The sequence below is a fragment of the Loktanella sp. SALINAS62 genome, assembly GCF_018263905.1.
Lineage (GTDB): Bacteria > Pseudomonadota > Alphaproteobacteria > Rhodobacterales > Rhodobacteraceae > Loktanella.
The window spans coordinates 22903-80573 of record NZ_JAAFZU010000009.1; the positions used below are offsets into that span (position 1 = coordinate 22903).

The window sequence follows — 57671 nt, forward strand, 5'->3', positions numbered from 1 at the left end:
GGGCGGCATCGATCTGTCGGTGGGATCGGTTATCGCCTTTGCGGGCGTCTTCGTCGCCGTGATGCTGCGGGACACAGGCCTGCACCCCTTGATCGTCTTTGCGCTGCTGCTGGCGATCACCACGGCATTCGGGGCGGCGATGGGTGCGCTGATCCACGGACTGGCGATGCCCGCCTTCATCGTGACCTTGGCGGGGATGTTTCTGGCGCGCGGTGCCGCCTACATGTTGACCATCGACAGCGTGCCGATCAACCATCCATTTTACGACATGCTGGACGCTTATTTCCGGATGCCCGGCGGCGGGCGCCTGACGCTGATCGGCGCGGTGATGCTGCTAACGGTGATTGCCGGCATGATCATCGCCCACCGCACCCGCTTTGGCACATCGGTCTTTGCCCTGGGCGGCGGCGAACAGACCGCCCGGCTGATGGGTGTGTCTGTGGGTCTGACCACCGTCCAGATCTACGCCTTTTCAGGGTTCATGGCCGGTCTGTCGGGAATCGTGTTTTCCGTCTACACCAGTTCGGGCTATCCGCTGGCGACCGTCGGCACCGAACTGACCGCCATCGCCACCGTGGTGATCGGCGGCACGATCCTGACCGGCGGGTCGGGCTATGTCTTTGGCACACTGATCGGCGTTTTGACCATGGGATTGATCCAGACTTATATCGTGTTCGACGGATCGCTTTCCAGCTGGTGGACGAAAATCGTCATCGGGATGCTTTTACTTCTGTTTATTCTGCTTCAGAAAGGTCTTCTGACCTTGGGACAACGACAGCGAAACGCACCAACCTGACATGAAGCAAATTTTCGACCAGTTTGACCCGCGACAGCGCGAAAGTCGCGGAAGTCACGGTCGTGTGGTCGAAGGCATCGGTCAGGCCATCGTTGCAGGCCAACCACCCCCCGGCGATCTGCTGCCCCGGGACGAGGAACTGGCCGAACAATTCGGCGTTTCCCGCACCGTCCTGCGCGAAGCGATGAAGACGCTGGCCGCCAAGGGCATGGTGTCGCCAAAGGCGCGGGTCGGCACCCGCATCCGACCCCGTCACGAATGGAACATGTTCGACGCCCAGGTGCTGCGCTGGCACCTTGACGGCGAACCCAGCGACAGTTTCTACGAACAGCTTTTCGAAATGCGTCTGGCGTTCGAACCCCATGCCGCGGCCCTCGCCGCCCGAAGCGCGAGTGCGGCCGATATCGCCCGCATCCAAGGCTGCGTGTCCGCGATGCGCGCGGCCGACAGCGAAGCCGACTTTTCGCTCGCCGATCTGGAATTTCACAAGGCGATTTTCGACGCCGCCGGCAACGCATTCTTCTTTTCGGTAGTGTCGCTGGTCAGTGCGGCCCTGCTGTCGCTGCTGCGCCGCTCTTCTCCGGAACCAAAACCCAATCAGCAGACCAAGATCTGCAACGATCACCAGCGCATCGCCGACGCCATCGCTGCCCGGGACGAATCCGCCGCCAAGGCCGCCATGCAGATCGTCATCGAAGTTGGCTGGGCCCGCGTCTTTGGTCAGGACGCGGACAGCGCAGCGCCGCTGAGGGCAACGCATCTTAATCGGCCCCGAACAGGTCCCGTGTGAACACGCGGTCCGCCACATCCGCGATGTCGTCGGTCAGGCGATTGGCGACGATCAGGTCGCTGCGCGCCCTAAAGGTGTCCAGATCGCGGATCACCTCTGATCCAAAGAAGGTGTCGTCTTCCAGCACGGGTTCGTAAACCACGACAGTGATGCCCTTGGCCTTGATCCGCTTCATGATCCCCTGCACGGATGATTGCCGCCAGTTGTCGGAACCCGCCTTCATCACCAGCCGGTAGATGCCGACGCAGGCAGGTTTCATCGCGACGATCCGGTCGGACAGCACATCCTTGCGGGTGCGGTTGGCGTCCACAATCGCCTGCATCATGTTCTGCGGCACGTCGGCGTAATTGGCCAGCAACTGCTTGGTGTCCTTGGGCAGGCAGTAGCCGCCGTAGCCGAACGACGGGTTGTTGTAGTGCTCCCCGATCCGCGGGTCCAGGCTTACACCCTCGATGATCTGGCGGCTGTCCATGCTGCGCAGCAGCGCATAGCTATCCAGTTCGTTGAAATAGGCTACCCGCATCGCAAGATAGGTATTGGCAAACAGCTTGATCGCCTCCGCCTCGCCCGCATCGGTGAACAGGACCGGGATGTCTTTCTTGATCGCCCCCTGCACCAGCAGATCGGCAAAGCGGCGCGCGGCATCGCCCTGCCCGCCCACGATGATCCGGCTGGGGTGCATCCACGATCGGACTTTGCCGCGCGTTCAACTGTGCAACGCGGGTTTCATTCAGATCGACGGCGACCGGGCTTTTCCATCCCAATGCTGAATGGCGTCGATATGAATTGTAAAAACCACTGATGTATTCAAAGACCGCCACCTCATTGCCCACGATCCCCACCAGATCCGCTCGGCCCTTGATAATTTTGAAGGCCGTCTCATGTCCCACACGGGCATGAGACGGCAGCGTACGTTGCATCGCTACGGTGGAGTTGGTAGGTTCTTCTCACCAAATCTTGTCCCCGTTTTGAACTGCTGTATAGGGCTCCATGATCGACGATCGCCGTTATCCCGAGCTGCAGAGCGATACCTGCCCGACCCTACGCGAACTGCAGTCCAATATATTGGCACAGATTGCGAACATTGTGGCCGATGTGGATGCACGGTTATATTTTTCTGATTTGGTCCTGTCGCCACGGCCCGTCCTCTGGGTTTGCGGAACACCCGATCAAGCGGCCCAGATCGTCACAGGTCTGCGCGAAGCGGGACTTTGGCTTGCGCAACTCGTGGGGCGACGGGTCAAACGGTTCGAGCTGTCAGATACCACCCCGGTCACCGGTCTGGTGTTCGTAAAATACCTTTACGGTGATGTGGTCGTTCACGGTGCCACCAGTGGCGTGGAACTCGAATTCTGCCTGTGGTCCAAAGATATCAGTGCATGGCATGCGGGGCGTGCCGGCGTCGAACATTCTGCAGATCCTATCTATCTGGATGAACTAGACAATTTCACCTATCTTGGGACTACTCTGCCGATCCTGCGCAACGCCAAGGCTGTCTGGGACCGGCATCCGGCCCGCGACAAGATTGACCTTGTCTATACTTGGGTTGACGGAAACGACCCCGCTTGGCAGGCTCGCAAGGCCACCGTTAGCCCCGACCCGGTAATGGCGCAGGCCAATTCCGCCGTAAGGTTCGAATCTGGTTCCGAACTTTCGTATTCTTTGATATCGGCGTGGCGCTATTTCGGTGATCTGGGCCATATCTACATCGTAACCGACCGACAGACCCCTTCCATTCCCGACGCACTTGCTGATCGCGTCACGATTGTGGACCACACAGAGATCTTTGATGATCCTGCTCACCTTCCGACCTTCAATTCGCACGCCATAGAAGCCTATCTGCACAGGATCCCCGGGCTACGGCGCCGTTTTCTGTATCTAAACGATGACATGCTGTTCGGACGGCCAACTTCCGCTTCGACCTTTTTCGACACCACCGGTCGTAGTCTCAGGTTTGCCTCTTCGGCCGCAGCGATACCACACTCCTGCCCTGGATCCGTTGTCAGCGCAGCCGATGCAGCCGCACGCAACAACCGGGACATCTTGTTGAAGCATTTTGACGTGTTCGCGTTCCAGAAGTTCAAGCATACCCCTATGGGTATCGACCGGGACGTTATGAACCAGATGGAGGCAGATCTACCAGAAGTCTGGGCCGCAACGGTTGGCAACGCGCTGCGATCGGAACGGGATCATTCGATCATCGGTCATCTATATTGCCACTATACGGCCTGCATCGGGCAATCTGTGCCGGGAGCTATCCGTTACGGATACTTCGATCTGGGGTATCACGATTTCAAAAGCCGTTTTGATGCCGTGCTTGCAAGAGACTGGGTCGGACTGGATGTGTTCTGTGTGAACGAATCCATTGGAACCAGACATACAAAGACCAATCGCCGCCACATGGACGCGGTCTTTGGTCAGATTTACCCGATGGGACCAGTCACACGCCAGACGCCGGATCAATCTGGATCCAATCCGAAGTTGATTACCCGCTTGGCCCCGTTTATCCGGCGCAGGGCAAGCAAGGCAATAAGGGTGATCAGGTAGATGCTATGCCGCGACATCGGGATTGCCGCCAAAACGTTTGAAGCGGTCTGTCGGAACGCTTGAAAGTAACGCCGCCTTCCAAGCAGATCAAAGACCGTTCAAACTTCAAATCTTTTCAACATACTGCGTGGATGCCTATGACCAGCGACCGTTCTGACCCCGCCTCGTGGCGCGATTCATGCCCAACTGTACGTGACGTTCAGGCTAGATTACTTACCCAGATCAAAACTGCCGCGCAGAGGGTCGGTGGCCGTGTGATCTACGCCGATCTGGTTCTGTCGCCGCGTCCGGTGATCTGGTTCTGCGGCAATCTGCATCAAATGACCGACTTCAGCGCACAACTCAGAGCGGCGGGTCTGGGCATAGGCATGCTATCAAAGAACCGCCTCCAGACTTTCATTCCACGCGATGATATCGGCGTTACCGGTGTCGTCTATACCGAATATGTCCATAAAGGCACACTCGTTCATGGCGTCACCAGCGGCGTGGAAATCGAATTCTGCATTTGGTCAGACACAAATCAGTCCTGGCGCGCACCCCGTGCCGGGATCGAATCCGAAGCAGATGTGGCCTATCTGGATGCGCTGGAAGAGTTCACATATCTTGACGTGCCTCTGCCGATCCTGCGCAACGCGCACGCCATTTGGCAGACCCATCCCGCCCGCACCAAGGTCGACCTCGTCTACACTTGGGTCAATGGAGCCGATACCAAATGGCAGGCGCGCAAGGCAGGTATCAGCCATGACGATACGATACTGGGAGCCAATAGCGCAGCTCGGTTCGATTCCGGATCAGAGCTGCTCTTTTCCGTGATCTCGGCATTGCGCTATTTCGGCGATCTAGGCCGAATCTACATCGTGACCGATAATCAGGTGCCCGGCATTTTGGGCGACCTGCTGGACCGTGTCACGATCGTGGACCACACGCAGATCTTTGACGATCCTGCCTGCCTGCCGACGTTCAACTCCCACGCCATCGGCGCGCAGTTGCACAAGATACCCGGACTGCGCCAGCATTATCTTTACCTGAACGACGACGTGCTCTTTGGCAGGCCCACTGCAGCATCCAATTTTTTTGACGAGCTGGGGCGCAGCTACCAGTTCCATTCCTCGGCCGTTTCCACGCCCCATACCAAGGTCGGCCCCCGCGAAAGTGCAGTAAACGCCGCCGCACGTAACAACCGCCAACTGCTTCTCGACCGGTTCGGGCGGTTCGCCTTTCGCAAGTTCAAGCATACCCCCATCGCGATCGACCGGACGGTCATGGAACAAATGCAGAAGGACCTGCCAGAGGCTTGGGATAGGACCATCAAAAACCGTTTCCGGTCAACACATGACCACGCCATCGCGGGACATCTATACGCCCATTACGCGGCCTACACAGGCCGTTCCGTCGTGGGCGCGATCCGCTACGCCTATTTCGATCTGGGCTCCGATACATTTCAATCGCGGTTCAGCGCAGTCTTCAATCGGGAGTGGACAGGACTGGACACCTTTTGCGTAAACGAAACCCTGACGTCGGATCATACCCACCCCAACCGGACCTATATGGATCAATGTTTCACGCGGCTATATCCACGCGATGAGGTGGTCCAGCGCAAGCCCGCTGCGCCTAGTCGCCCGTTCAAGGCGCGGCTGCGTCATATGATCCGCCAGAACCTACCTCATGATCTGCGCCTTCGATTGATCACGATCCTGTCTTGGATCAAGAACCGTTAAAGAAGAACTGAATCAGGCGATCCAGGCGATCCGCACACCTAACCCTTGCAGCTTTTCGATAAAATCTGGATGCGCGCGTGAAATCGGTTCGGCATTGCGGACCAGCGATTCACCGTCGATCTGCAACGCCGCGATAAGCAGGCCCAGCACGACGCGGATGATATAGGGGGCCTCGACCACCGCCGGACGCAAGGTTTGTGTGCCAATAATCATCAACCGGTGCGGATCCGACAGATGCGCCGTGGCACCGAATTTCTGCAACTCGGAAGTCCAGAACAGTGCGCCTTCGTAGATTTTGTTCCAAAATAGAATCTCACCCTTGCAGCGGATCGAGGCGCCAATGATCTGCGGCAGGATATCGGCTGGGAAATACGGCCATGGTGCGGCTTCGACCTTGGTAACGATTTCAGGGGTAAATCCCTTTTCCACGATGAAACTGCTGGGGCCAGTAATGAGCCCAGTGTCGGTGATCTTGATGTTCAGACCAATCTTCTGGAACTGACGCACAATCAGCACCATCTCGGGGGCGATATCGGTTACGACTCGCAGCACGCCACCCGTTGCAGCACCGATAGCGGCATAAGTGGCAGCCTCGTGATGATCATCAGGTGTACGAAAATCGACACCGTGCAATACATCGACGCCTTCAACCTCCAAGATTGAGGTGCCCAGACCAGTAATCTTGGCCCCCATTTCATTGAGAAACAAGCAGAAGTATTTCACGTGTGGTTCGCACGCGGCGTTGATCATCCGCGACTTGCCCTTGGCCATAACTGCAGCCATCAGGAATGTCTCTGTCGCGGTGACGGACTGATAATCCTGCCATACATCAGCGCCGATAAACCCATCAGGGCATGTCAGTACGCAAGAGGTCCCATTGTATGCCACGCCACAGCCGAATTTTTCCAGCACTTCCAGATGCGGGTCAATCTCACGCACACCCAGCGCGCAACCCTTGGCATCTTGGGAAAACTCGAAACGTCCGGTTTTGTGCAATACAGGCGCGAACAGTAACACAGCGGACCGAATGCCAGTGGGCAGCGCCTCTGGCGCAATATTGTCGACATCGGCGCGGTGCTGCACCGTGAATGTTGCGCCGTCATGACTGACGGTTGACCCGATCTGTGCAAACATGTGCGAAATCTTTGCGATATCGGAGAGTTTTGGCGCGTTTGATACCGTGATAAGATCATTGGTCAGCAAGCTGGCGCAGACCATTGGCAGCAAGGCGTTCTTGTTGCCCGAAACGGTTACAGACCCCGAAATCGGCTTACCGCCTGTTACTTTTAGATGTGTCATGCGAGCCTCTCGTATCGCGTCAGGATCGACGCCATGCAATCCAGAAGCACCCTTAAGCCACTTTGTATCCATAGGGAAAGGGCTTCGTCGCCTAATGCTCATCGGCCCTGCCGCTTGAAACGCTACCCCACACCATGCTACCGCGATATCCAATTGGGGCCTGCGTCCCACAGGAACCGATACATGATCAAAGTCATCACATACGGCACGTTCGACACCCTGCACTATGGTCATATCTTACTGTTGCAACGCGCGAGGGCGCTTGGTGATCATTTGACCGTGGCACTGTCGTCGGATGACTTCAACGCGACCAAAGGCAAGGCATCGCATTTCGATTACGCAACCCGCTACGCTTTGCTGACTGAACTGCGCTGCGTTAACATGATTATTCCCGAAGACACTTGGGAACAGAAACGCCACGACGTGGCTGCCCACTCCATTGATGTATTCACCATGGGCAGCGATTGGGATGGCAGGTTCGATTTCCTTTCCGACCTTTGTCGAGTTGTCTATTTGCCACGCACGCCGAGAATTTCCTCAACCGCAATCAAGCATATTCATACGACACAGACGGGATGACGGTTCAACTCACGTTCATCGCGCTGCGCTGGCTGCATCGCCCACACGGGGCAGTCCTGCGCCATGCCATGGCCGGGCTGGTGGGCACGGTGGTGCTGACCGTGACAGGCTACCCCCGACTGGCGCGAGAGGCGGCGGGGCTGTGCCGCCGCGACCGGATCATGACCGGCCTGCACCGGATGCGCTGGTATCTGACCCATGGCTGGACCGCTCACTTGTGGCCTGGCAGCGTGCCACTGTTCGATCCCACCGCCGGAATGTCACCCGGCATCGTGCCCATAATGGCGCGCTGGCTGGACAAGCGGCAGGGGCAGCGCGCAGATCTGGCGCGGCTTTACGTGTTGGCCCGCGGAATCCGCAACGCCCGCGACACCGCCACACAACAGACCCTGATGCAGGGCTTTCAGACTTTAGCCAGCCAGCTCGTTGCCGATATGCCCCGTCCCAACACCACCAAAAAGCGCAGTGGAAAATCCGCGCCACAATTCACGTTGGATCAGGCCCGTGCAGCACTGGTCGCGATGTCCCAGATCGACATGCCCTGGTATGTCATATCCGGCACCTTTCTGGGTGCCGTGCGCGAAGGCGCGTTTCTCGCCCATGACTACGACATCGACATCGGCATCGGCATCGCAGATTTCAACGAAGCGCGGCTGCGCGCCCAGATCGCGAACAGCCCCGATCTGGCCTATGTCAACGCCAGCGCCTATCTGAACCTGACCCGTGACGCACAGGGGTTATGGCGCGGCGCGCCACTGCCCGCGCTTTATCGGGTGATGCATGTCAGCGGCATCGGGCTCGACGTCTTCGTCCACCACCCTGACGGCGATCTGTGCTGGCATGGCTCGGCCAAACATCGCTGGGACAACCGCGCCTTTGAGCTCGATGATTACACAATATCGGGTCTGTCGGTACGTGGACCTGCCGATGCCGACCGCTACCTGACGGAAAACTACGGCGGCTGGCGCACACCAGTCAAAAGCTTTGACTGTTCCACCGGCACGCCCAACATCAGCTTTCCGCGCAACCCCACTGCCGTGGCGGAACACCTGCGCATCGCCCTGCGCCCGGATGGCAGCACCGACAGCCAGATCGCCCAGTTGATCCTATGGCAAGAAGGCTACTTGCGACGCGACGCCGACCGCACACTGTTCGTCTTTCCTTGGGACTGAGGAATGTCAGCGGGCTTCCAGCACCTTGGTATAGTTCGCCCGCAAAAAGATCAGGCCCAGCAGGATCAGCACCAGCGCCAGACCAAACCCATAGGTCAACGAGATGTAGTTGGGGTGATAGACCGAATAGAACCCGACACGCACCAACCCGCTGACGTGCATCAGGGGGTTCCACCACAGGATTTCCTGCACAAAGGGCGGCATGTCTTCGAGAATGAAGAAGATGCCGGACGCAAGAAACAACGGGCGGGTGATGATCCGCCAGATCGTTTTCCAGACCGGAAAAAGTCCGAACAGCACCGCATTCATTAGCCCCACGCCTAGCCCCAGCAGGATCGCCATGGCCAGCCCGATCAGGATCGGCCCCACCGTGATCGTCAGGCGCAATTCAAAGATCACAATGATACCGGCAATCACGATGCAGAACACCGCCGCCTGCGTCAGCGTGTTCAGGATCAGGCGCGCGATGATCGTGTCGATCCATGTCATCCGCGGATAGGCCAGCAACGCCTTGGAATAGAGGATGGCACCGCTGGTCTTGCCTTCTATTTCTGAATACAGCGTGAATGGCAGAAAGCCCGTGGCGTAGAACAGCACGAAACTGGTGCCCAGCGACGGCGCCCGCACGATCAGCGAAAACGCCAGCGACAGCAGCGCCAGCATCCCCACCGGTTGCAGCACAGCCCAGATATAGCCGCCCGGCGACGCACCATAGGTCGACGACATCTCGCGCAGGATCAGCGCCACGATGGCGCGGATCGCCTGAAAGCGCGGCGGCTTGAGCTTGGGTTCGGGCAGGCTGGTTTCGGTCATGGTGTCCAAGATCAATCAGCCCAATGTCCGACGCAAGAGTGCGAGGCAACGTTCCAGCGTCACAGCTGCGGCATCAGGGCTGTCCGCTTCGACATAAAGCCGCAGTTCCGGCGCGTTCCCAGAGGGACGCAGATGCACGATGCGGCCATCCTGCAGCGTCACCCGTAGCCCGTCGGTGCGGTCCAGTGCCTGTTCCATACCGTCGATCTCTGCCAGAAATGTGGCTCTATCCTGCGGATCAGTCTCTAGTCTGGCGACAAGCCCCAGCGACGTTTGTGTGGCCACGCCCTGCAATCGGTCGGCGGCGGTGAACCGGGCAGGCTGTTGCGCCACCAGTGCTGCCAATCCGCCCGCATTCCCTGCAGCAGCCAATGGCGCCACCAGCGGCAGCACCGCGTCACGGGTGGCCAGCGCGGGCAGCACGCCCGCCGGCCCATCCGCATCCCAGCCCAGCAAGAACCCGCCGTTGGCTTCATATCCGATCACGCGACCCTGTGCCTGCGCCATGCCCGCGATCACATGGGGCGACCCGATGCGCGTGCGGATCACACGGTCGAACACGCGTTCCGCCCCGGTGTTGGACGACACCGGTGTTGCTGCCACCTCTGCCCCCAGCGCCGTCCCGGTGATCTGGCCCAGAATATCGCCGGGGATCACCCGTCCCTGTCCGTCCGCCAACAGCGGCCGGTCGCCGTCACCGTCGGTCGAAATGATGGCATCCAGTGTTTGCGCCGCGGCCCAGTCGCGCAATTGTGCCGCGACCGCCGGATCGACCGCTTCGGTATCGACGGGAATGAAATGATCGGACCGGCCCAACTCAATCGGGGTGCCCCCCAATCCTGTCACCACGGCCAGCAGCAGATCGCGCCCCACGGCGGAATGGCTGTAAACCCCGATCCGCAGTCCCGCCAGCGCCGCACCGTAGGCGGTGACATAGCGGGCCACATAATCCGCCCCGGCGGTGTCGTTGACCGTCAGCGTCCCCGTCAGCCCGGCACTGTCCCGGCCCAGATGCGACAGGATCGCGGCTTCGTCCGTCTTGCCGATCTCGCCGCCGGGCAGATAGAATTTCAGCCCGTTGCGGTCGGCGGGAATATGACTGCCAGTGACCATCACCGCCGCAGCCCCCGCCCCCATCGCCGCAAGCGCCAGCGCAGGCGTCGGCACGGCACCGCAATCGGTCACATCCAGCCCTTCGGCGCGGGCGGCATCAACCACCATTGCGGCAATCGCGGGCGCGCTGTCACGCAGGTCGCGCCCGACATAAAGCCCGGTGCCCATATCGCAGGCCGCCACAAAAGCGTGCACATGATCGGCCACCAGATCAGGGGTCAGGTCCACGACAAGGCCACGCAGGCCAGAGGTGCCGAATTTCGGGGCCATGGCGGGTCTATCCCTGTGGTGTCTTTGTCTGCACGCGCGGCGTCAGCACCTGTTCGCCGCCTTCGACCCAGCGGGCGACCAGCGCGCGCAGCGCGTCTTCGTCGGCGGTCTCCAGCGCGCGGCGCAGCGCCTTAAGCGCTGCGGCGACTTCGATTTCGGACGGATGCGCCTCGCGGGCCTGCAGGATCTTGGGGTGCGGCGTGGTCAGCTGTCCTTCGCCGATCAGCAGTTCTTCATAGATTTTCTCGCCGGGGCGCAGACCGGTGATCTTGATCTCGATATCGCCGTCGGGGGTGGCATCGTCGATGACGCGGTAGCCCGCGCTTTCGATCATCTGGCGGGCCAGATCGTAGATGCGGATCGGCTTGCCCATATCCAGCACAAAGACATCGCCGCCCTGCGCAAAACCGCCCGCCACCAGCACCAGCGCCGCCGCTTCGGGGATCGTCATGAAAAACCGCGTCACGTCCGCATGGGTCAGCGTGACCGGGCCACCTTTCTGGATCTGGTCCTGAAACAGCGGGATGACCGACCCTGACGATCCCATCACGTTGCCGAACCGGACCATGGTGAAAATCGTCCCGCCATTGCCCGCCCGGCTGGCCATGTCCTGTAACACCATTTCCGCCAGCCGTTTGCTGGCCCCCATGATATTGGTCGGGCGCACCGCCTTGTCGGATGAAATCAGGATGAACCGGTCCACACCGGCCATCTGGGCCGCCTGCGCCAGCGCCTGCGTGCCCAGCACGTTGTTGGACATGCCGACCAGCGGATTGGCTTCGACCAGCGGCACGTGTTTATAGGCGGCGGCATGCAGCACGACCTGCACGCCGTGGCCCGTCATGGTGCGCAGCAACAGCGCCTCGTCGGTGATCGACCCCAGCACCGGCACGATTTCGATGGTCTGGTCGCGCAGCAGCGCGCGCAGTTCCATATCCAGCGTGTAAAGCGCAAGCTCGCTGACCTCGAACAGGACCATCTTGGACGGTTTGCGCGTCAGCAACTGGCGGCACAGTTCCGACCCGATCGACCCGCCCGCCCCGGTGATCATCACCACCCGGCCACGATAGGTCACACCAGAGGTCGGCAGCGATCCATCCAGCGCCGCGCGGCCCAGAAACCGGCCCGGCACCACGGGCTGCAACTGGTCGACCAGCGCCTCGCGCCCGGTGAGCTGGGCAAAGGACGGCAGCGTCTGCACTTCCAGTCCCATGTCTTCCAGACGGCGCGACAACTGCGCCACCCGCGCACGCGGGGCCGATGGCATCGCCAGCAGCACCCGGTCGATCTTGTGGTCGCGCACCAGCGCATTCAACGCCACGGGCGGCGAGACCATGATCCCCTGAATAATCGTGTTCTGCACGCTGACGTTGTCGTCGATAAAGGCCACGGGAAATACGGTTTCATCCCCGCGCAGGGCCGCGGCCAGCTGCCGCCCCGTCCGCCCGGCCCCATAGATCAGCACGCGACTGATATCCTGACCCTGCCGATAGATATGCAGCAGGATGTTCAGCATCGCGATCCGGGCGGCGACCGACATCAGGAAATAGACCAGCGCGAAATTGATAAAGCTGGCCAGCGGTGCTGCAACCCCCGCCATGTCATAGATCACCGCCGCCGACACGCCCATCAGCACCGCATGCCCTGCGGTCAGGGCGATGGCGTGGCTTTCATAGGATTTCAGCTGCACCTGCGGCAGGCCCAGCACGCTGGACAACAGCCCCCCGATCGCCATCAGCACCGGCAGCGCCAGCCAGTGCAGCGACAGCGTGCCAGGATCGACCAGCGCATTGCCCTGCAGGGTCAGGGCCAGCACAAGCGCCACCGGAATAAGGGCAATATCGACGAACAGCAGCACACCGCGCTTGGTGCGTCGCGTCAGAATGCTGACCCATCTATACATTACCGTTCGTTCCCTTGTCCGGCCCCGCACCGGGCCGCTGTCTTTGTCTTTGGCCCGCACGGCCCCCTGTTTCAAGGGTGCAGCCCGCCCGGCGTGCGGTTTTGCACGGGTCTGTTGCCTTTCGTGACCGCAAGACGGCGCAGGCGGCACCTTTGCATGACCCTTGCACACAACTTGTATCAAAGCCGTGCGGCATTTGATCGAAACTTGTCACGCATTCATGGATCGGGCCGCGACAGGCTTTATGGCGGGTCAAGCAGTGATGTCCTGTTGGGGGGCAGTTACGACGACGTGCTCTATGGCGGGTCCGGCAACGACCGGCTCTATGGCTCGTCCGGCGGTGACCGGATGTTCGGCGGCGCGGGCGCGGACAGGATCCATGGCGCATCCGGTGGCGACTGGTTGTCGGGCGGCAGTTCCAATGACAGGCTCTATGGTGGATCAAGCGGCGACTGGCTCTATGGTGGCAGCGGCCATGACCGCCTGTTCGGCGGGTCGGGCCACGATCGCCTGTCCAGCGGAAGCGGGAACGATTACCTCAACGGCGGGTCAGGCAACGATCTGATGTATGGCACGTCGGGCCATGACGTCCTGGCTGGCGGGTCCGGGGATGACACCCTGTATGGCGGATCGCAGAACGACCGGCTTTACGGCGGGTTCGGGAATGACCGCATCCTTGGCGGGTCGGGCCATGACCGGATTGCGGGCGGGCAAGGCGATGACCGCATCAGTGGCGACAGCGGCAATGACCTGATCTACGGCAACAGCGGGCGTGACCTGATCTATGGGGCCAGCGGTGACGATACGGTGTCGGGCGGCGCGGGTCACGATGCGCTTCATGGCGGGTCGGGCCAGGATATCATTTCTGGCAATGACGGCGACGACTGGATCGACGGCGGCACAGATAACGACAGGCTGCTGGGATCGGCAGGCAACGACACAATCCTGGGCGGCGACGGTGACGATACCCTGAACGGCGATCCGGGCCGCGACCATCTCTTCGGGGGTGCGGGCAACGACTGGCTATATGGCGGCGATAGCGACGACACCCTGACAGGCGATGCAGGCCACGACAGCTTGCACGGCGACGCAGGCGCGGACCTGCTGGATGGCGGCGCGGGTGATGACCGGATCTACGGTGGTGCGGACAATGACACCCTGTCCGGCGGTGACGGTGACGACAGGCTGCTGGGCGGCGACGGCGACGATACCCTGTCGGGCGGCGCGGGCGATGACTGGCTGGAGGGCGGCAGCGGCGTCAATCTTCTGACAGGCGATGCGGGGGCCGATACCTTTGTGTTCCGGCAGGGCGCGGCCACCGTCACCGATTATACCGCAGGGCTGGATACCCTGATGATCGAAACGGATCTGTGGGGCGGCGGGACCAGTCGCAACGATCTGATGTTCCTGCACGGCACCCTGACCGGGGCCGACGCCACGCTGGATTTCGGGGATGGCACCCGGCTGACGGTGCTGGACATCGGCAGTCTGGACGTGCTGATGCGCTGGTGTTCATTTGAACGGCTTGACCGCCGTCCGTCCGATCAACACCAGATCCCAGCACAATGTCCGGTGCCGGGCATAGATCAGGTCCAGCCGCGCCTTTTGCGGAATGCAGCGCCTGCGATAGGTGGCTTCGGTGGCTTCGGGCGTGGTGGAGGCGGCCAGCAGACGTTCCTCGTGACCATGATAGACAAGGCTTGCCAGCCCGGTGATCCCCGGACGGCAGGCCAGCACGGCTGCATAAAGCTCGGGGTAATCCGCGACGTAGCGGCGCAGCGGCGGGCGCGGCCCGACAAGGCTCATATCGCCCCGGATCACGTTCCAAAGCTGCGGAATTTCATCCGCGCGGGACCGGCGCAGCAGACGGTGCATCCGGCTCATCTGGCGTTGCTTGTCGCCGCCGGTGACACCGCCGACGCGGTCGGACCCCACCGGCATGGTGCGCAGCTTGATCAGCCCGAACCCCTGCCGGGGGCTCCGCATCCGTTCGCTGACATAGAATAATGGCCGTCCTTCGGTGATCAGCAGGACCGCCACCAGCACGATCATCAGCGGCAGCAGCAGCATCCCCAGCGTCAGCGCCAACACCAGATCCAGCAGGCGTTTCGCAGACGTCATGCGGGCCACCCCTGGGCTGCAAGGGCTGCGGCATCACCCGGCGGCACGGGGCAAAACCCCTGTAACAGGGTCACATCCAGCTGCAGATCAGGCAGCGCATCCGGCCCCGCATCGCGCCAGACGAACGGCTGGCCAAGCGCCGTTAGAATATCGGCCATGCCCACAGATCCCGCCCGCGCGAAGTTCAACACGGGCGGCAGGTCGGGGGCCGCAAACAGCGGCGGCAGCATCGCGGCCAGATCGCCCGCCCCGATCATCGCGCGGCGCGGCCCCTGCCCGTCCGCGAAACGGTCCAGCACCACGGGATCGTCCAGCGTCGCGCGGGCGATCCCCGCCGCCAGCGCGTCGCAGCCCACGACATTGCCGATCCGCAGAAAGGTAACGTGGGGCTGGTCCGCAAGTGCGTTTTCCATCGCCCGTTTGGCCTGTCCATAACCGCCCTGCGGTGCGCAGACGGACCCTTCGTGCAGCAGGCCGGGTTGCGGGCCATAGACCGCCTGCGACGACGCCACCAGCACCCGGCAGGACAGCGCATCGCCCAACCGGGCGGCGGCCAGCGCCAGCGTTGTGTTTTCGCCCAACCGGTCAGGATCGGGGCCGGCGTATCCCGCCAGCGCCAGTATCCCGCCGATACGCGCCCGGCGCAGATCGTCCAATGGGGCGGTGGCGTTCAGGATATCCCAGACGATCCCCGCATTCCCCGGTGCCGCACGACCGGGACGGTGCTGCCACAGCGCTGCCTGGCCTGCGGGCCAGACACGCGTCAGCGCGCGGCCCAGCTTGCCAGTGCCGCCCAGGATCAGGATATGTGTGTCGTCCGTCGTCATGTGCCAGCCCGTTGCCGCGCCCCGCCACGGGGGGCGCAACGGCCAGACCTACATAAATTCCAGATTGTCCGCCAGCACCGTGACGTCGGTCAGCCCTTCGACGATCAGCATGTTGCCCTGATCGAAATCGATGATTGTATCGCCGTCCACGACACGGGCCCGGTCGATCACGTCCTGCACGTCGTCGGCCAACCCCGCAGCGATCAGCAACCGGTCGATCCCGACCTCGAAATCCGCGATCCGGTCAAGGCCTGCGCTAAAGCCAAAGGTATCAGCCCCGGCCCCGCCCATCAGGAAATCGTCGCCGTCCCCGCCAAACAGCAGATCGTTGCCGTTATTGCCGACCAGCCGGTCGTCATGCGCACCACCATACAGCGTGTCGTGACCCTTCCCGCCATACAGCACGTCCATCCCGCCGCCACCGTAAAGCGTATCGTCGCCCACGCCGCCCGACAGCCGGTCGCGGCCCACGCCCCCGGTCAGGATATCGTCGCCGTCCTCTCCGGACAGACGGTCGCGGCCTTCACCACCGGTCAGCTGGTTCTGCCCTGAATTCCCGATCAGGAAATCGCCTGTTTCACTGCCCGTCAGGTCCAGATCGGCGACGCCCAGCAGGCGGACCTCTGACAGGCCGGACATCACCGTGGCTGACCCCGACAGCAGCAGGACCGTATCGCCATCGCCATCGGTCACCACGTCCAGTTTCACATTGCCGTGGCTGGTATCGATTGCCAGTTCCGCCAGCACCGCATCATCGACCATCACCGTGACATCGGTGGCAGACCCCGGCGTGACCGCCAGCGCATAGCCGCCCGCCGCAGTTGTGCTGGCAGAGGCCGCGCCGCTGTGGATCGCCACGCCCTTCACCCCCTCGCCGATACTGTAGAAGCGGTTGCCGTCGCGATCGTCATAGGCCACCCCGGTGACAAAGCCGTCGGTGCCCGCCACTGCGAAATTCTGCGTCATCATTGATGCCGCGTAATCAATGCCGTCGTGGGTGAATTGCCCTGTGACCTGCGCGATCCCGATTTCCCGCAGCTGCGGCGCAAAGGTGTTGACCCGGTGGGTTTCACTGCCAAACAGCCCTTCGTGATGGGCAAGGATCGCCGCACCCACGTCGATCGATGTGCCCGTCACCCCGCGCCAGGCCAGGTTTTCACGCCAGGACCAATGCCCGGTGAAATCGTAGCCTTCGGCGCGCATCCGGTCGCCGCCGTTCGACCCGTTCTGCCCGCCGTGGCTGAATGAATCGTTTTCCAGCATCCAGACGCTATGGCCTTCGGCGGCGTCTTCCAGCATCGCATTGGGCGCCAGCGCCTGTCTGGCATCGGTGCCGATGGTGCCGGCTTTCAGGCCTGCGTTCAGGTCCAGACCCTGACGCTCGGCCTCGGCCGCGGGGTCCAGCCGGGCCCGGTTGATCAGCTCCAACAGGTATTGCTCGTTACTGTTTAATGACACGACGGGGGCAGCCTTCGGTTCGGAGACGTTTCGCGGCAGTCACGAAAAGAATGAACCGTCAGGCAACAGCGCAAACCGGGCGGGGCAGCGACCGATCTTCGGCATAATTGTGGTTAAGGCGCGTTAAGGTTGCAACACACTGTTCGCACACGCGCGACAATCACCGCGCGATGCCGGCATCAGCGCCGGCATCCGCATCAATTTGTCAGGCGCAGCGTGGCAGAGGCCAACCCGATGACCGTGGCCGCAGCCCCCAGCGGGCTTTCGGTGGCATAGACCAGATCGCCGTTCTGCACCTGGAATTTCCCCGCGCTGAACAGCCCGTCCGCCGTGGTCAGATCGATGGTGAACACCACCCGTTCCTGCGGCGGACCGGCAGCGCTGACAGGGCCCTGCACGGTCGCAGATGCCGGATACTCGCGCAGGATAAGAATGGCCTGCGGGTTGGCACGCAGATCGTTCACGCCGCCCACGATGGCCAGCGCATCCAGTGCCGTGACCTGATCCTTGGGAAAGACGTGCAGCGATTCCGCCGTGGTCGCCCCCAGCGACAGGAAATAGCGTTCTTCGGGTTCGATCAGCACCCGGTCGCCGCCCTGCACCACGGTATCCAGTGCGGGATCGTCGAACAGGCGGTTCAGCCCGATGCCATAGGACCGGTTGCCGCGGAACAGACGCACCTGCGGATTGGGCAACGTATCGTTCACGCCGCCCCCCGTGGCGATCAGGGTCAGCAGGCTGACATTGCGGTCGGGCAGCGGATAGACGCCGGGGGCACGGACACCCGCCACCAGATTGGCGGTATTGGCGCGGCCCGGTTCGACCCGCAGTTGGACCTGTGCGGACGGCACGGTATCAACCAGCATTTCCTGAATGCGCGTGCGCGCGGTATCGGGGGCCATGCCGCTGACACGCATGGTGCCTACGAACGGCAGGAAAATGCGCCCGTCGGTCCCGACGGTGACGTTCTGCAACTGCGCGACCCGCTGGCCGGGGGCGGTCAGCAGTGAATTTTCTTCGGCGTCCCAGATCGTGATGGACAGGGTGTCGCCTGCGGTGATGATGCTGCTTTGCGGCTGCGCCTGATTGGCAATCCACGGCAGACGTTCGGTATTGTTTGACGGCCAGGCCTGCAGCACCGGCAGACTGTTACGCGTCACGCTGAAGACGGAAAAATCATAGACCGGGGCACCATCGACCTCCACCACGGGCGTGTCACGGGCGGCCAGCACTTCGGACTGGAAACCGGCCCCGCGCGGCGCGTTGCAGGCCGCAAGACCGGCGCACAGCACCGTCATCACAGCCGCGCGAATGATGGCATTCATGGCAGTCTCCCCTTGTCCGCCCGGATACCCCCCGGGGGAGTCGGCGCCGATGCAGTCCGGCGCAAAATACAAGCCTGCCCCACAGGGTCAATCGCCCATTGGCCGGGCCGGGGTTTCCCACCGTGTTCCGTGCCCTTTACCCCACAACCAAAATAAAGCTAAAAGCAGCCCGGTAAATAGCCGCCCACGGGTGTACAGATAATGAGACTGATCATGGTTGGAGCAGGGTTTTCGGGGGCCGTCGTCGCGCGCAAGCTGGCAGAGGCGGGGCACGCCTGCACCGTCGTCGATGCCCGCCCCCATGTCGCAGGCAACTGCCACACCGCGCGCGATCCCGAAACAGGCGTGATGGTCCATACCTACGGCCCGCATATATTTCACACCGGTGACGATGAGGTGTGGGACTACGTGCAGCAATTCGGCACATTCGTGCCCTACAAGAACCGGGTGAAATCCGCCCACAAGGGTCAGGTCTATACCCTGCCCGTCAACCTGCACACGATGAACCAGTTCTTCGGCACCGCCCTGCGCCCCGACGAGATGCGCGCCCACGTGGCGACCCTGACCGCCGATATTGCGGAACCCCAATCCTTTGAAGATCAGGCGCTCGCCTTTGTCGGACCCGATTTGTATGAGGCGTTTTTCAAGGGATATACCGAAAAACAATGGGGCACCTCGCCCGCCAATCTGCCCGCCTCGATCCTGAAACGCCTGCCGCTGCGGTTCAACTATGACGACAATTATTTCGCCCATCCATATCAGGGCATGCCTGTAGATGGCTACACCGCACTGGTGGAAAACATCCTCGATCATCCGTTGATTACCGTCCAGTTAGAGACTGTTTTCGACCCTGAAACCGCTGGCGACTGGGATCATGTCTTCTGGTCCGGCCCATTGGACGGGTTCTTTGGCTACGATCAGGGTCGGCTGGGCTATCGCACGCTGGATTTCGAAGCCTTCCGCGCCGAAGGCGACTGGCAGGGCTGTGCGGTGATGAACCATCCCGACCCCGATGTGCCGTTCACGCGCATTACCGAACACAAGCATTTCTCGCCTTGGGAAAATCACGATAAAACAGTGCTCTACCGCGAATATGCCCGCCCCTGCGGGCCCGATGACACACCCTATTACCCGATCCGGCTGGTCGAGGAAAAAGCCCTGCTGACCGATTACGTCGAACGGGCCAAAACAGTGTCTAACGTGACCTTTATGGGCCGTCTGGGCACCTATCGCTATCTGGATATGGATGTCACGATCCGCGAGGCGCTGGACACCGCCGACGCCTTTCTAGCCGCTCATGCCGCAGGTGCGCCAGCACCGCTGTTTTCCCAGTCGCCACTGTGAAACTCTGCGCCGTTGTCGTCACCTTCAACCGGCTCGACGAACTCAAGATCACCCTGACCCGTCTGCTGGCCGAAGACCTCGACCATATCGTTGTCGTCGACAATGCCTGCACCGATGCGACCCCGGACTGGCTGCCGGGTCAGGCCAGTGACCGGGTGCATGTGATCCGGCTGAACGACAACACCGGCGGTGCCGGGGGTTTTGAGGCTGGCATGGCCCATGCCCGTGACGTGCTGAACCCCGACTGGGTCGTGCTGATGGATGACGACGCCCGCCCGGCCCCGGGTGCGCTGGCGGTGTTTCGCCGCGAAACACCCACGTTGGAATCTGATTTCCCCCGCCTTGGCTGTATCGCCGCGGCGGTGTTCTACCCCAACGGCAGCTTGTGCGAAATGAACCGACCGTCGCGCAACCCGTTCTGGAACGCGGGCCTGTTCGCCAAGACGCTGGTGATGGGATCGCGCACCGGGTTTCATGTGGACGACGCGGCCTTTGCCCCCGACGCCCCTGCCCTGCCGCTCGATGTGGCGTCCTTTGTCGGCTATTTCGTGCACCGTGATGCAATCGCCCAGATCGGCCTGCCCGAGGGCGGATTGTTCATCTACGGCGATGACGTGCTGTATTCCCTGCGCCTGCGCCGCGCGGGGTTCACCATGGCGCTGCTGCCGTCGGTGCGATTCGAACACGACTGCGGCACCTTGGGCGAAGGCTTTGTCTATCGTCCGCTGTGGAAAATCTATTACCATTGCCGCAACGGCGTCAGCATCGCGCGGCAGGCGGCAGGCCCGATCGTATTTCCCGCAGCATTGGCCTATTACACGGTCATGTGGTGGCGCCGGGGCCGTCATACACAGGGACTGGAACGCCGGACCTACTATCGCCTGATGCGGATGGGCCTGCGCGACGGGCTACTGCGCCGCCGGGGTCGCTGTGATCCTGCACACGCTCTTGCGAGGGCCGCTGACAAACCCGTGCAAGCGGCGTAACAAGGCCCCAGCAGAAAAGGCCACGCCACAGATGACCGACACCCCAAAGACTCCGGATACTCCGCAGACGTCAACACCGACGCCCGCGACACAACCAGCAGCCGACACACCTGCGCCCAATACGGGCGCGCCCGCGACGGACACATCCACCCCAGCCGCAGCACCGCCGCCGCCAAAGAAACCCGCCCGGCCCATCAAACCGGTGGCCCGTCCCGCGCAGGCGAAACCGCGGCACTGGGGATTGCTAGCGGCCTTTGTGCTGATCGTCATACTGCCCGCAGCGCTCAGTGCGTTTTACCTGTGGACCCGTGCGGCGGACCAATACGCATCAACCGTGGGCTTCACCGTCCGCACAGAAGAAGCAGCAACCCCCGCCGACATGCTCAGCGGTCTGGGGGGCGGTCTGGCAGGCGGCGGTCCGGCCAGCCGCGAAACCGATATCCTTTATGAATTCATCCGCAGTCAGGAAATGGTCCGCCGGGTGGACGATGCGATGGACCTGCGGACGCTGTATTCAGCACACAGCGACACGGACCCGCTGCTGTCCTTTGACCCCCAAGGTGCGACGATCGAGGATCTGACCGATTACTGGCAGCGCATGGTGCGGATTTCCTACGACAGCACCTCTGGCCTGATGGAACTGCTGGTGCTGGCGTTTAATCCCGCCGATGCCACCCGCATCGCAGAGGAAATATTTGAACAAAGCAGCACCTTGATCAACCAGCTGTCACAGATCGCCCGCGACGACGCCACCCGCTATGCCCAAGAGGATCTGCTGGTCGCCGTCGACCGGCTGAAATACGTCCGCGAAGCGCTGACGAAATTCCGCCTGCAAAACCAGATCGTCGATCTGAATGCCGATATTCAGGGCCAGATGGGTCTGTTGAACACACTGCAGGCGCAACAGGCTGCGGCCCTGATCGAATACGACCTGATTTCCGAAACCGCCAACGCCTCTGACCCGCGCGTGGCACAGGCCCGCCGCCGGTTGGAAGTTATTGAATCGCGTATCGCAGAGGAACGCCGCAAGTTCGGGTCCGGCAACCGATCCACCGATCCCGAAGGTGTCGAATACGCTGAAACAGTCGCTGAATTCGAACGCCTGTCCGTTGATCGCGAATACGCAGAAAACGCTTACGCGCTGGCCCTCAGCGCCTTTGACGTGGCGCGCGGCGAAGCGAACCGGCAAAGCTTTTACCTGGCACCCTACATCACGCCGACGCTGGCGGAAAAATCTCAGTATCCACAACGCTGGCTGATCCTGGGACTGGTGGGGATGTTCAGCTTTCTGATCTGGGCCATCGCCAGCCTGATCTACTATGCGCTGCGCGATCGCAAATGATCCGGTTCGAAAACGTCACCAAGACCTTCTGGACCCCCGGCGGGCGCAAGACGATCTTTGAAAACGCCAACGTGACCTTTCCAAAGGGACGGTCCGTTGGGCTCTTGGGGCGCAACGGCGCGGGCAAGACCACCCTGATGAGCATGATCGGCGGGTCGATCAGTGCCGACAGCGGCATCATCCACAAGACCGGATCGATCAGCTGGACCGTGGGCTTCGCCGGCAGCTTCAACCGACTGATGACCGGGGCGCAGAATACAAAATTCGTGGCCCGCATCTATGGTGTGGACACCGATGAACTGGTCGAATTCGTCAAGGATTTCGCCGAATTGGGGCCGCATTTTTACGCCCCCATCCAAAGCTATTCATCCGGCATGAGATCGCGTCTGGCGTTCGGCATTTCCATCGGCATCCCCTTTGACACCTATCTAGTGGACGAGGTGACATCCGTGGGTGACGCCGCGTTCAAACGCAAAAGCCGGGCCGCGTTCATGGATCGGATGGAAACGGCGGGCGCCATCGTGGTGACCCATTCGATGGCGCAGATCGCGAAACTGTGCGACTCCGGTGTCGTGCTGGAAAACGGGCAGTTGACCTATTTCGACGATATTCAGGACGCCATTGCGCAGCACCATATCAACATGGGATCGACAGAGGACGAATGATCCTGTCGCGCTGCGAAACAGAACCTATCCATAATCTTCGAGCCTGAAATCAGGCGCGATCCAGATCCCGCAGCGCCTGCAACATCCGCGTTACGAAAGCCCGGTTTTGCAATGCGGCTCCCGTCAGACGGATGTTGCCGTCCTTTTCCACCCGGTATTCCAGACCGTCGCACAGTGTTTCGCGCAGCGACGGTAATTTGGGCCGGTCTGCCGGGGTGAACGGCGGGGCAGGGGTGGTGGCGGGCGCCATGATCGTATCGGTGATGATCCGCGCTTCTTGTGCAGCGTCACGGGCCGGTTCGCGTGACAGCGCATCGGCCAGACGATCCGTCAGCGCGGGGTCTGCGTCCAGCGCCTGCGCCAATGCCAGTCCGGACCGTTCCGTCAGGTCCGTCGGGTGACGTAGAACAGGGTCTAACGCGCGCACCAGACCCACAAAGTTGCCGATCTTGGATCGCTTTGACCGGGACACGGATGCGAACAGTTGGGCCAGCGCCACGCGGTCCGATCCGAACACACCCTTGTCCACCGACCGCGCCACGATCCGGGCCCGCTCGTAGAACGACAATCCGACACGGATCTCGTTTTCTTCGACCATCGCGACATAGGCATCGGCAGCGTCCGACGGGGTGCGCACAATGGCCAGGATCGTCTCGAACGCTGGGTCTTTGGTGTCGAACATCAGGTCGCGCAACGCCCCCAGACGCCGCCAGCCAGAGATCAGGCCAAAACGTCCGCCCTCCAGCGCCACCACCTCGATCGCGGTCTGCTGGCCCCGTTCGCGGATACTGTCCTTGAGCACCGTCATTTCGTCGGCGTCCGCCGCGATCCGGTCGCGCACCAGATGATCCGCGTCGATCAGATGCAGCGGCAGACGCTGGATCAGCCGGCCTTCGTTACGGGCGACGGTCAGGGTCTGTGCGACCTCTGCCAATGCGGCGGATGAGGCGGCGTCCTGGGCCACATCCGCGATCGGCACACGTCCACCGGACAGGCCACGCGGCATCGCGGTTTTGGTTTCCGGCGCGGGTGCCAGTGGATTGCGGGTCGGTTCCGGTGTCAGACGTTTACGTTTGGCCATGCTGTGCCTCCTTGCGGATCGGACATTGGGGCAGGGCGGTTAACGCCTTTTGCACGCTGCGCGCGGTGCCGCCAAAATTATATGTCGATTCATTGATGTTTCGCATGCGAAACATATTATGTAATATAGCGATCACTCGGCAGCGGCCTGTTGGGCCAGCTCGTCACGCCGCCAGGCCCCCAGCAACAGGGTCTTGAACGCGGCATAGGTGGCATCGAATGTCTCGCGCCCGCGGGCATATGTTTCGCGGTTGAAATCGCGGTAATCGGCTTCGTAGATGCCTTGCACCTGTTCACCGGCTTGCCCGATCAGGGCTGTAAAATCCTGTCGGTGTGGCGACAGCGTCTTGCCCAGATAGGCCTGCATCAGACCCGCCATTTCGGTCTGCTGTCCCGCATCGAACCGGGTCACGACGGCACGGACCGCATCCCACTGGAACGCCATTTCTTCACGGCCAAGCGCGCGGGCGGCCAGATTTTCGCCGTCCTCGATCGACTGGAACGTGGTGTGCAGCATGTCGAAAAACCGGCCTGTGGAATCGAATTCCAGAAAGCTGGCCCCGACAGGCACCAGCAGGATGTCGGCCGCGGCCAGCCCGTTGATCGTCAAATACCCCAGTGCGGGGGGCGTATCGATAAAGATCACATCGTATTCGTCCAGGATCCCGTCGGCATCCAGCGTATCGGTCAGCGCGTCCCACAGTTTCCAGCCGCGTCCCTGCATCCGCCAGACCGGCACCTGAAATTCCGCCCAATACAGGTTGAGCTGTGCGCCGATCAGGTCGATGTTGGGCCAGTGGGTTTTCTGGACCAGCGATTGCGCGGTGACCCCCAAGGCTTCGGTCAGGGTGTCGTCCAGCGGCACGGGGGCATCGCCGCGATCCAGTCGCCGCTGGTTGTCGGTTTGCAGATGTTTCGCATAGTGCCGCGCCAGCAGCGGAAACACCGTCTGCCATTCGTCGTCGACCTTGCCGCCGAACACCGATGTCATCGACGCCTGACTGTCCAGATCGATCACCAGCACCCGGTAACCATCGAGTGCCGCCGACATCGCCAGATGCGCCGCCGTGCTGGTCTTGCCGACCCCACCCTTGAAGTTCGCGACCGCCACCATTTTGGCGGGCAGCCCCTTGGGCCGGTAGGGGACGTATTCCTTGGCCTTGGAACCTTCGCGTCCGAAAAAGGCGCGCAGGCGCAGCACCTCGTCCAGGGTGAACCACTTGGCCCCGGCGGCGGTTTCGGACCGGCCCTGCGGCAGGTCGGGGTTCTGTTTCAGCACGCGCCGGAAATGCGCCTGTGCGACGGGGATCAGATAGCGGGTGATTTCCCAGGTCGAGAACAGACGCAGATGCCGCCGCCCGTCTTCGGCCAACCCACGGCTGGCCAGATCGTCACGCCCTTCACGGGCGGCCCCGGCGATGGCCGCAAACCCGGTGGTGGTGACGGGGCCGTCCAGATCGGCATGGGCCTGATCGGGGTTGATCCTGAAATACGGTGGAAGCTCGTTGCTGCTCATGTCTTTGATCCCTCTGGCGGCCTTATGTGCGGCCTTTGGTTCAATATACGCAAAAACCGCGCACATGGAAGAAAAGGTTGCACATGGCGTACTTTTTCCCAGCAATTCAAGGGGGATGCAGCAGGGCTACCACGTTTTTTGAGGCGTTCCAAAAAAAAAGCGTTGTTAAATTCTGTTAGATCATCGTTATGGGATCAAGGTTGTTCGTCAAATAGCTGATTTTGAACGCGGAAATGCGTCACCAAAACACCAGTGCGACTCTGATACCCCGATGGGGCGAATCTGAAACCCCGCTGCCGCGACTCTGATCCGACGTTCACGGGCGTTTACAGCGGGCTGTGGATAACTTTAGGGTGTCACTGAAACCCCGAAGCGGGATTCTCCGGCAACGACCGGAAAAGCAGGACAGGCAAAAGACCCATGAGCACGGCTTCACCCGCCGATTTCTTCGTGTGCGACATCTTTGATGCCGCCCCCAAGGGGGATCTGGGCACGATGGAACATCCGATGTTTTCGTTATCGACCCGGCCCGACCGGACGATCCGGCATTACATGCGCGGCGATACCACGATCACCGTGACACCGTCGGTCAGGGGGCGCGCGACGATCCACGACAAGGACATCCTGATTTATTGCATCAGCCAGCTGATGGCGGCGCTGAACGCGGGCCGCGCGATTGCCCGCACCCTGACGCTGACCGCCCACGACCTGCTGACTGCGACCCAGCGCGATACCGGCGGCGACAGCTACACCCGGCTGCGCGACGGGTTCGAGCGGCTGGCCGGCACCCGGATCACCACCAACATCGTCACCGGCGATCTGGAAACCACCACCGGGTTTGGCCTGATCGAAAGCTGGGAGATCGTGCGCAAGTCACGCGGCGGGCGCATGGTCAGTGTGCGGGTCACACTGTCGGACTGGCTGTTCCGGGCGGTCACCTCGAAATCGGTGCTGACGCTGTCACGCGATTACTTCAGCCTGCGCAAACCGCTGGAACGCCGCATCTATGAGCTGGCCCGCAAACACTGCGGCCAGCAACGCACCTGGCGGGCCAGCGTGGCGACGCTGCATGAAAAGGCCGGATCGGATGCGCCCCTGCGGGTGTTTCGTGCGGCCTTGCGCCGGATGATCGTGGCCGACCTGCTGCCAGATTACACGCTGGAAGAAGAATCCGGCGATCTGATCCGCGTCACCCGGCGCGGGGTCGGGGTGGATCAGGCGGGGATCACGCTCAAGCCCCAGACCATGGATGCTGCCCGCGCGCTGGCGCCGGGGATGGATGTTTATGCCCTGGAATCCGAATGGCGTGATTTTTGGGTGTCCAGTGGCCGCCCCGCGCTGCGCTCGGCGGATGCGGCCTATCTGGGATGGCTCAAGGGCCGCATCGCCCGTTAAGCGATCAGCGGTAATGTTCCACGATCAGGATGGATTCACCCGCCGTCATCACCATCGGGCCAAGGATGTCGCTGGCCTTTTGTGATTGCAGCGTGATTACGTCGCCCGCGGCGACGTCCAGCCAGCGGCTGATGGCACTGGTGCCGGTCCGGTGGCCGCTCCAACTGCGCGCATAGGATGACTGCCCAATGCCGGGAAACCGGGTGCCGTTGACCGCAACCGACAGATTGAACGCCACCCGCTGCAATGTGCCGCCATCCCCTGTGACCTGCCCATGGATCCGCACACGTCCTGCCTGCAGGCATTGGATGCCATCACCCAAGCGTGCAAAGACCGCCGTGTCGTGCATGTCAGCGACCCCGTTCATCGGCACATCCGCAAAGTCGAGCGACAGCAGATCGGTCGTGGTGTCGGTATTGCGCAACTGGCACAGCGCGGGGGGCTGCGGGCCAGTGGCCACCACAGGCGTCGCGGGCAGCGTCACGGCCCCGGTGGCCGCATCGATGCGCAGTGCTTCGACAAAGCTGGGGCCATCCGCACTGACCTTGATTGCGAAATCGTCGTTGCCTGCCAGCCCCATTTCCGCCCGGCCCGACCAGCCCGACTGGAACAGCAGGCTGGCGGTATCGATGGCGGTGGCCTTGTTGACCTTTAACTGGTGGCCCGCACCCGCATGGGTCAGCAGCGTGGCGTCCGACGCGACGACCAGACGGTTGGTCTCGTCGGATGCGGCGTTCACACCGACGCCCGCCAGATTGTCCAGATCGGGGGGGCCGCCGATCCGGTCCCAGCCCGCACCGGTGTTGACCCGCAGCATGCCGCCCGCCCGGTCCCACAGCCGCCAGCCGATCGCCGGGGTCACGAACAGCCAGCCACCACCGGCAAAGGCTGCGATTTGCCCATCGTGTCCGGCCCAGACCCCGGTGGGGGCGGTGCCCAGATGCCAGCAGGCGCCCTCTGCCGGGGCTGCGGGCGGCAGGACGGCGTCGAACGCTTCGAGTGTGCCCTGAACGATCAGGTCCAGCCGTTCGAGGGCTTCGTTATGGGTCACGTGTTTTTGCGCCTGTGCGGCTTCCAGAAACGGAAGATCAAGGCGGGGGGAAAAGGTGGTCATGCGCGCAGGCTCCGGTGATTGGGGATCGCGCGATGATGTCCCGCGTCACAGTGAACGGGGTCTGACCGCAGCGTGCGCTGCATGGGGCGGGATCGCAACGGTCGCGGGTAGCGCAGACCTTGACCCCGCAACCTGCATCCGACATCGGTGAAGACCATCGCACTGCAGATCACAGGATGCCCCATGACCCCGCGAAAACTGGCCGTCTGCGCGATCTGCCGCAATGAACGGGACTATGTCGTGGAATGGATTGCCCATTACCGCGCGCTGGGGTTCCAGACGATCCACATCTACGACAACCACAGCGATGACGGCACCAGCGAACTTTTAGCTGCATTGCACGATCTGGGGGTGATCCACCGCACGTTCTGGCCGCGTCGCCCGGCCGTGCCGCCGCAGCGGGATGCCTACAATCATTTTCTAGAAACGCATGCCCGCGACCACGACTACGTGCTGGTCTGCGATCTGGACGAATTCCTGATTTTCGATGCTGGATTGGACGTGAACGGCTTTTTGGATCGGGCCGAGGCGCGGCACGGAGCAGTGGGGGCGATCGCCATTCCTTGGCTGATCTTCGGGTCGAGCGGGCAGGAGGTCCAGACACCAGGGTTGGTGCTGGACCGCTTTCGCATGGCAGCAGACCGCACGGCGGCGGATGTGAAAACGATATTCAACCCACGCTGCACCTACAGCTTTCGCACCCATATCGCCGATCTGGTGCAGGGGGCCTATATAGACAGCGCCCTGCGGCCCTATGTCCGCGATCCCGCCATGCCTATCCGGATGGCGGCCCCTATGCCGGGGCTGGCGCGGATCCATCACTATTATACCAAGTCACGCGCCGAATGGGATCGCCGGGCGCAACTGCCAAAGGCGGATCGGCCGACGCAGGAATTGCGCCGGGCAGAAACCTTCGAGGCGCATCACCGCTATACCAACCGGGTCGATGCCGCTGACCGCGTTCTGCCCGCCGTCCGGGCTAGGATCTCCGGGATCGACAATGCCCTGACCGACCGTTTTGCCGGGTTCGATGCCATCACGATCACGGCCGCCTATGGCGACTGGGGGCGATTCTTTGGTCTGCTGCATGACGTGCCCGAAGGCGCCAGTCCCAGGGTGCGTATCGTGGGCGAAGGGGAGGTCGCCGCCGAATATCAGGTGCCTGCCTATCCCACAGGCCAGCCGGGGGTCCACTGGTTCAGCTTTCGGCGCAAGTGGAAGCCGCGGTTCGGCCGGTCGGTCCTGTCGGTCGTGGGGGCCATACCATCCACCCGCATCAACCTGCGGATTCTGGCCGACGGGGTAGCGCCGCGCACGACCTTTGATCTGGACAGTTTGATCCGCCGCTGAACGGGTATGGGGCATGATTTGTGCCCTTAAACCCGCACCTAGTGCACTGCCGTTCCACCGTGTCTTGTCGTGGCCACCGTCCGCGCCATAAGTGTCTCGGCACGACAAAAGGGGCGGCAGCATGACAAAACGGGCTTTGATTACCGGCGTGACCGGACAGGACGGCAGCTATCTGGCCGAATTCCTGCTTGACCGCGGATACGAGGTGCATGGCATCAAGCGCCGCGCGTCGCTGTTCAACACGGGCCGGGTCGATCACATCTATCAGGACCCCCATACCGACAACCAGCGGTTCCAGCTGCATTACGGCGACCTGACCGACAGTTCCAACCTGACCCGCATCATCAGCGAAGTGCAGCCCGACGAGGTCTATAACCTGGGCGCGCAGAGCCACGTCGCCGTCAGCTTTGAGGCGCCCGAATACACGGCGGATGTCGATGGCATGGGCACCCTGCGCCTGCTGGAAGCGATCCGCTTTCTGGGGCTGGAAAAAAAGACCCGATTTTATCAGGCATCCACGTCCGAACTTTATGGTCTGGTGCAGGAAACACCGCAGACCGAAACCACGCCGTTCCATCCCCGTAGCCCCTATGCGGTCGCCAAGATGTATGCCTATTGGATCACCGTGAACTACCGCGAAGCCTACGATATGTTTGCCTGCAACGGCATCTTGTTCAACCACGAAAGCCCGCGTCGGGGCGAGACGTTCGTGACGCGCAAGATCACCCGGGGCCTCGCCAATATCGCCATGGGACTGGAGGAATGCCTGTTCATGGGTAACATCGATAGTCTGCGCGACTGGGGCCATGCCCGCGATTATGTCCGCATGCAGTGGATGATGCTGCAACAGGACAGGCCAGAGGATTACGTCATCGCCACCGGTGTGCAGTATTCCGTGCGCGATTTCATCACGTGGTCGGCTGCTGAAATGGGCGTCTCGCTTGCATTCACCGGCACCGGCGTGGACGAGATCGCGACCATCACGGACGTGGCCGGCGATCTGGCCCCGCATATTGCGGTGGGCGATATCGTCATGCGGATCGACCCGCGCTATTTCCGCCCCGCAGAGGTTGAAACCCTGCTGGGCAACCCCGCCAAGGCGAAAAAGAACCTGGGCTGGACACCCGAGATCACGGCGCAGGAGATGTGCGCCGAAATGGTCCGCGAAGACCTCAAATCTGCGCGCCGCCACGCCCTGCTGAAAACCCACGGTCTGGACCTGCCGGTCAGCTTGGAGGGTTAGGGCTGTGCGCATCTACATCGCGGGCCATCGCGGCATGGTGGGGGGGGCGATCCTGCGGCAGTTGGCGGCGCGGGGCACGGATGAGCTGATCACCCGCTCCAGTGCCGAACTGGACCTGACAGATCAGCGCGCGGTGGCCGATTTCATGGCGGTGGAAAAACCCGATGCGGTGATCCTTGCGGCGGCACGCGTGGGTGGGATCATCGCCAACAACACCTATCCGGCGCAGTTCATCTATGAAAACCTGATGATGGAATGCAATGTCATCCATCAGGCCCATGCGCAGGGTGTGCAGCACCTGCTGCAACTGGGATCAAGCTGCATCTATCCGCGCGCGGCCCCGCAGCCGATGGCCGAAGACGCGCTGCTGACTGGCCCGCTGGAACCCACCAACGAACCCTATGCCGTGGCCAAGATCGCGGGCATCAAGCTGTGTGAAAGCTACAACCGGCAGTATGGCCGCGACTATCGGTCGGTGATGCCCACGAATTTGTATGGTCCGGGCGACAATTTTCACCCCGAAAATTCCCATGTGCTGCCCGCGATGATCTTGCGGTTCCATGCCGCCAAACAGGCGGGCGATGCGTCCGTCACCATCTGGGGGTCTGGCACGCCGATGCGCGAATTCCTGCATGTGGACGACATGGCGGCGGCGTCGCTGTTCGTGATGGATCTGGACCGGGGGCGCTATGAGGCGGAGACCGAACCGATGCTGAGCCATATCAACGTGGGCACTGGGCAGGACGTCACCATTCTGGAACTGGCGCAAATGGTGGCGGCGGCTGTGGGGTATCAGGGCGCGATCCTGACCGATCCCAGCCGCCCCAATGGCGCGCCCCGCAAGCTGATGGATGTGTCACGGCTGGCCCGGATGGGCTGGACCGCGCGGATCGGGCTGGCCGAGGGCATTGCGCAGACCTATGCGTGGTATCTGGACCAGCTGGACGCCGGGACGGCCGTGCGCGCCAAGTAGGACAGGTGCCTCCGGCGGGAGTATTTGGGGCAAGATGATGCGGGCCGGGTATCATCAATGACCGATGAGGGCCTTTAGCGGGCGTATTTCGAAGAAAGCGAGGTGCGGGGACTATCCCGGCCTCGTCGAAAAGAACAGATTGCGGCATCGTGATGCCATGTTTTGCCAGTAGGCTGGCGCAAAGAATATGATGAGGTTTCCCCGATGATCACTCCGGTCTTGTTGTGCGGTGGGGCGGGCACGCGGCTGTGGCCGCTGTCGCGCAAGAGCTATCCCAAGCAGTTTTCACCGCTGATGGGCGATGAAAGCCTGTTTCAGGCCAGCGCCCGCCGTCTGGCCGGGGACGGCTATGCAGCCCCCGTCGTCGTGACCGCCGATGCGTTCCGGTTCATCGTCACCGAACAATTGGCCGAAGCGGAGATCGCCCCCGGTGCGGTGCTGATCGAACCGATGGGCCGCGATACCGCCCCTGCTGTGCTGGCCGCCGCCCTGCATCTGTTCGCGGCCGACCCCGACGGTGTGATGCTGGTGGCCCCGTCCGATCACGTGATCCCCGATGCCGATGCGTTCAACGCGACGGTGCAGGCGGCCCTGCCTGCGGCGCGCAACGGGCGGCTGGTGACATTCGGGATCGGGCCTGACCGGGCGGAAACAGGTTACGGTTATCTGGAACTGGCGGCGAAACCTGTCGGTGCTGATCCCGTGCCGCTGCCGCTGAAGGCCTTTGTCGAAAAGCCCGATGCCGCCACCGCACAGGACATGCTGGATGCGGGCCGCTATCTGTGGAACGCGGGGATCTTTTTGTTTTCGGTGCGCGCCATCGTCGCGGCCTATACCCGTTTTGCCCCCGACATGGTGACGGCGGTGCAGGCCGCACTGGACGGGGCAAAATCCGATCTGGGGTTCACCCGGCTGGCCGCGACCCATTGGGAACAGGCCGCTGCGATTTCGATCGACTACGCCGTCATGGAAAAGGCGGATAACCTGTCGGTCGTGCCCTACGGCGGGCGCTGGTCCGATCTGGGCGACTGGGCCGCGGTCTGGCGCGAGACGCAGGACGGGGGCCTGTCGCTGTCCGGCCCCGCCACGGCGCTGGATTGCGACAATACCCTGCTGCGATCAGAGGTCGAAGGTCAGGCCATCGTCGGCATCGGCCTGTCGGACATCGTGGCCATCGCCATGCCCGACGCCGTGCTGATCGCCCACAAGGACCGCACGCAGGACGTCAAGCAGGCGGTCGCGGAGCTGAAACGCAAGAAAGCCCCGCAGGCCGAAGCGTTCCCCAAGGATCACCGCCCCTGGGGCTGGTTCGAAAGCCTGGTCGTGGGCGAGCGGTTTCAGGTCAAACGCATCGTGGTCCACCCCGGTGCGGCGCTGAGCCTGCAAAGCCATCACCACCGGTCCGAGCACTGGATCGTCGTGCAGGGCACGGCAAAGGTGACGGTGGACGACGCGGTGCAACTGATTTCCGAAAACCAGTCGGTCTATATTCCGCTGGGGGCCGTGCACCGAATGGAAAACCCCGGCAAGGTGCCGATGGTCCTGATTGAAGTGCAGACCGGCAGCTATCTGGGCGAAGACGACATCATCCGCTACGAAGACGTCTATGCCCGCGAGTGACGTCGACATAAACCGGATCATCCTTACGGTGGTATGACGGTCGATCCGTGCAGGGGCATAAATCGGCCATATTCCTTGGCGACAAAGACGGTCACGTCTGTTGTTATCAAGGATAAGTCGCATGTCCCGGTATTGGTTCATTGGTTCACTGGTTGTTACAGGCGTTGCCGCGCTGAAAACCGTTCTTGTCACCAGCTTTGTGCTGACGGCCGATCAGGTCGATATGGCCACGATCGGCGGGCTGTTCGTGCTGTTTGCCGCGATGACGGCGGGGGCGGGGTATATCGGTGTCACGCAGTTGCGGGGCTACATGATGGATCAGCGCCGCAAACGGGTCGCCCCCGGCGCCGGTGAACCCGTGGCCAAGGAAACGATCATCGCCCGCTGTGCGCAGGACTGGGCGCTGTCGCAGGCCGAAGCCGATGTCGCCATTTTCGTGGCCAAGGGGTTTTCCAACAGCGAAATTGCCGAGATGCGCGGTTGCGCCATTTCCACGGTGAAATCTCAACTGGGCGCGATCTATACCAAATCGGGGCTGGGGTCGCGGTATCAGCTGATGGCCTTTGTCACGGACGAGGTCTGTTCGATGGCCAAGGTTGCCGATACACTGCGGCCTGCCGCCCGCCTTGAGACCCGCAAGGTGCTGCCGCTGGTCGGGCGTGCCCGCAGGTCCGCTGCCGTGGCACAGTCCGACACACCGCAGCAGCGCATCGCGGGCTGAACCGGGGAATTATTGCACCAGCCGGATCAGCTCGCAATGATGGCCCGTCAGGGTCAACTCACCCTCGCCCAGTTGCAGCCCGGTGGGGGCCAGCACACCGTCGACAACCGCATCCAGCGGTCCAGTCAGCCCGGCCAGGATCTGTCCCGGTAGCGCGGCCATCACCGTGTCCAGCACCGGGGCCACCAGCGTGTCGACCAGCCCGGCGTCTTCTGGTTTGACGCGCAGTTCCAGATTACCCGGCGACAGCAGGTCCGCGATTGCGGTCGATGTCAGCTGCCCTGATCCGAACCCGGCACGGGTGCGCCCGGCCGCAACATCGGCGCGGGTAAAGGCGATGGTGTCGATGGCGGATTGGCCGACCGTGGCCGTGCTGCGCGCCTGCAGGGTAATGCCGGACACCACCAGATCGGGCAGCAGCGGCAGTTCGATCCGGATCGTCAGGTCCAGCAGGTCCGCGAAATCAAGTGTTGCGGGATCGACGGGCACCCCTGCGGGCAGTGTGCCCAGATAAAGGGCCGCAACCGATGTGCCGTTGCCGGGATGCAGCGGTGTGTGGCTGGTGCGAAAGCGCGCCACCACATCGTCGGGATCTGATCCGGTGCAGCTGATCCGGTCCAGCGTGGCGGTCGATCCGGCCAGTTCCACGCGCAGTGGCAAATTGATCTGCGTGGCCGTCACGCCAATGTCCAGCGGGCCCAGCACATCGGGGGCCAGCGTCACATCGGCATTCAGCCGGGCGGCGGCGCGGTTCAGCGTGGTGTCCGCCTCTCCGATGGCGATCCAGCCCGATTGCGCGGGCGGCGCGCCCGATGCGATGTCGGCGGTGACGGATGTGACGCCGGGCACGGCAAGGTCCGTCGCCAGATCCAGCGTGGTGGCGGCCCCGCCGGTGGCCACCAGCCCGCGCAACAGATCCAGTGCAGAGGCGTCGAGCCCATCCAGAAATTCGATCACGGTCAGCCCCAGATCGGTATCCGCGCCGCTGATCAGGTCCGTCATCGCAAACCCTTGGGCACGGGCGGCATTTGCCACCGGGTCAAGTGCGGCAGCGGCGGGGTCGGGGACCAGTTCGCGCAGGGCGGCCAGTGCCCGGTCATCGGTGGTCGTGCCGTCCAGAATGGCCGCCGGATTGGCATTGGTGCCGGTGTCGATGCCCACCACCAGATCACCGACGCGCAGCCGGGCGCTGGCCAAGCTGTCGATATCGGCAGGCGTCAGGTTGGGATCGGTGCCGAACCGGCGCGCAATGGCAGTGTTCAGGTCCAGCGCATCCAGCCGTGCGATATGGCTCGTCAGCGAAAAGCTGGCGGCCCCGGTCCGTGTGGCGGTGGCGCGCCCGGTGACCGGCACCTGTGTCGCATCGGTGAAGATCTGCGCGAAATACAGCGGGGCCGCATCGGACAGCGTGACCGCGACCGCATTGATGCGGGGGTGTCCCGTGGGCAGGGGCATAAAGCGGTCGGCAGGTGCGATGGCAGGATTGCGCCGGAACCGACCCGTCTGCAGGTCCTGCAAGGTATCGGTCGCGCGCCCGTTGCGCCCCAGTGCGGTATCGGCGCGGATCTGCGCTGCGGCTGTGTCGGTCATGACGCTGATCGCGGTCAGGTCGCTGGTCGCCTGCAGTTGCGCGCGTTCGCGGTAAAGCGCGCCGATATCCACGCCAAAAGCCACAAAGCCCATCAGCACGGTCATGAGCAGCCCCACCACGACGGCGACGGCGCCGTCCTCATTCCGCGCGAAACGGGTGGGCCAGGTGGCGTTAATAAGCGACATAGGCGCGCCCCGCGATATCGCTGATCCCCAGCCGCAGAAACCCGTTGGCAAGGTCCAGCAGGGACCCGTCGATGGCATAGGTCACATCGACGGTGATGCTGCGGATGCCCGTATCCGACACTTGCACGACGGGGGTGATCGCGGATTGGGTCAGCAGCGGATAATGAGTGCTGGCGGCATCCAGATAATCCTGCGCCAGTGCCGTGCGTTCGGTGCTGTCCAGCCCCGCGACGGACACCCGCGCCGCACTGCTGGCCAGTTGATGCACCGAATGGCTGAGCGTCAGAAAATAGCCCACGGTGACGATCCCGAACAGCAGCGCAAACAGGATCGGTGCGATCAGCACGAATTCGATGGCGACCGCCCCGTCACGGCTGCGCGCAAATGAGCCTATCCAGCGTTTCAGAGACTGTTTTTTAAGGTGGGAAATGGTCAGCCTCCGCTCATGATGTTGTCGATGATGTTCAGTACGGCGGGGCCCAGCAGCACCACGAAAACGGCTGGCATGATGCAAAAGATCAGCGGCAGGGTCATCAGGACGGGCAGGCGTGCGGCCTGTTCTTCGACCGCCATCAGCCGATTGGCGCGTTGTTCGACGATCAGCGTCCGCATCGCGCGGGCAAAGGGTGTGCCATAGGTGTCGGACTGGTCCAGCGTCTGCAGGAACACGGCCACCTCTGGCAGGGGGATGCGCGCGGCAAAGCGGTCGTAAGCGCTGCGCCGGTCGTTTGTCATGCTCATTTCAGACACCATCTGCAGCACGTCGCGGGCCAGTTCCGGCTGGGTCAGGGCCAGTTCGCGTGCAACCCTGTGCAGGGCAGGTTGCGGTCCCAGACCCGCCTCTGACGAGATCACAAGCAGTTCCAGCATGTCGGGAAAGCCTGCCCTGATCCGGGCCAGCCGGGCACGGCGGCGCTGGTCGATGAAGATATCGACGCCCTTGGACAGGGCTAGCGCCACCGCGACCACCAGCCCGCCGGGCAGGATCATCGCGGTGCCGCGCGGCCCGTCCAGCCACAGCCATATCCCGCCCAGAATGACGGCGGAGGCAGGCAGCACGGTTTTCAAAAAGGCATAGATCAGCAGCGCGTCGCGCCCGCGATACCCCGCCGATGCCAGTTCGGCTGCGGTTTCGCGCGCCTCGCCGCCCATGATCGCGGCCAGTCGTTCGCCGGTCAGCAGCACGATGCGCCGCAGGTGCGCGCCGCTGGCGGACGGGGTGCCATCGTGACTGCGGCCGCGGCGCTGCGGTCCGGTGCCGGTGGCCCGTTGCAGCCGCGTCGCGGTGCGCGCGCGCAGCACCTCTGCCCGCATCAGCGCGCCAAGGGCGGCGAGGGCGACCGCGAGACCGGCAAAGGCCAGCCAGAATGCAGGGGTCATCGCGTCAGACATTCAGCTTGCCCATCCGCACCATGGTGAAAATCCCCAGACCGATGCTGGACACGGCGATCACGGCCATCACCTGACCGCGCGGATCGGTGAACAGCGGGGCCAGATAGGCGGGGTTCAAAAACCCGATCAGCAGACCCACGGCAAAGGGCAGGGATGCCAGAATGACCGCACTGGCGCGCGCTTCCGATGACAGGGCGCGGGCCTTGCGGCGCAACTGGCGACGGTCGCGCAACTGGGCGGCCAGATTTTCCATCGTTTCGATCAGGTTGCCGCCGGTTTCGGTCTGCAGGGCGGTGGCCACGGCAAAGAACGACACCTCGGGCGTGGGGATGCGCTGGCCCAGACGGTGCAGGGTGTCGGGCAGGCTGGCGCCCATCCGCATGGCATCGCGCGCCCGGGTGAATTCACGCAGGATCGGCGCGCCGCCGGTGCCTGTTTCGACCACGATGGTCAGTGAATCCGTAACCGGGCGCCCGGCCCGCAGCCCGCGTGCAAAGACATCCAGCGCCTCTGGCAGATCGGCGGTGAAATCCTTGATATAGCGGGCATGGGCTATCCGCAGGATCAGGGCCCCCAGCAGCACCGGCACGGCCAGCGCCAGCGGCAGGGCGATCAGCGGATGCAGCCCCAGCGCCAGCACGCCGGCGGCATAGACCCCGACGGCGGCCAGCATCATCCGGATCATCGCGTCCCGCATACCCAGATGCAGGCCCGCGCGGGCGATCCGGTTGGCCAGTTGCGCGCTGAGCGCGCCCTGCGGTGCGGCGGGGGCGGTTTTGCGCGGCACGGCCACCTGCGCTGTGTCGATCTGCAGGGTGCCGGTGTCGGGGTGCGCCCGGTCCAGCCGGGCCAGATGCCGGCGGCGGATGCGATCGGCCATGATGACGGCGACCAGCGCCAGCGCCGCATAGACCACAAAGCCCGCAAGAAATGTCACGATGACAAACGGCATGGCGTCAGCCCCCCAGCACCGCGTCAAGATCGGCGGCCACACCGTAATCGGCGGCGCGGGCGGCAAATTTGGGACGATAGCCCGAATAGACATAGCGCCCCTTGACCTGCGTGCGGGTGCTGGTGGCATCGGGGACGAAGGCGAACAGTTCCTGCAGGGTGATCGCGTCGCCTTCCAGCCCTGCGATTTCGGAAATGGAGGTGATGCGCCGCTTGCCGTCGCGCATCCGGCTGACCTGCACGATCAGTTGCACCGCATCGACCAGCTGGCGGCGCACCACACCGCCACCCGGCGCGAACCCGGCAAGGGCGGCCATGCTTTCGACGCGGGTCAGCGCCTCGCGCGGGGAATTGGCGTGCAGCGTCGACATCGACCCGTCGTGACCGGTGTTCATCGCCTGCATCAGGTCCAGCACCTCGTCGCCGCGGATTTCCCCGATGATGATCCGGTCGGGGCGCATCCGCAGGGCGTTGCGGACCAATGTGCGCATCGTGACCTCTCCGGTGCCTTCGACGTTGGGTGGGCGGGTCTCAAAACGGACCACATGGGGCTGCTGGAACCGCAGTTCCGCCGCGTCCTCGATGGTGACGACGCGTTCGCCTTCGGGGATGAATTGCGACATGGCGTTCATCAGGGTCGTCTTGCCCGACCCGGTGCCGCCTGAGACAAGGATGTTCAGCCGCAAAAAGGCCGCCAGTTCCAGAAAGCCCGCCATCTGTTCCGACAGGCTGCCGCCTGCCACCAGACGCGACAGCTGCACCGGCGCTGCGGGGAATTTGCGGATCGTGATGGTGGCCCCATCAATCGCCAGCGGCGGCACGGTCACATTGACCCGGCTGCCGTCCTTGAGCCGCGCATCAACCATCGGCTGTGCCTCGTCGATGCGGCGTCCGACGGCGGCGACAATCCGGGTGGCGATCGCCATGACATGGCCGTTGTCACGGAACCGCAGGCTGGTCAGTTCCAGCTTGCCGCCGCGTTCGACAAAGATCTGGAACGGGCCGTTGACCATGATGTCGGTGATTTCGGGATCGGCCAGCAGCGGTTCCAGCGGGCCAAGACCCATCATGTCGGCCATGATCACGCCGACCAGATCGGTGATGTCCTGCCCGTTCAGCCGCAGTTTGCGGCGGTCCGCCAGCTTGGCGATGCTGTCGCGGATCATGCGGTCCTGATCGTCGCGTGACTGACCCGCCATGTCGGAAAAATCCAGCGTGTCGGACATGGCGCCGATGACCGCGTTGGACAGATCCATCAGGTCGGCACCGGCATTGGACGTGGCCATCGCAGGGGCTGCAGCGGCGGGGGCCGGATCGGGGTGGGCCACGGCGCGCAAGCTCGGCCGGGGCGCTTTGGCTGCGTCGTCGAGTGTTTGTCCCGCGTCTTCGGTCAGGGACCGGGTGGCGTCGGTCAGGATCTGGCGTTGCAGCGCCAGCGGCCAGACGACCTGTCCGTTGTCCAGCAGATGGGAAATCGCAGCATTGGCACGGTCCTGGTGATCCAGCCCTTCGGCATCGATGCGCCGGGCCAGATCCAGAACCTGCGCCACCGCGTCGCGCAGCGACGGTTGGGCCAGATGAAATGTCATCCGAACATCCGTTTCAGAATCGATCCACGCAGCGGTGCAGCGGGGCCGGGCTGTGTGACGGCCTGCGCCCATAGCGCGCGCACGGCGCGGGCATAGGGGGTGCGCGGTGCGGTATCGGTCAGTGCCGTGGCGCTGCGATGCGCCTGCATCACCGCCTTGTCGCAGCGCGGCAGGGTGGCTGCGATATCCTGACCGATGCTGCGCCCGATGTCGTGCGCGGTCAGGCCCGCATCGCGCCGCAGGTCCGACAGCACCGGTAGGATGCGCAGATCGGGGGTGTCTTCGCGCAGGGATTTGATCAGGCGGGCGGCGGCATTGACCCCGCCATACCCGCCCGGCACCACAAGGATCAGCGCATCCAGTGCCGCTGTCAGGGCTGGATCACGCAGCAGCAGGTTGCGGGGCAGGTCCAGCACGGTGGCGGCGAAATCGTTACGCAGCGCGCCGATCAGGCCGGGCAATCCGGCTTCCAGCGTGTCGGGGTCCTGAGAGATGCGGATATGATGGCTATACATCGCCAGTTGTGGACCCAGTTCGGCCATCGTGGCGGTCAGAAAGGTCGTATCGACCCGGTCGGGGCTGCGCAGCGCATCGACCAGACCGGGCGTGTCGTCGCGGTCCAGATCGATCGCCTGCGCACCGAACCGCAGATCGGCGTCGATCAATGCCGTGCGCAGGTTGTGGCCCTTGGGGTTGGCGGCATGGAACGCCAGATTGCGCGCCAGCAGGCTGGCGCCGACACCGCCGTTGCTGCCCGCGACACCGATACAGGGACGGCGGTGGACGGGGGCATCGGTATCGTTGGCGGCCGGGCGGTTTTGGATCGCAAGGATATCGTCAGCACTGACGGGAAAGGCGAAATATTCCAGCGCGCCGGCCTGCCGCAGCGCGCGGTAGGTGCCCAGATCGTCGGCCTGGCCCAGCACGATCACCTCTGCCCCGTTGGCGCGGATTTCGGTGACGCAGTCGCAGGCCATATCGACGGGAATGTTGCCCATTTCGGTCAGCAGGATGCGGGCAATGGGGGCACCCGAACACAGGCGCGCTGCACCGCTGAGCCCGCCGCCGCGCAGGTCGGCGTCACCGCCGCCGGATCGTTCCACAGCCGCACGGGCCACATCGGCACCTTGGTCGGTGCAGACATAGGCGGCAAGTGTAGAGCTCTGCTGGGAAGGGGTCATGGGCTGATCCTGGAAAGTAGTGGTCAAAATAAAGCGGGCCAAAATCGGTCGTTGGCAAAAAAGGAAAAGAACGGTGCGCGCAGAGGCCGACGCGCACCGCCTTGTCGCTGGATCAGCTTGTCGTTGCAGGTGTCGCCGCTTTCAGTTCCGTGCTGATTGCGGTGAAACCGGCCTTTGTATCGGTGCCCAGCGTGGCGACGGTGCCGACGATCACGGCGCCGATCAGGGCGGCGAACAGGCCGTATTCGATGGCGGTTGCGCCGTCTTCGTCACGCACGAAAGTGCGGATGGTTTTGGCGATGATGCTGCGTGTCATGGTCATGGTGGTCTCTTTCGGGTTGGGAGGATCGGAAGTGATCCGGGATGCCCTCAATCTGACAGCCCCGCCGCCGGGTCGAAATCCGCCGATGGGGTGACGGGTCACGGCACCGTCCGACGTCAGACGGCGATCAGACCAAAGGATGATCGCAGTCCGACCGTCGGATGATGAGAATGCGGCAGACCCGTGGCGCCGCAGCCAGACCAGGATCGGCCCCGGCCAAGGGTGCTATGGCAGGGAATGGCCGTGCGACACGCGCAGGCCCGCCGGCTGACTGGGAAGCGGGTTATTTCGATGGCATCCGAATCGTGATGAGAGGGGGCTTTTCAGGAAAAGATGCGCCGCTTGATCCGGTCGAACGCGGAATAAAGATACAGGCTGCCCTGTCCGCCATAGAACCGATGTGTCGCGGTCAGATCGCTGGATCGGGGCCGGGCGACAAAGGCCTGGATCTTGCGCCGGATCGCGGCCACGTCGTTGGCCTGCACGCAGTATTCGCGCAGATACCACGACAGGAATCGGTAGCGCCATGCCGCGTCGGGCGGGGCCGGGGCGGCGATGGCCCGTTCCAGCACCGCAAGGCTGCGGACCTGATGGGTCGCCGTGCCAAAATCTGAGGCGGCAAAACTGATCACGTCGCGACCCTGCAACAGCGCCTCGAACAGGACGCCGGAATTGGCACCCACGACCAGACACGCGCCCTCGATCAGCGTGTTGACCGAATCTGTCGAAACGGTGACATCGGATGCCTGATCCAGCCGGTCCAGCACGGTGGCGATCTTGGCGCTGCGACACAATGGGTGACGTTTGACGACCGTATGCAATCCGCGCGCCCGTGCGGCATGGATCGTCCGCTCAAGTGCGGCCAGCGGGTCGATCCAGGTGCCCTGTGCGACGGAATCCCATTCCATCTGCAACGGCACGAACAGATAGCCGGTATAGGCTGGTGGAACATAGGCGGGCTGGGGATATTTCGACTGGTTGTTGGCGCGCAGATCGCGCGCGACCCCGTCGACAAAGGCCTTGGCGCGGGACGTATCGATCCGGGCGATGGCGGGCATGAACCGTTCGGGATGACGCGCCAGTTCCGAGAAACAGGAATACCCCATCGAATCCATCGTGAAATACATCGGGATATAGGATTCCTTGCACCGCATCAGGTAGCCGTCAGACCCGTGCGAGTGAAAGCTGATGGCGAACTTGTCCGTGGTGGTCCGACGCGGTGCGCGTTCGGCCCCGCGCGGCAGCCAGACCGGATCGATCGTCACGTTCATTTCGGCCAGTGCCGACAGCAGGCCGGCATAGAACATTCTGTGCTGCGCGCCGTCGTTGGGGTTCATCAGCCACGCCTCAGGCACTTCCAGGGTGATGGGGCGGCGGGTTATCACGACATCAGGCATCGATGGCACCTTTGCTGTTGGGATGTTTGGCCGACATCATGATTTTGTGCGCGAGGCGACTGAGTGGGCCACGCCCCTCACGGTCCTGCACGTAGAACCGCTGCGCGCCGTCCGCGCGCAGATTGGCGAATGTCAGACGGACCAGTTGGGGTCTGCGTCCGGCCCAATGGGTCAATGCAAAGGCTGCGGGGTTCGTCCAGAACTGCCGCGCCAGCCTGCGCTTGCCACCCATCAGGTAACCGGCCGTCACCAGCGGCACGAAGGTCCAGCGCCGCCATGCCAGAACGCCATAACCCACCGTGCCCGGGCGCGTGGCCGACTGGACTGGGCTGGGATAGGCCAGTTCACGGTATGTCTCGGTGGCAAGGTCGCATTCGGCCATATAAAGCGGACAGTCCGCAGATTCTTCCGCGCGCGGTGGAAACAGATCATCGCCGGTGGTGTTAAAATAGGTGCTGGCGATCCGGGCGTTGCCTTCTGCCGCGCGCCGCATGATCCGGTCCGACAGGGCGTCGGTCAGGAACCAGGGTCTCACCATCGGCAGGCCCCGCGTGCGGCGCCAGTCCAGCAGCCGGTCGGTCAGGGTGCCGACAAAGGCCAGATAGGTATTGGTCGTTTCGAAATCACGTAGGTTGTATTGCCGGATCAGTTCCACATGGCAGGCCGACAGGCTGGCCGCGTTGCCCCGGACCGCATCAAGGGGCGGCAGGTCACGGATCACCGGCAGATCGAGGGTGTCGGCAAAATCGGTCACGATATCCCAGTCGTGGCCCCGTCCCCTGTCGTAGCGGCGCACGTGCAGCGCCTGACGGGGCAAACACTCTTCCCACTCTTTCAGCAGGGCGTCGTAGTTCAGCAGATCCTGGGTGGCGGGGGCTGTGATCCAGTCGTCGAAAGGCAGTGCCTCGCGGCTGATCGCACCGCCCGCGACGAATTCGGCGTATTGCGCGTTGGCCCATTCATCCTGCCGCCGCAGATAGACGATCATCTCGACATCAAAATCTGGGAAGTGACGCGCCAGCACGGTGGAATCGGGGGCCAGAAAGAATGCCTCTGACGACAGAACGACCGTGTGGATGCGCCCCTGCATTGTGTCCAGACCCTGCAGGATATGACGACGCAGGGCCGCGCTGCCGCGCCGTGCCTCTGCCATAAAGCGGGCGTGACCAGCCTGCTTGTTGGGACGGTCGACCTGCCGTAGCAGGCCGACTTCGGGATACCAGACACCGGCGCGCAGCAGGGCGGGGCGGTTGTCGTCCAGCAGGTGCTGCAGGCTGGTGCTGCCGGTCTTGGTGGCGCCCAGATGGATGATCAGCCGGATGCGTTTGGCAGGCGATACGGCCCGCCCGGACGGGACGGTCACCCGTTCGTTGCGGGCATAGGCGTTCAGCGCGTCCTGCAGCATCTGGTCTACAGGGGTCAGCGGCACGTGCAGATAGATATCGTAAAGCAGGTCCGCCGGGACCGGGTTCATATCGCGAACCAGTGCGATCAGGTCGGTCCGTCCTGCCTGTGTTGCCGCCAGCAGCACCCCGTAGGCGCCGTGCTGGAAATGTCTTGCCGACAGTGACACTGGATCGCCGATCAGATCCTGCGGCCCCAGCCCCGTGCGATGCAGCGTCGCGGACAGTTTTGTCAGAAAGGTCGCTGTTTCTTTCGCACGGGTCGCGGTCTTCCATGCGAACCCGAAGAACAGGTAATGCAGAAACTGCGACACCTGAAACCGGGCCAGCCAGCGGTGCGGTGATCCCGGATCGAACGCGCCGTGATCGTCGAGCAGGGCGACGACATGGGCAAAGTTGTCGAGCTGGTCATGCACATCCGTCATTGTCTGGGTGCGGCGCACGGCGGATCCGGGCCTGATCCGGTAGACCACGCCGTTGCTGTCGCAGACGGACAGGCGCGGGTTGGCCAGATAGGCCTGCATCAGGAATGCCCGTTCCTCTCGGTAGGCGGTCCTGAACCGGATGGCGTTGCGGTTCAGAAAATCGCGCCGGTAAAGCCAGTTCCAAAAATGGCGCGAATGGGCAATCTTGGGATGATCCGCCGGGGTGGTATCGTGGGTTTCTTGGTCAAAAAACGTCTCTGTCACGTCGGCGCGCATCTGCAGGACGCTACCGTCGCGTGCCTCCACCTGTTCGTGGACCTTGCGGAACCGGACCATGTCCACACCGTCGGCGTCAGCCATGGCCACGATGCGGCCCAGATGGTCGGGGTCGGGCATGTAGTCGTCAGGGTCGATGAACAGCAGGTGCCGCCCGCGCGCCAGATCGATGCCCTGATTGCGCACGAAACCGGGGCCTGCGTTTTCTGTTCGGCTCACCAGCCGGAAACGGGGGTCTCGATCAGCATAAGCCTGCACGACCTCAGCTGACCGATCAGGACTGACATCGTCGATTGCGATGACCTCGTAATCCTGAAATCCCTGCTGCTGGATCGAGGTGAGGCACTCAGCGATGTAAGCTTCGACCCCGTGGACGGGGATGATGATGGACAAGGCCGGGTCCGTCGGGGCGAACAGCGGAATGGGCTGCACCGGCCGGTGGGCCACGATGTAGTCCAGCACGTCCTCAATCCGGGCAGGCACCGGACCGTTGGGCAGGTGATAGACAGTATACCAGATGTAGAACGCATGAAAAAATTCCGTCAGATCGCGGTGCCGATGCCGGTGTGGCACCGTCACGCGGTCGTCGGTCAACCCCCAGCCCGCGTAGCAGGGTGCGCCGAAACACACGACCCGCTTGCCCGCCAGCAGGGCCTCCAGCCCCATGCCGCTGGTGCCGACATAGACCGTGTCGACCAGATCGAACAGTTCGAACGGATTGACCGCATCGCGGATGATCCGCACCCGTCCCTGCGATGTCAGATGATCGAAATAGCCGCGCCGCGTGCCGTCTTTTGACCAGGCTAAATCGGGATGCGTCTTGACCAGGATTTCCGCATCGGGGTTTTCCGCGATGGCGGCGCGCAGCATCGCCTTGAAGGCATTCGGGCCTGTGCGCCCGTAAAACGTAGAGGCGTCGGCGAAATTCTGGTCCACCACCAGCACCCGCCGATCGTAGCCGGGGGACACCACCGGACGATAGAACGGCTGAGAGTTATACTTGGAAATCCGGTCCGCCACGATCCGGCGCATGGCCGCCTTTGCCCGGTCGCGCTCCTGCAGTGACAGGGTGAAATCGCCGTTCAGTTTCTCATCCAGCCGCGTTTCATAATCCGACATGTAATATTGCGCGCGGTCATCAAAGATATAACCCAGACAGGCCTGTGCGGGATCGCGCGAGGCCAGCGCCTCGGCCCAGCTGGTGGTCGAGGCCAGGAAACCCATCTCGAAAAAGAGGGCGGGATCGGCGGGTTTCACATGGGGCATCAGGGCGGTGGTGCTGGCATGCGACTGCCGCAGCGTGTCCAGCATCGCGCCATAGATCAGCATCGGCGCATCGCTGTCGATCCCTGGGGCGTCCAGCGCGATCATCTGAGGGAAGAGCCGTGACAGATTGGCGGAAAACCCGCTGTCCAGATTGTTTTGCGTGAACCCGATGCGGTGCGGTGCGATAGCCTTCGCCAGCAACTGGACGCGAAAATCGCCGCCGTCATCCTGTGGCGCGGGGTCCAGAAGACTGCGAAATGCCCTGCAGGATTTCGGTTGTCTGACGAAACGTGCGATCATGTTCATTCCCGATCGCGGTTCCAAGACCGTCGCGACCACCGGTCCGCACGCCCACATGCCGCACGAGGGACAGCACCCTTGCACCCCTATCAAGCAGACCTGTGTAACAGTCGAATGACGCAGGCTTCATCAGAGGCGGATCGCTATGGATCAATCGGGATCGGGATGTGGCACGGGTCTGATCGGCACTGCATTCCGATTGTCCCGTGGCGTATGGCGCTGCGTTGGGCGGGCCTCTGCAGGGACGTAAATGGGGTAACCGGTGACATGCTCGAGACGCTGGACGTGCCGCCAGATGCCTCTCAGCCGTTGGACCATTTTAGGCTGTCCGAGCATAAGTATTTCAGCAGACTTTTGGCTTTCGCGATATGAAAGACGCGTCTTGTCGGTTTTCAAAACAACAAGAAATCCCCTTCAACACCGCCTTTCCCTATATTGTCGTCATGGAAAACATGTTGCGTCGGTTTTCAAAGCAATAAGAAAAGCCGTCCATATTTCCAGACAAAGGTTGGGCGTCGCATCAGATAAGCCATGTAAATAAGGCGGGAGCGGCCATTTGGGCTGAACGGCACCGGGATTATCCATGATGTCGTCTGCGCAAAACGCTTTTGTCGGGATGTTGCCGGGTCTGGGATGCGGGAACAGCCCCCTGACCCGTTATCCGGCGTCGCTGCGGCGCAGGGTCAGCAGGGCGTCCCGGATTTCATGCGCGTGGTAGGGCTTGCTGAGAATAGGCGCGTCGAACCCGCTGGCGCGCAGATCGTCGGGTCCGTAACCCGAGGCGACGATGTAGGGGATATTGCGCGCCGCCAGCGCGTCCGCGATCGAAGAGGCGAACTGGCCAGCCAGATTGGCGTCAAGCACCACCGCGTCGATCCGGTGCGCCATTGTTTCAATCATCTGGGTGGCCTGTGGCACGGTCGCCGCAACGCCCACCACCCGATGGCCCAGATCCTCCAGGATGTCTTCGAGTTCCATCGCAAGGATCGTTTCGTCCTCGATCACCAAAACCCGCAGTGCGGATTGCCCCGTCTGTTTCATTAAGCCTACTCTGTGTTCTCGAGAAGAAACCGGACCTTCCAGTAGAAACCGTCTTCACGGTATTCAATCTGGGCTTCACCGTCCAGTTCGCGCGCGATGCCCTGCGCCAGCAGACGCGTCCCAAAGCCCTGACGCGTCGGGGGCGTTACCTTTGGGCCACCGCTTTCGATCCATTCAAAAACGACGCGTCCATCGTCGGTGATCTGCCATGTCACGTTCACATGACCTTCTGGACCCGACAGTGCACCGTGCTTGATCGCATTGGTGGCCAGCTCGTGCAGGGCCATGGCCAAGGCGATGGCCATGTCGGGTCCAAGCTTGACCTCTGGCCCCGAAATATCCGCCCGGCTGTCGTCTTCGTTGAACGTATCCAGCGCGGCCAGCACGATTTCCTTGAGGCAGGCCCCGCTCCACTCGCGGCGGGTCAGGATGTTGTGGGCCGTGGCAAGCGCGCCCACACGGTTCTGGAACGCCTCGTTGAACGTATCGACGTCCGAGGTGGAACGCTGGGTCTGCCGCGCGATCGACTGGATCACCGCCAGCATGTTCTTGACCCGGTGGTTCAGCTCGCTGATCAGCAGACGTTGCGATTCCTTCCAGCGGCGAAATTCGGTCACGTCGCGCACAAGGCCGGTGCCGCGCACGGCCTCTTCGTCCTCTGGCACCTGAAAATGTCCGGTGGCATGCACGGTCCGCACGCTCTTGTCCGGGCGCAGGACCGTGTATTCCAGATTGAACGGGCGCTTGTCGCGCAGGCAGGCCGTGATTTCGGCGCTGATGCGGTCGCGGTCGTCGGGGTGCACGCGTTCCATCCATGCGGCGACGTTGTCTTCGTCCTCGGACAGACCGATGATTTCGCGGCCACGGGTGTCCCAGTCGGCCTGACCGGTCCCGAAATCCCACGCGCCCCAGCCAAGCTGCGATGCTTCGGTCGCCAGTCGCAGCGCGTCACGGGCTTCGCGCAGGCGGTCTTCGCTGCGGTGCCGTTCGGTGACGTCGCCGGCCGCGCCGAACCATTCCGATATCGCGCCCTGCGCATCCAGCATCGGAATGGCGCGCGAAAAGGTCCAGCCGATCGATCCATCCGCCCGCCGCCCGCGGTGTTCGAATTCGAACGGTTCCTTGTTGCGGATCGCCTGATCGATGCGGGCCCGCACCTGCGGCTGATCCGCGGGCAGAATATATTGATCCGTCCAGTCGCCTGCGGCGGTGGTCGTTTCGGCCAGAAAACCGTCGCTGCGCAGTTCCAGCATCTCCGACCAGTCCGGCGTCATGCGGTAAAGCACGTCGGACGTCGCCCGGATCAGCGCCCTGAACCGTTCTTCGCTGTCGCGCAGCGCCTTTTCGGCGGCGGCCCGTTCCATCCGGGACCACAGCCTGTCCGCGACCGTGCGCAACAGTTCCGTGTCTGCCGTCGACCAGTCCCGTGGCCGGTCACAGGCGGCCGTCAGCGCGCCCAGCACGCGATCGTCCTTGACGATGGGCGCGGACATGAAGGACACGAACCCCAGATCCTTCAGGCTGGCCTGATCGTCCTGCGGCACAAGCGCCGATGTGCCGATGTCGTCCACCACAAGGCATTCACCCCGTTCCAGCACCTCTGCCGCCCATGAAAACTGCGCCAGTGCCTGACCGGGTGCGTCCGGGGGACGCGCGCGGGGGATGTCGATGCCACCCAGAATGGTGACACGCGCAGGCGTGTCCAGTTCGGTGTGGAACACCTGATCGATGGCCAGCCAATCGGCGAGCCTGTTGCAGGTCACGCTTTCGATATCCGCGGAATCGGTCAGTGCGCGCAGGGCATCGGTCAGCGCCAGCAGGAAATCCTTTTGCTCTTCGCTTTCGCGCAGGCGTTCGCTTGTTTCGCGCTGCGTGGTGACGTCGACAAAGGTGATGACGGCCCCTTCGATACGTTCGTCGATGGTCCTGTAGGGGCGCAGCCGCATGACAAGCCAGCGGCCTTCGCGTGTCCGCACCTCGCGTTCGGCGGGAATAAGATCGTTCAGGACCCGTTCGACGTCAGCCGATATCCCGTCATCGTCCAGACGGTGGGTGAAATCCGTGATCAACCGCCCCACATCCACATCGGTGATGTTGAACAGGTCGGCGACCCGCGGTGTGAACATCCTGATCCGCAGCTTGCGGTCCAGAAACAGCGTTCCGATATCGGTCGCGGCCACGATGTTCTTCAGGTCGCTGTGGGCCGATCCGATGCTTTCAAGCTTGCTTTTCAGCTCTGCATTGACGGTGCGCAGCTCCTCGTTCATCGACTGAAGCTCTTCTTTCGATGTCTCCAGTTCCTCTGACGCGGACCGGTATTCCTCGTTGATCGACTGCAATTCCTCGTTCGCGACCCGCAGATCCTGTATCGTCGTCTCGTGTTCGGCCCGCGACGCGGCCAACCGGGCTTCGGCGGTATCCAGGCTTTCGCGCAGATCCTGGATTTCGTCATGCGACACGTCTGTTGTCGGCATCTCGATTGCGCGCACCGGGCCGCCGTCCAGAATGACCACCAGCGCCTGTGCTGCGTAATCGGCGCCGTCTGCGATCACCGGGGCGACCTGCAGCATGATGCGGCGCTTGCCACCGTCGAATGCGACGGGAACGGGCGGTGTCAGCGTCGTCTTGCCGTCGTCCAGTGCCATCTGCAGGGCATTGCGCAGATCAAGCCGCAGTTCGGGCCGGACCATGTCGACGATATCGGTGCTGACCGGGCCGGCTGACGGCAGCAAAAAGCGCGCGGCCTTGGCCGAAAGATGCAGCGCCCGGTAGGTGCGGTCGACAAGGATGCTGGGGGGTGCCGCGGTTTCCAGGGCATTGATGTGCAGCGCGCCTGCCGATCGGTCGCGCTGCGGTTCGACATCGTGACGCGGGCGGCTGATGACCGGGGGGCGATGGGATTCGGGCATCCGCGACACGACCGGCGCGGTTTTCGCGGCCTGTTCGTTGGCCCTGTAAAGCCGCGCCTCGCGGTGGATCGGCGTGAACAGCGCGGGCGATGCATCGGCCGTTTCCGCCGATCCCAGAAACAACAGCCCGTTCTGTTTCAGCCCGTAAGCAAACAGGGCGCAGACTTCGGCCTGAAGCTGACGTTCCATGTAGATCAGCAGATTCCGGCACGATATCAGGTCCAGCCGCATGAACGGCGGGTCCTTCAACACGCTGTGCGAGGCAAAGAGCACCATATCGCGCACCTCGCTGTTGATGCGGTAGTGCAGGCCTTCCTTGCTGAAAAAGCGCGCCAGACGTTCTTCGCTGACGTCGGCCTCGATGCTTTTGGGGTAGCGGGCTTCGCGGGCGGTGGCCAAGGCGCCTTCGTCAAGGTCCGAGGCAAAGATCTGGAACGGCATCTTGACCTGGCGCCGTTCGCATTCTTCGAGCAGCAGGATCGCAAGGCTATAGGCCTCTTCGCCGGTGGCGCAGCCCACGACCCATGCGCGCAGTCCGTCGTCACCCGCCTTATCGAAAAGCGCGCTGATCCCTTCTTTTGCAAGAATGTCATAGGCGGATTCGTCGCGAAAGAACGACGTGACAGAGATCAGCAGATCGCCGAACAGTTCCTGTGCCTCTTCGGGGTTGGTGGTCAGATAATCGGCATAGGCCGTCATGCTGTCACTGCGCGTCACCTGCATCCGCCGGGCGACGCGGCGCATGACGCTGGCGCGTTTGTAGCTGGAAAAATCGTGGCCGGTGCGGGCATGCAGAAACCCCACGATCTGTTGCAGATGCCGGTGTGCCGTGTCCTGCGACAGCGATCGCACGGCTTCCTTGCTGTGCACGACCCCGACCATCCGTTCCACCAGACGCGGGATCGGTGCGACGATATCGACCACACCTGACGCGATGGCGCTGCGGGGCATCATCGGAAATTCGGCGTCAGAGGGGTCCTGGACCAGGATCACCCCGCCGCCTTCCTTGATGTCGCGCACACCAAGCGATCCGTCCGATCCCGCGCCCGACAGGATGATCGCCAGACCGTCGCCCCGGGCGGCGGCAACGGACCTGAAGAACATGTCGATGGGCGCACGGTGTCCGCGCGGGTCTGAAAAGGGCCGCGACGAAATGTGGGTCGGTTCCATCACGAGTTCACGGTCGGGCGAGATCACATAGACGCAATTCGGTTTGAGGGCAGGGGAATCGTTGACCTCGAAAACCTCCATCTGTGTCACAGTCGACAGGATCTCGCTCAGTGCGCTGGGTTGATCGGGTGCAAGATGGATGATGACCACATAGGCCAGTCCAAGATCTTCGGGAACGTGCCGAAAGAAATCCTTGAGCGCCTGCACCCCCCCCGCAGATGCGCCAATGGCACAAACCGGGACGATCAGCTGTTCTGGATCGCTCTTTGTCATGCACAGGCCTTCTGGTATCTTTCAAGACGGTAGGTGAACTGTGCCGCCTGTCCAGCCGTAGGCACAGCTTATGCTTGTATTACCACACGAAAAGTTCATCAAACTTGTTTGACTTTGGTCTTTATGGCGCGGTTTTGGGCGCTGCGACGGGGTCTGGCGACGGATCAGGCGCGTCCCGCGTCTGGCCTGCGCGGCTGCGATTCCTTTGCGGCGCCCTGTGCGGACGGTTCAGGCCACGACACCGGCAGGGATGGGCCACGCACTCTTTTTGGCTTGGTGCGGATCTTCACGCAGGCGCCGATCCGACGGATCAAGTTGTGCCTGCGGATTTCTGTCACAGGTTTGCGTGGCGACAACCGGCGGCAGCAACGTCCAGACCGTGCTGACAAATGCGACGATGGCCAGACCAAGACTGATGCGCTGAAGGGTAGGGTCGGGATCGCGCCACCGCCGCGACCGCAGTGCGGCCAGCAGAACCGCCTGAACCACGATCGCCGCGACCGTGGCAAGGATCAGCAGGGCCCGCCCCATGCCGTTGCCCAACAGCATGCTTCCCCGGTCGGAACACAGCAGGCCGTGCAATCCGTAGACCGCGCTGAAGGACGCCAGCCAGACCGTCAGGGGCAGCGACAGGCGCAACACGGCGTTCATGTCAGCAATCCGGGCAGCATCGCAGCCGTTGCCGCGACCAGCGTTATGGCCACCGCATAATCGGCCCAAAGCCGGCCAATGCGGGCGGCGCCGACAGTCGTGGCCGCCGCATGACCGGCCAGCCTGCGTGCGGCCAGCAGCCCCAGCATCAGCGCGACGACCAGATGGTGCAGCAGCGCGTAACCCATCAGCACCCAAAGGGTCGCGTCATAGGCATGGGCCGCAGGGTCCGGCGCGCGCAGCATAAGACCGGCGCAGACAGCGGCCAGCGCTGCAAGCCCCGCCAACACCAGTGCCAGCCCCCAGACGGGTCGCAGACGCGTGCCGACAAGGATCAGCGCGGCCCCCCCGCCAAGCAACAACAGACCCCCCGTTCCCGCATCGACATAGGCCGGTGGCGGCCAGTTCGGCGCGATCGTCCACAAAAAGGCATAGCCGAACAGCAGCGATCCAAAGAACGTCCCGTTCGCCAACAACAAAAAGACCGACCCCCACCAGCCCGGCGGGTCCGGCACGTCGGCGGCGGTGAACAGCGACAGGCCATGCCCTGCGGGAATCCGCCCCTCGGTTTCCTTGCGCCCCAGACCCCAGACCCAGACCAGCGCACAGGCGATCACGCCCACGGCGGACAGCGGCACCAGCCAATAGGCTTTCAGCAGCATACCCAGGAAAAACACCCCCGTGATGGCCGACATCAGGATCGGCAGGGCCGTGTTGCCGGGAAAGACGGTGATATAGCGCGGCTCTCCGGTGGCTGTGTCGACCGACAGGGTTTCGCGCCGCCCCCGCGCACAATCGCCCAGATAGCCTTCGCCGCGTGCGATCTGCACCGGCAGGTCGGGCGTGTCGTAAAGCGGGTCGCGCGACGTGACGCGGGGGATGCTGGCAAAATTGTAGGCCGCGGGCGGCGTCGGCATCGCCCATTCCAGCGTCCCGGCGTTCCACGGATCGCGCGCGCCGCGCACCGCCATGACCGCGTTCACCACCACGTCGATCAGCACGATGGCAAAGCCGATCGCCATCACGAAGCTGCTGACAGAGGCGATCAGGTTGATGACCTCCCATCCCTGTCCGGACCCATAGGTGTCGATCCGCCGCCGCATTCCCAGCAACCCGGCCCAGTGCAGCAGCAGGAACGTGCCGTGAAACCCCGGCACGATCAGCCAGAACGCCACAGTGCCAAGGTTGAAATAGCTGGTGCGTCCGGCGACATGCGGCATCCAGTAGTAAAGTACGGCCAGCATCGGAAAGACGAAACCGCCGACCAGCACGTAGTGAAGATGCGCCACGATGAAATAGGTGTCATGGGCCTGCCAGTCGAAAGGCACGATGGCCACCATGACGCCCGTCAGCCCGCCGATCACGAAGGTCGCGAAAAACGCCATCAGCCAAAGCATCGGCAGGTGCATCGTGGGCCGGCCCTGCCACAGCGTCCCGATCCAGGCAAAGATCTGCACCGCCGTGGGCACGGCCACCAGCGTCGATGCGGCCGAAAAAAAGGCCAGCCCCATGTGCGGGATGCCGGTGGTGAACATATGGTGCACCCACAGCCCAAAGCTGAGTATCCCCAGCGATACGGCGGCGGCCACGATCCAGCCGTAGCCCATCAGCCGGGTGCGGGCCATCACCGGCAGGATGGTCGAAATCGCGCCGGCGGCGGGCAGAAAGATGATGTAGACCTCTGGATGTCCGAACAGCCAGAACAGATGCTGCCACAGCAGCGCGTCGCCCCCTTCTGACACCTGAAAGAAGGGCATGCCAAAGGCACGTTCCAGTTCCAGCAGGATAGAGCCGAGGATCAGCGGCGGAAATCCCGTCAGGATCATCACCGCCGTGACCAGCGCATACCAGGCAAAGATCGGCATCTGCGACAGGCGCATCCCCGCCGCGCGGTAGCGCAAGATCGTCACGGTGATTTCCACCGCCGCCGAGATGGCCGAGATTTCCACAAAGGTGATCCCGATCAGCCAGAAATCGGTGTTGATCCCCGGCGCGCCGATGGCCGATGACAACGGCGGATACATGAACCACCCGCTGTCGGGGGCAACGCCGGCCAGCAGCGAAAAGATCATCATCGACCCGCCAAAGACGTAGCACCAGAACCCGTAGGCCGTCAGCCGGGGAAAGGCGAGGTCGCGGGTTCCCAGCATTTTCGGCAGCAGATAGACCGCAAGCCCCTCGAACAGGGGGATCGCGAACAGGAACATCATGATGGTCCCGTGCATGGTGAAAATCTGGTTGTAGTGTTCCGGCCCGAGAAAGGCCGAACGCGGGCTGGCCAGCTGCGCGCGGATCAGCATCGCAAGGATGCCGCCCACGATAAAGAAAAACACGGCGACCGCCAGAAACATGCGGCCCAGATCGGTATGGCTGACCGTGGTGAACCAGCCTTTCCAGCCGGTATCGGATGCCCAGATCCGGGTCAGGGCGCGGTGGCGGCGCAGTGCTGTCATGGCGTTTCTTCGCGCAGGAACCGATCCCACGCGGCGGCATCATGTGCCACCACGGTGAAACGGTGGTCGCGGTAGCCGCGACCGTTGTATTCCGATCCCAGACCGTCATAGCGGCCGGGCGCATCGGCCTCGATCCGCAGCACGTTCACGTGCCCCGGCACCGCATCCAGTTTGCCGGCCAGCCGGGGCACCCAGAAGGCGTGGATCACGTCGGCAGTCGTGATCGCCACATCCACCGGTCGCCCGGCGGGAATGTGCAGCACGTTTTCGGTCCGGTGCCCCGGCGCATCGTCGTAGCCGAACCGCCATGCCCATTGCCGTCCCTCGGCGTGCACGCGCACCACATCGGGCCCGGCCCGCGGCAGCAGGCGTTCCCCGACGACCAGACCGTAAGCCAGCAGGGCGGCAAGCACGACCAGCGGAAAGCCCAGACCCAGCCCGATCACGAACCCCCGCGCATCGCGCTGGCCTTCTGGTTGCCGCCACGCCCAGACGATCAGCCCGGTCACGAAAAGAAAGATCGCCGTCGCACCGGCCAGCAACACCCACCACAATGTCGCAATGATCGCCGCCGCAGGTCCGGCCGGATGCACGGTCGACAGAGATTCCACGCAACCCGGCAGCAGAAAAAGCGTTGCCCCCCCAAGAGTGCAACGCAGAAGGAACCGGACATGCCCGATAAGATGAACAACACACCCGATGACCTGACGGACCCGATCCTTGAACATTCCGGCTATGACACGACGGAATCCCTTGTGGGCATCTGGGGTCATCCGCTGCACGCGATGACCGTCGCCTTTCCCGTAGCGCTGGCCTTTTGCACGTTTGGGGCGGACCTGTTCTATTGGTGGAGCGGCGAGCTGTTCTGGGCCCGTGCCGCGATCTGGGCGGCAGGCACGGCCTTTTTGTTCGGTCTTGCCGCAGGGCTGACAGGGACCGCTGAACTGCTGCTGGTGCCCGGTATCCGCATCCGCGCACCGGCCTGGACGCATTTCGTGATTGCTGTGCTGCTTTTGTCGCTGCTTGGCACGAACTGGGGTTACCGGCTGCAGGGCTATCAGGCAGCCGTGCTGCCCTACGGCATCCTTTTGTCCGGCTTCAACGTGCTGGTGGTGATGGTGACGGGATGGCATGGCGGCAAGCTTGTCTTTGATTATCGTTTGGGAACGTCGAAAGGCATCTGATGGCCGCGCGGTTCTGTCAGCCAGCCCGGCAGCGGGATGTCGTCCAGATCCGGCTTGGCCAGAACCAGCGTCAGCACGCACAGGACCGCCACCAGCAGCAGGACAAGCGGTGCGGTGGGTGCCGGGGCGCTGTGCGTTCCCCCTTGTTCCGCCACGGCGACAAGGACGTAGCCGATCCAGACGTGAAAGGTCACCATCGTCGCCACAAAGACAAGCTTGGCGAACATCCATGTCACGTAGACCTCGCGCAGAAAGACCAGTGCCGTGCCCGACGCGATGGCCAGCACGGCCGCGGGAGTGATGAAGAACAGATAGGCAAAATGCGTGGCACGGCGGATGCGGGCGTAATCGGTCTGTCCAATGACCGGGTCGTGCCGCGCCAGCATCAGCGGCAGCGCAAACAGCCCGCTGCACCACAGCAGCAGCATTCCGATGTGCAGCGCCTTGAAATGGGGGATCAGGACCATGAGCGTGGTCATGTCGACACCGGTCCGACCCCGGCACGCCAGCCGCGCCGGGCCAGCAGCGCGATCACGGCAAGATAGGGCAGCATCGCCGGAACCCACATGATCAGGCCGCCCAACTGCTGATCGGCCAGCGGTGACATGCCCCACAGGAACGGCACCCGGCGATGCGCTGCATAAAGCGCCACGGGCGCCAGCGTCAGGATCGCACCCAGGAATCCCATCTGCATCAGCCCGGCAAGCGACCAAAGCACGCCGCTGACCGTATCACGGCCCGCAAGGACCGCCCGCCAGAACAGGGTCGCGGACCCCAGCAGCGTGATCTGCATGATCCAGTAGACCGCCATGTCCCGCAACGCGAGATCATAGGCGGCCGGGACATGCCAGGCCCATAGGATGGCCGTCGACAGCACGAAATGCAGGGCCACCGGGCTGGATGGCCGCTGCCGGGGCAGGGCTGTGGCCAGCAGCGGTGCCGCGACGGCGACCAGCAGCACGTGATGCACCACCCGCGCCGAAAACAACCCGGCCGCCATGGCACAAAGTGGTGAGACGAAGGCCACCACCAGCACGGCCACGCAGGCCAGCCCGGACGGCTTGTGCCGCAGGGCGAACGCCATGAGGGACAGGGCGGCCAGCAAGACCGGGTCGAAATTCCACGTGGCCCAGACCAGTCCCGGCGCGGGCCCCGTGCCGCAATAGCTGCCTGAAAAGATGTCAATCGACACGTGTTTCTCCTGCTGCACACATCGGGCGGCAGCAAACCCCGCCATGGTCTCCTTTTCGTCATAGTGCCGCAGGGCGGTGCGGCATCCCTGAACCGGGAAAGTCCTGTCCTGGTTTTAGAACAACCGATTGACAGCCCAAACGTACGACACTGTCCCGGAACCCGCGCGCGCCGGACCGGTTACCGTATCAACACCTGATCAAGGACAGTGCCCCGTGCGCATCCGGGCGAAAAACAATGGTTCGGGACTGCCGACGCTGAAAAGCCCGGACAGCACGCTGGCGTTTCTGCACGAAGGTTACGGTTTCATCGCGCGGCGGTGCGACGCCCTGAACGCCGACGGGTTTCATGCGCGGATCATGTTGCGCCCTGTCACCTGCCTGCGCGGGGCCGATGCGGTGCAGGCATTTTACGCCCCCGGTCGCATGACCCGGCGGGGTG

Annotated in this window: 45 protein-coding genes and 3 pseudogenes (1 of these 48 running past the window's edge); 19 read left to right on the plus strand and 29 right to left on the minus strand. The window is 63.0% G+C overall.

What is annotated here, in order from left to right:
- Both yjfF and GZH79_RS05195 read left to right on the plus strand, forming a co-directional pair.
- The coding region (yjfF, locus tag GZH79_RS05190; RefSeq protein ID WP_249218995.1) for a galactofuranose ABC transporter, permease protein YjfF at positions 1 to 796 on the plus strand (796 nt) is incomplete at its 5' end.
- A 1-nt stretch (position 797) separates the two neighbouring features.
- Positions 798 to 1586 carry a FadR/GntR family transcriptional regulator gene (locus tag GZH79_RS05195; protein ID WP_211642646.1) on the plus strand — a complete coding sequence of 263 codons (789 nt, stop codon included), beginning with the start codon at positions 798 to 800 and terminating at the stop codon, positions 1584 to 1586.
- Here GZH79_RS05195 and GZH79_RS05200 read toward each other — a convergent pair.
- Both GZH79_RS05200 and GZH79_RS18935 read right to left on the minus strand, forming a co-directional pair.
- Positions 1558 to 2274, minus strand: a pseudogene (locus GZH79_RS05200) (UDP binding domain-containing protein); the annotation flags it as partial. The gene GZH79_RS05195 and the pseudogene GZH79_RS05200 overlap by 29 nt on opposite strands.
- A gap of 52 nt (positions 2275 to 2326) precedes the next feature.
- Positions 2327 to 2467, minus strand: a pseudogene (locus tag GZH79_RS18935) (IS3 family transposase); the annotation flags it as partial.
- Positions 2468 to 2576: 109 nt separating this feature from the next.
- On the opposite strand from GZH79_RS18935, the gene GZH79_RS05205 reads away from it, so the two are divergent.
- Positions 2577 to 4133: a Stealth CR1 domain-containing protein gene (locus GZH79_RS05205; RefSeq protein WP_211642673.1), complete on the plus strand. Its 1557-nt coding sequence runs from the start codon at positions 2577 to 2579 to the stop codon at positions 4131 to 4133.
- 254 nt (positions 4134 to 4387) lie between these two features.
- Positions 4388 to 5851, plus strand: a complete 1464-nt coding sequence (locus tag GZH79_RS05210) for a stealth conserved region 3 domain-containing protein (RefSeq protein WP_211642676.1) — start codon at positions 4388 to 4390, stop codon at positions 5849 to 5851.
- 12 nt (positions 5852 to 5863) lie between these two features.
- Here GZH79_RS05210 and GZH79_RS05215 read toward each other — a convergent pair whose 3' ends face one another.
- Positions 5864 to 7303, minus strand: coding sequence for a UDP-N-acetylglucosamine 1-carboxyvinyltransferase (locus GZH79_RS05215; protein WP_211642680.1), 1440 nt, complete (start codon positions 7301 to 7303; stop codon positions 5864 to 5866).
- 30 nt (positions 7304 to 7333) lie between these two features.
- On the opposite strand from GZH79_RS05215, the gene GZH79_RS05220 reads away from it, so the two are divergent.
- Positions 7334 to 7729: an adenylyltransferase/cytidyltransferase family protein gene (locus GZH79_RS05220; protein ID WP_211642683.1), complete on the plus strand. Its 396-nt coding sequence runs from the start codon at positions 7334 to 7336 to the stop codon at positions 7727 to 7729.
- Entirely contained in the window at positions 7726 to 8901 is a 1176-nt protein-coding gene (locus tag GZH79_RS05225) for a LicD family protein (protein ID WP_211642685.1), read from the plus strand. The genes GZH79_RS05220 and GZH79_RS05225 overlap by 4 nt, the downstream gene beginning before the upstream one ends.
- Before the next feature lie 6 nt (positions 8902 to 8907).
- On the opposite strand, the gene GZH79_RS05230 is transcribed toward GZH79_RS05225, so the two are convergent.
- The 3 genes from GZH79_RS05230 to GZH79_RS05240 are packed head-to-tail and all read right to left on the minus strand — an operon-like array spanning position 8908 to position 13000.
- Positions 8908 to 9714 carry an ABC transporter permease gene (locus GZH79_RS05230; protein ID WP_211642687.1) on the minus strand — a complete coding sequence of 269 codons (807 nt, stop codon included), beginning with the start codon at positions 9712 to 9714 and terminating at the stop codon, positions 8908 to 8910.
- Positions 9715 to 9729: 15 nt separating this feature from the next.
- Positions 9730 to 11097, minus strand: coding sequence for a phosphomannomutase (locus GZH79_RS05235; protein WP_211642689.1), 1368 nt, complete (start codon positions 11095 to 11097; stop codon positions 9730 to 9732).
- A gap of 7 nt (positions 11098 to 11104) precedes the next feature.
- Positions 11105 to 13000, minus strand: coding sequence for a nucleoside-diphosphate sugar epimerase/dehydratase (locus GZH79_RS05240; protein WP_211642691.1), 1896 nt, complete (start codon positions 12998 to 13000; stop codon positions 11105 to 11107).
- Between the two features lie 156 nt (positions 13001 to 13156).
- On the opposite strand from GZH79_RS05240, the pseudogene GZH79_RS18940 reads away from it, so the two are divergent.
- Positions 13157 to 14281: pseudogene (locus GZH79_RS18940) on the plus strand (calcium-binding protein); the annotation flags it as partial.
- 231 nt (positions 14282 to 14512) lie between these two features.
- On the opposite strand, the gene GZH79_RS18945 reads toward GZH79_RS18940, so the two are convergent.
- The 4 genes from GZH79_RS18945 to GZH79_RS05260 all read right to left on the minus strand — a co-directional run bounded on the left by GZH79_RS18945 (position 14513) and on the right by GZH79_RS05260 (position 18731).
- A complete protein-coding gene (locus GZH79_RS18945) occupies positions 14513 to 15121 on the minus strand; it encodes a sugar transferase (RefSeq protein WP_249218999.1) in 609 nt (202 codons plus the stop codon).
- Entirely contained in the window at positions 15118 to 15948 is an 831-nt protein-coding gene (locus GZH79_RS05250; protein ID WP_211642695.1) for an NAD-dependent epimerase/dehydratase family protein, read from the minus strand. The genes GZH79_RS18945 and GZH79_RS05250 overlap by 4 nt, the downstream gene beginning before the upstream one ends.
- A 48-nt stretch (positions 15949 to 15996) precedes the next feature.
- The gene (locus tag GZH79_RS19300; protein WP_211642698.1) at positions 15997 to 17406 is read right to left on the minus strand and encodes a CAP domain-containing protein; all 1410 of its coding nucleotides are present in this window, start codon (positions 17404 to 17406) and stop codon (positions 15997 to 15999) included.
- Between the two features lie 197 nt (positions 17407 to 17603).
- A complete protein-coding gene (locus tag GZH79_RS05260) occupies positions 17604 to 18731 on the minus strand; it encodes a polysaccharide biosynthesis/export family protein (protein ID WP_211642699.1) in 1128 nt (375 codons plus the stop codon).
- Between the two features lie 201 nt (positions 18732 to 18932).
- On the opposite strand from GZH79_RS05260, the gene glf reads away from it, so the two are divergent.
- Genes glf through GZH79_RS05280 form a run of 4 tightly spaced genes read left to right on the plus strand, consistent with a single transcriptional unit; the run spans position 18933 to position 23068 of the window.
- A complete protein-coding gene (gene glf / locus GZH79_RS05265) occupies positions 18933 to 20075 on the plus strand; it encodes a UDP-galactopyranose mutase (RefSeq protein WP_211642701.1) in 1143 nt (380 codons plus the stop codon).
- Complete coding sequence (locus tag GZH79_RS05270) at positions 20072 to 21061, plus strand: glycosyltransferase (protein WP_211642703.1); 990 nt, start codon at positions 20072 to 20074, stop codon at positions 21059 to 21061. Before glf ends, GZH79_RS05270 begins: the two co-directional genes overlap by 4 nt.
- 31 nt (positions 21062 to 21092) lie before the next feature.
- A complete protein-coding gene (locus tag GZH79_RS05275) occupies positions 21093 to 22403 on the plus strand; it encodes a sugar transporter (RefSeq protein WP_283094785.1) in 1311 nt (436 codons plus the stop codon).
- Positions 22400 to 23068: an ABC transporter ATP-binding protein gene (locus tag GZH79_RS05280; RefSeq protein ID WP_211642705.1), complete on the plus strand. Its 669-nt coding sequence runs from the start codon at positions 22400 to 22402 to the stop codon at positions 23066 to 23068. The genes GZH79_RS05275 and GZH79_RS05280 overlap by 4 nt, the downstream gene beginning before the upstream one ends.
- Before the next feature lie 49 nt (positions 23069 to 23117).
- Here GZH79_RS05280 and GZH79_RS05285 read toward each other — a convergent pair whose 3' ends face one another.
- Both GZH79_RS05285 and GZH79_RS05290 read right to left on the minus strand, forming a co-directional pair.
- A complete protein-coding gene (locus GZH79_RS05285) occupies positions 23118 to 24149 on the minus strand; it encodes a ParB N-terminal domain-containing protein (protein ID WP_211642706.1) in 1032 nt (343 codons plus the stop codon).
- Between the two features lie 132 nt (positions 24150 to 24281).
- Complete coding sequence (locus GZH79_RS05290; RefSeq protein ID WP_211642708.1) at positions 24282 to 25664, minus strand: AAA family ATPase; 1383 nt, start codon at positions 25662 to 25664, stop codon at positions 24282 to 24284.
- Between the two features lie 420 nt (positions 25665 to 26084).
- Here GZH79_RS05290 and GZH79_RS05295 point away from each other — a divergent pair, with 420 nt between their 5' ends.
- Complete coding sequence (locus GZH79_RS05295; RefSeq protein WP_211642711.1) at positions 26085 to 27059, plus strand: replication initiator protein A; 975 nt, start codon at positions 26085 to 26087, stop codon at positions 27057 to 27059.
- 4 nt (positions 27060 to 27063) lie between these two features.
- Here GZH79_RS05295 and GZH79_RS05300 read toward each other — a convergent pair whose 3' ends face one another.
- A complete protein-coding gene (locus GZH79_RS05300; RefSeq protein ID WP_211642713.1) occupies positions 27064 to 28173 on the minus strand; it encodes a DUF2793 domain-containing protein in 1110 nt (369 codons plus the stop codon).
- A 183-nt stretch (positions 28174 to 28356) separates the two neighbouring features.
- On the opposite strand from GZH79_RS05300, the gene GZH79_RS05305 reads away from it, so the two are divergent.
- The 5 genes from GZH79_RS05305 (at position 28357) to GZH79_RS05325 (ending at position 34080) form a co-directional block, all read left to right on the plus strand.
- Positions 28357 to 29523 (plus strand): glycosyltransferase family 2 protein, encoded by a 1167-nt coding sequence (locus tag GZH79_RS05305; protein ID WP_211642715.1) that lies wholly within the window; start codon positions 28357 to 28359, stop codon positions 29521 to 29523.
- 121 nt (positions 29524 to 29644) lie between these two features.
- On the plus strand, positions 29645 to 30766 hold the full coding sequence (gene gmd / locus GZH79_RS05310) for a GDP-mannose 4,6-dehydratase (RefSeq protein WP_211642717.1): 1122 nt from the start codon (positions 29645 to 29647) through the stop codon (positions 30764 to 30766).
- 4 nt (positions 30767 to 30770) lie between these two features.
- Entirely contained in the window at positions 30771 to 31739 is a 969-nt protein-coding gene (locus GZH79_RS05315) for a GDP-L-fucose synthase (RefSeq protein ID WP_349291164.1), read from the plus strand.
- Between the two features lie 204 nt (positions 31740 to 31943).
- Positions 31944 to 33359: a mannose-1-phosphate guanylyltransferase/mannose-6-phosphate isomerase gene (locus tag GZH79_RS05320; RefSeq protein WP_211642719.1), complete on the plus strand. Its 1416-nt coding sequence runs from the start codon at positions 31944 to 31946 to the stop codon at positions 33357 to 33359.
- Between the two features lie 121 nt (positions 33360 to 33480).
- On the plus strand, positions 33481 to 34080 hold the full coding sequence (locus GZH79_RS05325; RefSeq protein ID WP_211642725.1) for a helix-turn-helix transcriptional regulator: 600 nt from the start codon (positions 33481 to 33483) through the stop codon (positions 34078 to 34080).
- 9 nt (positions 34081 to 34089) lie between these two features.
- Here GZH79_RS05325 and GZH79_RS05330 read toward each other — a convergent pair whose 3' ends face one another.
- The 14 genes from GZH79_RS05330 to GZH79_RS05395 form a co-directional block, all read right to left on the minus strand.
- Positions 34090 to 35856: a pilus assembly protein TadG-related protein gene (locus GZH79_RS05330; protein ID WP_211642727.1), complete on the minus strand. Its 1767-nt coding sequence runs from the start codon at positions 35854 to 35856 to the stop codon at positions 34090 to 34092.
- Entirely contained in the window at positions 35843 to 36370 is a 528-nt protein-coding gene (locus GZH79_RS05335) for a TadE/TadG family type IV pilus assembly protein (RefSeq protein ID WP_283094786.1), read from the minus strand. The genes GZH79_RS05330 and GZH79_RS05335 overlap by 14 nt, the downstream gene beginning before the upstream one ends.
- Positions 36289 to 37248, minus strand: a complete 960-nt coding sequence (locus GZH79_RS05340) for a type II secretion system F family protein (RefSeq protein ID WP_211642731.1) — start codon at positions 37246 to 37248, stop codon at positions 36289 to 36291. The genes GZH79_RS05335 and GZH79_RS05340 overlap by 82 nt, the downstream gene beginning before the upstream one ends.
- Positions 37241 to 38200 carry a type II secretion system F family protein gene (locus GZH79_RS05345; protein WP_211642734.1) on the minus strand — a complete coding sequence of 320 codons (960 nt, stop codon included), beginning with the start codon at positions 38198 to 38200 and terminating at the stop codon, positions 37241 to 37243. The genes GZH79_RS05340 and GZH79_RS05345 overlap by 8 nt, the downstream gene beginning before the upstream one ends.
- 4 nt (positions 38201 to 38204) lie before the next feature.
- Positions 38205 to 39788 carry a CpaF family protein gene (locus tag GZH79_RS05350; protein ID WP_211642736.1) on the minus strand — a complete coding sequence of 528 codons (1584 nt, stop codon included), beginning with the start codon at positions 39786 to 39788 and terminating at the stop codon, positions 38205 to 38207.
- A complete protein-coding gene (locus GZH79_RS05355) occupies positions 39785 to 40969 on the minus strand; it encodes a hypothetical protein (protein ID WP_211642738.1) in 1185 nt (394 codons plus the stop codon). The genes GZH79_RS05350 and GZH79_RS05355 overlap by 4 nt, the downstream gene beginning before the upstream one ends.
- 112 nt (positions 40970 to 41081) lie before the next feature.
- The gene (locus GZH79_RS05360; protein WP_211642745.1) at positions 41082 to 41291 is read right to left on the minus strand and encodes a Flp family type IVb pilin; all 210 of its coding nucleotides are present in this window, start codon (positions 41289 to 41291) and stop codon (positions 41082 to 41084) included.
- 323 nt (positions 41292 to 41614) lie between these two features.
- Positions 41615 to 42688, minus strand: coding sequence for a hypothetical protein (locus GZH79_RS05365; protein ID WP_211642747.1), 1074 nt, complete (start codon positions 42686 to 42688; stop codon positions 41615 to 41617).
- The gene (locus tag GZH79_RS05370; RefSeq protein ID WP_211642755.1) at positions 42681 to 46358 is read right to left on the minus strand and encodes a glycosyltransferase; all 3678 of its coding nucleotides are present in this window, start codon (positions 46356 to 46358) and stop codon (positions 42681 to 42683) included. Before GZH79_RS05370 ends, GZH79_RS05365 begins: the two co-directional genes overlap by 8 nt.
- Before the next feature lie 657 nt (positions 46359 to 47015).
- Positions 47016 to 47399, minus strand: a complete 384-nt coding sequence (locus tag GZH79_RS05375; protein ID WP_211642757.1) for a response regulator — start codon at positions 47397 to 47399, stop codon at positions 47016 to 47018.
- A 5-nt stretch (positions 47400 to 47404) separates the two neighbouring features.
- Positions 47405 to 51751, minus strand: a complete 4347-nt coding sequence (locus GZH79_RS05380) for a chemotaxis protein CheB (RefSeq protein ID WP_211642759.1) — start codon at positions 51749 to 51751, stop codon at positions 47405 to 47407.
- 228 nt (positions 51752 to 51979) lie between these two features.
- Entirely contained in the window at positions 51980 to 52402 is a 423-nt protein-coding gene (locus GZH79_RS05385; protein ID WP_249218996.1) for a hypothetical protein, read from the minus strand.
- Positions 52399 to 54855 (minus strand): cytochrome c oxidase subunit I, encoded by a 2457-nt coding sequence (ctaD, locus tag GZH79_RS05390; protein ID WP_211642761.1) that lies wholly within the window; start codon positions 54853 to 54855, stop codon positions 52399 to 52401. The genes GZH79_RS05385 and ctaD overlap by 4 nt, the downstream gene beginning before the upstream one ends.
- A complete protein-coding gene (locus GZH79_RS05395) occupies positions 54852 to 55466 on the minus strand; it encodes a cytochrome B (RefSeq protein ID WP_349291165.1) in 615 nt (204 codons plus the stop codon). The genes ctaD and GZH79_RS05395 overlap by 4 nt, the downstream gene beginning before the upstream one ends.
- Positions 55467 to 55538: 72 nt before the next feature.
- On the opposite strand from GZH79_RS05395, the gene GZH79_RS05400 reads away from it, so the two are divergent.
- Positions 55539 to 56039: a DUF2231 domain-containing protein gene (locus GZH79_RS05400; RefSeq protein ID WP_249219005.1), complete on the plus strand. Its 501-nt coding sequence runs from the start codon at positions 55539 to 55541 to the stop codon at positions 56037 to 56039.
- Here GZH79_RS05400 and GZH79_RS05405 read toward each other — a convergent pair.
- Both GZH79_RS05405 and GZH79_RS05410 read right to left on the minus strand, forming a co-directional pair.
- A complete protein-coding gene (locus GZH79_RS05405; RefSeq protein ID WP_211642764.1) occupies positions 56009 to 56518 on the minus strand; it encodes a CopD family protein in 510 nt (169 codons plus the stop codon). The two genes, GZH79_RS05400 and GZH79_RS05405, sit on opposite strands and share 31 nt — an antisense overlap.
- Entirely contained in the window at positions 56515 to 57231 is a 717-nt protein-coding gene (locus tag GZH79_RS05410; protein ID WP_349291166.1) for a cytochrome c oxidase assembly protein, read from the minus strand. The genes GZH79_RS05405 and GZH79_RS05410 overlap by 4 nt, the downstream gene beginning before the upstream one ends.
- Before the next feature lie 214 nt (positions 57232 to 57445).
- Between GZH79_RS05410 and GZH79_RS05415 the strand changes: the two genes are divergently transcribed.
- Positions 57446 to 57671, plus strand: the 5' portion of a protein-coding gene (locus tag GZH79_RS05415) for a hypothetical protein (RefSeq protein ID WP_211642766.1). Its footprint extends 194 nt past the window's final position; 226 of the gene's 420 nt are visible here — the first part of the coding sequence; the start codon lies at positions 57446 to 57448; its stop codon lies off the right edge, out of view.

Bases quoted from the DNA above. Each gene is read 5' to 3' on its own strand.
- GZH79_RS05320 (WP_211642719.1), top strand. From the start codon at position 31,944: ATGATCACTCCGGTCTTGTTGTGCGGTGGGGCGGGCACGCGGCTGTGG.
- ctaD (WP_211642761.1), bottom strand. From the start codon at position 54,855: ATGACAGCACTGCGCCGCCACCGCGCCCTGACCCGGATCTGGGCATCC.
- GZH79_RS05275 (WP_283094785.1), top strand. From the start codon at position 21,093: ATGACCGACACCCCAAAGACTCCGGATACTCCGCAGACGTCAACACCG.
- GZH79_RS05290 (WP_211642708.1), bottom strand. From the start codon at position 25,664: ATGAGCAGCAACGAGCTTCCACCGTATTTCAGGATCAACCCCGATCAG.
- GZH79_RS05340 (WP_211642731.1), bottom strand. From the start codon at position 37,248: ATGTCTGACGCGATGACCCCTGCATTCTGGCTGGCCTTTGCCGGTCTC.
- GZH79_RS05355 (WP_211642738.1), bottom strand. From the start codon at position 40,969: ATGACCCCTTCCCAGCAGAGCTCTACACTTGCCGCCTATGTCTGCACC.
- GZH79_RS05295 (WP_211642711.1), top strand. From the start codon at position 26,085: ATGAGCACGGCTTCACCCGCCGATTTCTTCGTGTGCGACATCTTTGAT.
- GZH79_RS05240 (WP_211642691.1), bottom strand. From the start codon at position 13,000: ATGTATAGATGGGTCAGCATTCTGACGCGACGCACCAAGCGCGGTGTG.
- GZH79_RS05280 (WP_211642705.1), top strand. From the start codon at position 22,400: ATGATCCGGTTCGAAAACGTCACCAAGACCTTCTGGACCCCCGGCGGG.
- GZH79_RS05370 (WP_211642755.1), bottom strand. From the start codon at position 46,358: ATGATCGCACGTTTCGTCAGACAACCGAAATCCTGCAGGGCATTTCGC.
- GZH79_RS05380 (WP_211642759.1), bottom strand. From the start codon at position 51,751: ATGACAAAGAGCGATCCAGAACAGCTGATCGTCCCGGTTTGTGCCATT.
- GZH79_RS05220 (WP_211642683.1), top strand. From the start codon at position 7,334: ATGATCAAAGTCATCACATACGGCACGTTCGACACCCTGCACTATGGT.
- GZH79_RS05330 (WP_211642727.1), bottom strand. From the start codon at position 35,856: ATGTCGCTTATTAACGCCACCTGGCCCACCCGTTTCGCGCGGAATGAG.
- gmd (WP_211642717.1), top strand. From the start codon at position 29,645: ATGACAAAACGGGCTTTGATTACCGGCGTGACCGGACAGGACGGCAGC.
- GZH79_RS05350 (WP_211642736.1), bottom strand. From the start codon at position 39,788: ATGACATTTCATCTGGCCCAACCGTCGCTGCGCGACGCGGTGGCGCAG.
- GZH79_RS05230 (WP_211642687.1), bottom strand. From the start codon at position 9,714: ATGACCGAAACCAGCCTGCCCGAACCCAAGCTCAAGCCGCCGCGCTTT.
- GZH79_RS05375 (WP_211642757.1), bottom strand. From the start codon at position 47,399: ATGAAACAGACGGGGCAATCCGCACTGCGGGTTTTGGTGATCGAGGAC.
- GZH79_RS18945 (WP_249218999.1), bottom strand. From the start codon at position 15,121: ATGACGTCTGCGAAACGCCTGCTGGATCTGGTGTTGGCGCTGACGCTG.
- GZH79_RS05260 (WP_211642699.1), bottom strand. From the start codon at position 18,731: ATGAATGCCATCATTCGCGCGGCTGTGATGACGGTGCTGTGCGCCGGT.
- GZH79_RS05385 (WP_249218996.1), bottom strand. From the start codon at position 52,402: ATGAACGCCGTGTTGCGCCTGTCGCTGCCCCTGACGGTCTGGCTGGCG.
- GZH79_RS05285 (WP_211642706.1), bottom strand. From the start codon at position 24,149: ATGGCCAAACGTAAACGTCTGACACCGGAACCGACCCGCAATCCACTG.
- GZH79_RS05205 (WP_211642673.1), top strand. From the start codon at position 2,577: ATGATCGACGATCGCCGTTATCCCGAGCTGCAGAGCGATACCTGCCCG.
- GZH79_RS05250 (WP_211642695.1), bottom strand. From the start codon at position 15,948: ATGACGACGGACGACACACATATCCTGATCCTGGGCGGCACTGGCAAG.
- GZH79_RS05225 (WP_211642685.1), top strand. From the start codon at position 7,726: ATGACGGTTCAACTCACGTTCATCGCGCTGCGCTGGCTGCATCGCCCA.
- GZH79_RS05195 (WP_211642646.1), top strand. From the start codon at position 798: ATGAAGCAAATTTTCGACCAGTTTGACCCGCGACAGCGCGAAAGTCGC.
- glf (WP_211642701.1), top strand. From the start codon at position 18,933: ATGAGACTGATCATGGTTGGAGCAGGGTTTTCGGGGGCCGTCGTCGCG.
- GZH79_RS05400 (WP_249219005.1), top strand. From the start codon at position 55,539: ATGAACAACACACCCGATGACCTGACGGACCCGATCCTTGAACATTCC.
- GZH79_RS05300 (WP_211642713.1), bottom strand. From the start codon at position 28,173: ATGACCACCTTTTCCCCCCGCCTTGATCTTCCGTTTCTGGAAGCCGCA.
- GZH79_RS05405 (WP_211642764.1), bottom strand. From the start codon at position 56,518: ATGACCACGCTCATGGTCCTGATCCCCCATTTCAAGGCGCTGCACATC.
- GZH79_RS05345 (WP_211642734.1), bottom strand. From the start codon at position 38,200: ATGCCGTTTGTCATCGTGACATTTCTTGCGGGCTTTGTGGTCTATGCG.
- GZH79_RS05235 (WP_211642689.1), bottom strand. From the start codon at position 11,097: ATGGCCCCGAAATTCGGCACCTCTGGCCTGCGTGGCCTTGTCGTGGAC.
- GZH79_RS05305 (WP_211642715.1), top strand. From the start codon at position 28,357: ATGACCCCGCGAAAACTGGCCGTCTGCGCGATCTGCCGCAATGAACGG.
- GZH79_RS05360 (WP_211642745.1), bottom strand. From the start codon at position 41,291: ATGACCATGACACGCAGCATCATCGCCAAAACCATCCGCACTTTCGTG.
- GZH79_RS05325 (WP_211642725.1), top strand. From the start codon at position 33,481: ATGTCCCGGTATTGGTTCATTGGTTCACTGGTTGTTACAGGCGTTGCC.
- GZH79_RS05365 (WP_211642747.1), bottom strand. From the start codon at position 42,688: ATGCCTGATGTCGTGATAACCCGCCGCCCCATCACCCTGGAAGTGCCT.